Raw genomic sequence first — 54,235 nt, 5'->3', positions numbered from 1 at the left:
CAAACCTTGCACGGGCATGGTTTCCAGAACGTTAACAAGGCGCCCCTCATGACCCCCATCGTCACCCGCTTCGCCCCCTCCCCCACCGGCTATCTGCACATCGGCGGCGGACGGACGGCGCTCTTCAATTGGCTGTACGCTCGCGGGCGCGGCGGCAAGTTCCTGCTGCGGATCGAGGATACGGACCGCGAACGGTCCACCCCCGAAGCGACGGAGGCGATCCTGAAGGGCCTCACCTGGCTCGGCCTCGACTGGGACGGCGAGGTGGTCAGCCAGTTCGACCGCAAGGACCGCCACGCCGACGTCGCGCACGAGATGCTGGCCAAGGGGGCGGCCTACAAGTGCTTCTCCACCCAGGAGGAGATCGAGGCCTTCCGCGAGGCCGCGCGCGCCGAGGGGCGTTCCACCCTGTTCCAGAGCCCATGGCGCGACCGGATGGACCATCCCGACGGCCCCTTCGTGATCCGCATGAAGGCCCCGCGCGAGGGCAGCACGGTGATCGCCGACGAGGTGCAGGGCGAGGTCACCTTCCGCAACAACACGCTGGACGACATGGTCATCCTGCGGTCGGACGGCACGCCCACCTACATGCTGGCCGTGGTGGTGGACGATCACGACATGGAGGTGACCCACGTGATCCGCGGCGACGACCACCTGAACAACGCCGCGCGCCAGCAAATGGTGTATGACGCGATGGGCTGGACCGTTCCCGTCTGGGCGCACATCCCGCTGATCCACGGCGCCGACGGCAAGAAGCTGTCCAAGCGCCACGGCGCCCTCGGGGTGGAGGAGTATCAGGTGATGGGCTACCCCGCCGCCGGGATGCGCAACTACCTTGCCCGGCTGGGGTGGAGCCATGGCGACGACGAGATCTTCACGACCGAACAGGCGAAGGAGTGGTTCGACCTGCCCGGCATCGGCCGCGCCCCGGCCCGGCTGGACTTCAAGAAACTGGAACACACCTGCGGCCAGCACATCGCCATGATGGACGATACGGCGCTGATGGCGGAACTGGAGGCGTTCCTTGCGGCCAGCGGCCAGCCGGCGCTGAATGGCATCCAGCGCGAACGCCTGCTGGCCGCGATGCCCGCACTGAAGGACCGCGCCAAGACCTTCCCGGAGCTGCTGGAAAAGGGACGGTTCGCCCTCGTCTCCCGTCCCGTCGAACGGGACGAAAAGGCGGAGGCGGCGCTGGACCTTGTATCCCGTAGCATACTGAAAGATTTGACGGAGCGGCTGGCGGATGCTAGCTGGACCAAAGAGGAATTGGAGCCGCGTCTGACCGGCTTTGCGGAGGAACGGGGTCTGGGATTCGGCAAGCTGGCCGCCCCGATCCGCGCTGCACTGGCCGGACGGACCGCGACGCCAAGCGTCTACGACATGATGCTGGCCATCGGTCGGGACGAAACGATCGCGCGACTTCGGGACGCCGCTTGAATTGCGCCCCGCGGCCCCGCAAGATGTTTGGGGGGCCGATTTCGTCCCTCCGTGACTGGAGAGGGATGACCCTATGACGAAAAGCGCCTCACTGACCTTCGGCGACAAGACCGTGGACCTTCCGGTCCGCAGCCCGACGGCCGGCCCGGACGTGCTCGACATCCGCAAGCTCTATGGCGAGCTGGACGTGTTCACCTATGATCCCGGCTTCACCTCCACCGCGTCCTGCGACAGCGCGATCACCTTCATCGACGGCGACAAGGGCGAACTGCTGCACCGCGGCTACCCGATCGAGCAGCTGGCCGAACAGTCCTGCTTCCTTGAGGTGTGCTATCTGCTGCTGTACGGCGATCTGCCGTCCAAGGCGCAGATGGAGGAGTTCCGCACCACCGTCACGCGTCACACGATGGTGCATGAACAGATGCACAACTTCTTCCGCGGCTTCCGCCGCGACGCGCACCCGATGGCGACCATGGTCGGCGTCGTGGGCGCCATGTCGGCCTTCTATCACGACAGCACCGACATCACCGACCCGCACCAGCGCGAGGTGGCCTCGTTCCGCCTGATCGCCAAGCTGCCGACCATCGCCGCGATGGCCTACAAATACGCGATCGGCCAGCCCTTCGTGTATCCGCGCAACGATCTGGATTACGCATCGAACTTCCTGCACATGTGCTTCTCGGTCCCGGCGGAGCCCTACGAGGTGAACCCGATCCTCGCCAAGGCGATGGACCGCATCATGCTGCTGCATGCGGACCACGAGCAGAACGCGTCGACCTCCACCGTGCGTCTGGCGGGATCGTCCGGCGCGAACCCCTTCGCCTGCATCGCGGCGGGCATCGCCTGCCTGTGGGGCCCGGCCCATGGCGGCGCCAACCAGGCCTGCCTGGAGATGCTGCGCGAGATCGGATCGGTCGACCGCATCCCCGAATTCATCGAGCGTGCGAAGGACAAGAACGACCCCTTCCGCCTGATGGGCTTCGGCCACCGCGTCTACAAGAACTTCGACCCGCGCGCCAAGGTCATGAAGGAGTCGGCGGACGAAGTCCTCGAACTCATGGGCATCCACAACAACCCGACGCTGCAAGTGGCGAAGGAGCTGGAGCGGATCGCGCTGGAGGACGAGTACTTCATCTCCAAGAAGCTCTACCCCAACGTCGACTTCTACTCGGGCATCATCCTGGATGCGATGGGCTTCCCCACGGCGATGTTCACCCCGATCTTCGCACTCTCGCGCACGGTCGGCTGGATCAGCCAGTGGAAAGAGATGATCTCGGACCCGTCGCTGAAGATCGGCCGTCCGCGCCAGCTCTACACCGGCCCGGCGCGCCGCGATTACACGGATCTGGAAACCCGCTAAGACAAAGGACCGGCCCAAGGGCCGGTCCTTTTCATTTCGGAGCTTCGTAGACGCCTTGTTCCTTCAATGCGTCCACCACTTCCTTCGGCATGTAATTCTCGTCATGCTTGGCCAGGATCTCGGTGGCGACAAAGGTGTTGCCCTCCATCTTGCCGGTGCCGACCACGCCCTCCCCTTCCCCGAACAGGTCCGGCAGCACCCCCGTGTAGCGGGCGGGCACCAGCACGGCGCCGTCCGTCACGTTGAAGGTGATCGCCTCCCCCTGCCCGCGGATCAGGCTGCCTTCGGCGACCAGCCCACCCAGGCGGAAGACCTCGCCGGGTTTGGGCGGATCACTCAGCACCTGGCTGGGAGAGCGGAAGAAGTTGATGCCCGACTGCATGGACCAGCCGACCAGCGCCGTCGATGCCGACAAGGCGACGAAAGCCAGCGCAATGATCTGGATGCGCCGGCGTTTTTTCAAACCCTTCATGGTGTCCCCAAAGGTGGCTCGTGATCAGGGGAAGACGGGGGCCAGCGTCAATCCGGCCGTTTCCTCGATCCCCAGCATCAGGTTCGCGTTCTGCATCGCCTGACCGCTGGACCCTTTGCACAGGTTGTCGAGGGTCGCAACCACCAGCGCGCGTCCGGGGATGCGGTCGCCGATCACACCGATGTGCACGTGGTTCGATCCGCGCACGTCATGGCTGGAGGGCAGCGTGCCAAAGGGCAGGACGTGAAGGAACGGCTCGTCCGCGTAACGGTCGGCCAGTGCCTTGTGGATCGCCGCAGGCTCCCCCCGCACATAGACGTCGGCTAGGATCCCGCGGTTCATCGGCACCAGATGCGGCGTGAACTGGATCAGCACCGGACGACCGGCGAGCTTCGAGAATTCCTGATCAAATTCGCCAAGGTGGCGGTGCTTGCCGCCGGCGCTGTAGGCGTTGGTGCCTTCCGACAGCTCGGCGTGCAGCAGGTTTTCCTTCAGGCTGCGCCCGGCGCCGGACACGCCGGCCTTCAGGTCCATCACGATCTCGTCCAGGTCGATCACGCCCGCCTCGATGAGCGGGCGGACGGCATACTGGCCGGTGGCCGCGTTGCAACCCGTGCCGGCGACCAGACGCGCGGCCCGGATCTCATCGCGATAGAACTCGGTCAGGCCGTAGACGGCTTCCTTCTGCATCTCCTCGGCGGCGTGAGGCTGACCGTACCACTTCTGATACTCGGCCGGGTCGCGCAGTCGGAAGTCGGCGGACAGGTCCACGATCTTCAGGTCGCGCGGCAGGTCCTTGATCACGGCCTGAGAGGTCGCGTGCGGCAGGGCGCAGAACGCGAGATCGACGTTCGAAAAGTCGATCTCCTCGATCTTCTGCAGCTTCGGCAGGTCAAGATGGCGCAGGAAGGGAAACACCTCGGCCATGGCCATGCCGGCCTTGCGGTCGCCCGACAGCGCCACGATCCGCATCGACGGATGGGTGGAGATCAGACGGACCAGTTCCGCCCCCGTGTAGCCGGAAGCGCCAAGAATGGCGATGCGATGGGTCATGGGATGTCCTTTCTGTCGGGCGATCGGTCAGGCGGCCTCGAACCGGACGCCGCGCCGCAGGAACTGCGTGGCGTGGGCGGACACGCTGTCGGGGTTGCCGGTCGTCAGATAGCGGCTTTCGGTGCCCACGCCAAGAAATTCGGGCCGCCGCGCCAGATAGTCGTCCAGCGCCGCCGCCACGAGGTTGGGCTGCGAAAAGACCGCCACGTCAGATCCCAGCGCCTTCTGGAACACCTTTTCCATCAACGGGTAATGGGTGCAGCCCAGAACGGCGGCGTCGGGGCGCGGCATCCGGCGCAGCAGCGCCTCCACGTGGGATTTCACCAAAGCCTCGGCCAGGATCTCGTCTCCCGCCTCGATCGCGTCGACCACGCCGCCACAGGGCTGCGCCTCCACGTCGACGCCGATAGCTCGGAAAGCGAGTTCACGCTGGAAGGCGCGGCTCGCGACGGTGGCGGGGGTGGCGAACAGGGCGACGTGCTTCACCGCCACTTCGCGCGGGGGGGTGTTGTCGCCCCATTGCCGTTCGGTCAGCGCCTCGATCAGCGGGACGAACACGCCAAGGACGCGCTTTTCCGGCGGGATCCACGTCTCCTGCATGCGCTTCAGCGCCGCGGCCGAGGCCGTGTTGCAGGCAAGGATCACCAGATCGCAGCCTTCGGCCCACAACCGTTCCACGGCGCGGGTGGTCAGGTCGTAGATGTCATCGGCGTCGCGCACGCCGTAGGGCGCATGAGCGTTGTCGCCCAGATAGACAAAGGGCACCTGCGGCAACCGACGCTGCAGCGCGTCCAGCACCGTCAGCCCGCCCAGCCCCGAATCGAAGACGCCCACGGCCATCGCATCCCTCCCCTGTCCGATCACGGGGTATGGCTAGTCGTCTTGCCGCATGGTGTCCATGGGCGGTTTCCAGCCATGTTGTGTTTGCAACTCTGCCATGCCGCGATTAGATGGACGCCAAGGCCAAGGAAACGATGATGGACTGGGACAAACTTCGCATCTTTCACGCGGTTGCCGATGCGGGCAGCCTGACGCATGCGGGGGACACGCTGCACCTGTCCCAGTCGGCGGTCAGCCGGCAGATCCGCGCGCTGGAAGAAAGCCTGAACGTCACGCTGTTCCACCGGCACGCCCGCGGCCTGATCCTGACCGAACAGGGCGAACTGCTGTTCGACGCCACCTCGGCCATGGCCAAGCGCCTGGACGCCGCCGCCGCCCGCATCCGCGACAGCGAGGATGAGGTCTTCGGAGAGTTGCGCGTCACCTCCACCATCGGGCTGGGCACCATGTGGCTCGCCCCGCGGCTGGTGAACCTTTACAAGAAGTATCCCGCGCTGAAGATCGACCTCATGCTGGAGGAGCGGGTGCTGGACCTGCCCATGCGCGAGGCCGACGTCGCCATCCGCATGAAGGAACCGTCGCAGGCCGACCTGATCCGCAAGCGGCTGATGACGATCCGGATGCAGCTTTACGCCTCGCCCGATTATCTGGAGCAGCACGGCACGCCCACGACCATGGCCGATTTCAGCCGCCACCGGCTGATCTGCCAGCACGCGGGCACCCCGCAGGTCAGCGCCGGCGCCGCCCTCATCGCGGAGCTGATGAGCCACGACATCCCCTCCACCCTGACGGTGAACAACTACTTCGGGGTGATGCAAGCGGTGCTGAACCATCTGGGGATCGGCGTGCTGCCCGACTACCTCGCGGCCGAATTCCCCCATCTTGTGCGCGTGCTGCCCGAGGTGTCGTCGAACGACGTGCCTGTCTTCCTCGCCTATCCCGAGGAGTTGCGCCATTCCAAGCGCGTGGCCGCCTTCCGCGACTTCATCACGGAAGAGATCATCGCCTACCGCAAGAAGCTTCAGGACAGCTAATATGCGCTTCCTGCATGGCAGGTATGCGTTCGATCGTTCTTAATCTGCTTGCGAAACAGGCACCACGTTCTTAAATCGGCTTCTGAAGATGGCGGTCCATGATCGTCAACTTCATACCTCCCTGTTGGACTTGGGCCGGGCTTATGCCCGGCTTTTTTTTCGTGCCTTCCCTAAACGCGGCTTTCGCCTTATGACGCGGGCCAAATCCCCAGCGCCCGAGGAAGCCATGTCCGAGCCCACCATCACGCCCGAACTGATCGCCGCCCATGGTTTGAAACCGGAAGAATACGACCGGATCCTCGACATCATCGGGCGCGAGCCGACGTTCACCGAACTCGGCATCTTCAGCGCGATGTGGAACGAGCACTGCTCCTACAAGTCCTCGAAGAAATGGCTGCGCACCCTGCCCACCACCGGCCCGCAGGTGATCTGCGGCCCCGGCGAGAATGCGGGCGTGGTCGATATCGGCGACGGTCAGGCGGTCATCTTCAAGATGGAGAGCCACAACCACCCTTCGTACATCGAGCCGCATCAAGGTGCTGCCACTGGCGTAGGTGGCATCCTGCGCGACGTGTTCACCATGGGCGCGCGCCCCGTGGCGGCGATGAACGCGCTGTCCTTCGGCGTGCCGTCGCACCCCAAGACCTCCCATCTGGTGAAGGGCGTGGTGGAAGGCGTCGGCAGCTACGGCAACGCGTTCGGGGTGCCCACGGTGGGGGGCGAGGTCCGCTTCCACAAGGCCTACAACGGCAACTGTCTGGTCAACGCCTTTGCCGCGGGTCTGGCCGACACGGACGCGATCTTCTACTCCGCCGCCTCGGGCGTGGGGATGCCGGTGGTGTATCTGGGCGCGAAAACGGGGCGTGACGGCGTCGGCGGGGCCACCATGGCCTCCGCGGAATTCGACGACACGATCGAGGAGAAGCGCCCGACGGTTCAGGTCGGCGACCCCTTCACCGAAAAGCGTCTGCTGGAAGCCTGCCTTGAACTCATGGCCTCGGGCGCCGTCATCTCCATCCAGGACATGGGGGCCGCCGGTCTGACCTGTTCGGCGGTGGAGATGGGCGACAAGGGCGGGCTCGGCATCCGGCTGGATCTGGAGAACGTCCCGCAGCGCGAAACGAACATGACCGCGTACGAGATGATGCTGTCCGAAAGCCAGGAGCGCATGCTCATGGTGCTGAAGCCCGAGATGGAGGACGAGGCCCGCGCGATCTTCGTGAAGTGGGACCTCGACTTCGCCATCGTGGGCGAGACGATCCCCGAGGACCGCTTCCTGATCCAGCTGAACGGAGAGGTGAAGGCCGACCTTCCGCTGTCGAAGCTGTCCTCCTCGGCCCCCGAATACGACCGCCCGTGGGTGGCCACGCCCGCCGCCGCGCCGATGGATCCGGTTCCCGCGATCGACCCGATCGAGGGACTGCGGGCGCTGATCGGCAGCCCGAACTATGCCCACAAGGCTTGGGTCTACGAGCAGTATGACAGCATGGTCATGGCCGACACGATCCGCGCGCCGGGTCTGGGCGCGGGCGTGATCCGGGTGCATGGCACCAACAAGGCGCTGGCCTTCACCTCCGACGTGACCCCGCGCTACGTCAAGGCGAACCCCGTGCAGGGCGGCCGTCAGGCCGTGGCCGAAGCCTATCGCAACCTGACCGCGGTCGGCGCCAAGCCGCTGGCCACGACCGACAACATGAACTTCGGCAACCCCGAAAAGCCTGAGATCATGGGCCAGTTCGTCGGCGCAATCCAGGGCATCGGCGAGGCGTGCATTGCCCTCGACATGCCCATCGTGTCGGGCAACGTGTCGCTTTACAATGAAACCGACGGTCAGGGCATTCTGCCGACGCCGACCATCGGCGCCGTGGGCATCCTGACGCTGGACGAACTGATCGCGGGCCAGCCGCTGGACGGCGACCTGATCGTGGTGATCGGCCAGACGACCGGCCACATGGGCCAGTCCGCCGTTCTGGCTGAACTTCTGGGCCGCGAAGATGGCGACGCCCCCCATGTCGACCTTGAGATGGAACGCCGCCATGGCGAGTTCCTGCGCGCCAACCGCGCCCTGTTCAACGCGGCAACGGACCTCGGGGATGGGGGCCTTGCCCTCGCGGCGTTCGAGATGGCGGAGGGTGCGGGTCTCGGTCTCGACATCTCCTTCGCACAGACGGGCGCCCTGTTCGGAGAGGATCAGGCCCGGTATCTGGTGGCGATCGACCCGTCGGACATCCACGCGCTGAAGGCGGCGGCGGACAAGGCCGGCGTCTGGCTGGACGTGGCGGGCACCTTCGGCGGCGACACCGTGCGCTTCGACGAGGCGCAGGCGCCGCTGGCCGAACTATCCGCCCTTTACCGTTCGGCCTTCGAAGCCGCCGTCGCCTGATCCCCGGCCCCGCCTTCTTGCGCATGGCAGGGGGCGGGGCTACATCAGGGGGGACCAGCCAAAGGACATTCCCATGCCCATGGAAGCCCAAGACATCGAAGCCCTGATCCGGGAAGGTTTCCCGGACGCCAAGATCACCATCACCGACCTTGCCGGCGACGGCAATCACTGGGCGGCCGAGGTGGTGGACGAAAGCTTCAAGGGCATGAACCGCGTGCAGCAGCAGCGGGCCGTCTATGCCAGCCTGAAGGGCAAGATGGACGGATCGAACGGCGAGCTGCACGCCCTCGCGCTGACCACCAAGGCGCCGTGATGCGGGGCGCCGGGGCAAAGACCGCGCTTCTGGTGATCCGCGATCTTCCCCCGTTCGCCCGTTTCCGCATGTGCCCCGACATCGTGGGCTTCCTGAAATACGGTGGCAGCTACTGGCCACGCAAACGCAGATACGACCGCTGGCGCGCTGAAAGGATTTCCAGATGACCGCACAAGACCAGATCCGCGAAACGATCAACCAGAACGACGTCGTGCTGTTCATGAAGGGCACGGCGCAGATGCCGCAATGCGGCTTTTCCAGCCGCGTCGCGGGCGTGCTGAACTACATGGGCGTGGCGTTCAAGGACGTGAACGTTCTGGCGGACCCGGAACTGCGTCAGGGAATCAAGGACTTTTCGGACTGGCCGACGATCCCGCAGCTGTATGTGAAGGGTGAATTCGTCGGGGGCTGCGACATCATCACCGAGATGACGCTGTCGGGCGAACTGGACACCCTGTTCGCCAACCAGGGCATCGCCTTCGATCAGGAGGCGGCGGACAAGATCCGTCAGGCCAACGCCGAATGAGGAGAAGCCCCGGTTCCCCGGGGCTTTTTCAGTTCCGGGTGCAGGAGGTCAGTTCGGCCTCCTCCCCGTTCTCTCCGTCATGCCACAGAAGCGTCGCGTCGGACCCCTTCGTCCACCAGACGTAATGCGAACCGTCCGACGGCCAGCCATAGCGCGCGCCCGAGGCGGCAGTCTCCCCCTGCAACGTGATCTGGCTGCCTTCCACGTTCAGCACTGCGACCGACAAATCCTCCGCGTTCACATAGGTGACGGGCACCTGCACACCGCGATCGCAGGTGTAGGAGCCGTTGTCGAACGTCGTTTCGGCCCGCGCCGCGACGGGCAGCAGCAGCGAAAGGATCAGGGCGGCGCGCTTCATGATGCGGCGCGCTCCTCGATCCGGGCGGCCACGGCCTCGGCCCGGGCAGCGAGTTCGGCCATCGTTTCCACCACCACCGGCGGGATCACCGGAACCTCCACCCGTTCGGGCGGAGGGGCGGGACGGGACTGAAGCTCGTGCAGGGTGTGACGGGTGTTTGTCAGCTCCTGCTCCATCGTGATGGTCTTGTCGGCCAGCATCAGGCCGGCCATCAGCAGCATCCGGTCCGCGGGCATCCGGCCGATCTGCGCCAGAAGCGCGTCGGCCTGTTCGGACAGCTGCCGCGCGGCGGACCGCAGGAACTGTTCCTGCCCGTCCTGGCAGGCCACAGTGAAGGTCTTGTTGCCGATGACGATGTCCAGATCAGCCATGCTGCACCCCTTCGGCCTTGGTCACATGCGGCACCAGCGCCGCCAGCACCGCGTCCAGTTCGGCCCGGTCCGACGCGCGCAGGGCGCGCAAGCTTTCCACCTCGGCGGCCGAGGTGTCGCCCCGCATCTCGGACAGCTGCTCGTGCAACTCTCCGGCGGCGGAACGCAGGGTCTCCAGCTGTTCGGTCAGGCTCGCCACCTCAGCCTCCAGCGCCGCGATGCGGGCGGCGGAGCGTTCCTTCACGACCCGCAGGCGTTCGGCCAGCTGGGCGTTGACGTCCCGCTCCTCCTCCACCGCCCGCGATCCTGACGCGTTGCCCTGCAACCCTTCGGCCGCCGTTCCGATCCGTTCCAGCGCGCGGGAAATCCGCCGCTCCAACTCCACCAGATCCTGCATCCAGCCTCCTTCTTTCTGCGCGAATCGAGGTTCGCGCCGTCTTTCACCAAGTGTAGCGCGTATCCACGCGGGATTTAGCCCCCCAATCCCCCGGCGCGCTTGATCTTGCCGCCCCGGCTGATATGGACAACCCATCCCATCGAACAAAAGGAGCGCGCGCTTTGGATCTTCCCACCCTGCGCCGAGAGCACCCCGAGCACTGGTCGAAAGCCGTCGCCATCCGCACCCTGACGCTGGACGCGGTCGCGGCCGCAAATTCCGGCCATTCCGGCATGCCCATGGGCATGGCCGACGTTGCGACCGTGCTGTTCGAAAAGCACATGAAGTTCGACGCCGCCGATCCGCAATGGCCCGACCGCGACCGCTTCATCCTGTCGGCCGGCCACGGTTCGATGCTGCTGTATTCCTTGCTGCACCTGACCGGCTATGCCGACATGACGCTGGAGCAGATCAAGAACTTCCGCCAGTGGGGCGCCATCACGGCGGGCCATCCCGAATACGGCCATGCCGGCGGGATCGAGATGACGACCGGCCCGCTGGGCCAGGGCCTGGCCACCTCGGTCGGCTTCGCCATCGCCGAGGCGCATCTGAACGCCCGCTGGGGCAAGAAGATCGTCGATCACTTCACCTATGTCATCGCCGGCGACGGCTGCCTGATGGAGGGCGTGAGCCAGGAGGCCATCGGCCTTGCCGGCCGTCTGAAGCTGTCGAAGCTGATCGTTCTGTGGGACAACAACGACATCACCATCGACGGCAAGGTGTCGCTGTCGGACGTGACGGACCAGAAGGCGCGCTTCGCGGCCTCGGGGTGGGACGTGTTCGAATGCGACGGCCATGATCCGGCCGACATCGACCGCGCGATCACGGCCGCCAAGGCCTCGCCTCGCCCCGCGATGGTGGCCTGCACGACGAACATCGCGCTTGGCTCCTCGGCGCAGGACACCTCCACGGGTCACGGCGCGCTGACGGACGCCAAGCTGATCGCGGACACCCGCACCGCCTATGGCTGGGCCCATGGCCCGTTCGAGATCCCGGCCGACGTGAAATCCGCCTGGGAGGCCATCGGCCAGAAGGGCGCCGCCACCCATGCCGCGTGGAAGGCCCGTCTGGGCGCCCTGTCCGAAGCCAAGCAGGTAGAGTTCGCGCGTCAGGTCGCGGGCGACATGCCCAAGCGTCTGCCCGCCGCGATCCGCGCGCTGAAGAAGACGATCACGGAAAAGGCGCCGAAGCTGGCCACCCGTCAGGCGTCTGAAATGGCGCTGGAAGCGATCAACCCGATCGTCACCGAAACCATCGGCGGTTCGGCCGACCTCACGAAATCGAACAACACCAAGACCGCCGACATGGGCGTCTTCGACATCGACACGCCGAAAGGTCGCTACGTCTATTACGGCATCCGCGAACACGGCATGGCCGCGGCGATCAACGGCATCACGCTGCATGGCGGGCTGCGCGCCTATGGCGGCACGTTCATGGCCTTCACCGACTATGCCCGTCCGTCGATGCGTCTGGCGGCGCTGATGGGCATCCCGAGCGTGTTCGTGATGACCCACGACTCCATCGGTCTGGGTGAAGACGGCCCGACCCACCAGCCGGTCGAACACCTGACCATCTCCCGCTCCACCCCCAACACCTGGGTGTTCCGCCCCGCTGACGCCGTGGAAGCGGCCGAGGCGTGGGAGCTGGCGCTGACGACAAAGACCACGCCGTCCGTCATGGCGTTGTCGCGTCAGGGCGTGCCGACGGTCCGCACCACCCACACGCAGCGCAACCTGACGGCACAGGGCGCCTACATCCTTGCGGAATCCACCCGCAAGCGTCAGGTGATCCTGATGGCCACGGGGACCGAGGTCGCCATCGCCATGAAGGCGCGCGAGATGCTGGAAGCCCAGGGCATCGGCACCCGCGTCGTCTCTGTCCCGTGCATGGAGATCTTCGCCCAGCAGGACGAGGCCTACCGCCGCAAGGTCCTGCCCCCCGGCCCCGTCCGCGTCGCGATCGAGGCGGGCGTCCGCATGCCGTGGGACCGCTGGCTGTTGGGAGAGCGTGGAACCGAGAAGAAGGCCGGCTTCATCGGCATGACCGGCTTCGGCGCCTCCGCCCCCGCCGAGCGCCTGTATCAGGAGTTCGGGATCACGGCCGAGGCGACGGTCGAAAAGGTGAAGTCGCTTCTGTGACCTTCGAAGGCCGCCCCTAGTGGGCGGCCTTTTTCATGAAGGGGTGCGTAACGGCCACGATCAGGCCGCCCACCACCAGCGCGATGATCCCGTCGCAGATCGCCGCCACCAGCCACACCACAAAGCCATGCGCGACCCCAACGGCGCCCGCGACCGCTTCCGCCCAGTGGTGGATCGTCTCGTACGGGGCGGCCCAGACGGTTTCATGCAGCCCATGGGTCAGGATGTTCCCGCCCACCCACAGCATGGCCAGCGTTCCGATGAAGGCCAGCGCCGAAAGGAACTTCGGCATCCCGCGCACCAGCGCCATCCCGAAGCCGCGCATCCCCGGCGAACGTTTTGCCATCCCCAGCCCGATGTCGTCGATCTTCACCAGCAGGGCCACGGCGCCATAGACGCCCAGCGTCACCGCGATGCCCACGACGGCCAGGGCGATCGCCTCGACCCACAGGCTGTCGTTCTCGATCTGGCTCAGCGCGATGGTCATGATCTCGGCGCTCAGGATGAAGTCGGTCTTGATCGCGCCGGCGACCTTTTGCTCCTCCAGCTTGGCGGGATCGCGGGGGGTGTGGTCGGCGTCGGCCTTGGCGTCCGATCCGGGAGCCACCATGTGGAGCACCTTCTCCGCCCCCTCGTAGGCCAGATAGGCGCCCCCGATCATCAGAAGGGGCGTGATCACCCAAGGCAGGAACGTCTGAAGGATCAACAAGGCTGGCAGCAGGATCAGGATCTTGTTCTTCAGCGACCCCAGCCCGATCCGTCCGATCATCGGCAATTCGCGCGAGGCGTCGATTCCCGTGACGTAGCGTGGTGTCACGGCGGTGTCGTCGATGACCACCCCGGCTGCCTTGGTGCCCGCCTTGCCGGCCGCCGCCGCGATGTCGTCGACCGAGGCCGCCGCCACCTTGGCGATGCCCGCCACGTCGTCCAGCAATGCGAGAAGTCCGCTCATGACCTTGATACCCTTGTGAAATTCCTTCGCCTTATCTGGCCCGGGGGTTCGGCCGGGGCAAGCAAGCCGTTAGCGCAATCGCCCATGTTTGCGTTAACATATTGAAAACGTTCGATTTTTGCTTTCGTTCGGCGGCTGAACATCCTACATTCCCGACAACATCGTAAAAGGATCGGGTTCATGACCATCACGGTTGGCATCAACGGTTTCGGACGGATCGGGCGCTGCACGCTGGCGCATATCGCGCAATCGGGCCGGAACGACATTCAGGTGGTGGCCGTGAACGCGACCGGGCCGGTGGAAACGAACGCGCACCTGCTGAAATACGACTCGGTCCATGGCCGCTTCCCCGGCACGGTGCGGGTAAAGGACGGGATGCTGGACCTGGGCGGCAGCCCGATCCGCATGATGTCCACCTACGACCTTGGCGCGCTGGAATGGGACGGCGTGGACGTCGTGCTGGAATGCACCGGCAAGTTCAACGACGGCACCAAGGCCAAGGCGCATATGGAGCGTGGGGCGAAGTCCGTCCTGATCTCCGCCCCGGCCAAGAACGTGGATCGCACCGTGGTCTACGGCGTGAACGACCGCGACCTCCTGATCTCGGATAAGCTGGTGTCGAACGGTTCCTGCACGACGAACTGCCTCGCGCCGCTGGCCAAGGTGCTGAACGACGCGATCGGGATCGAATCGGGCATCATGACCACGATCCATTCCTACACTGGTGACCAGCCGACGCTGGACCGTCGCCATGACGACCTGTACCGCGCGCGCGCCGCGGCCATGGCGATGATCCCCACCTCCACCGGCGCGGCCAAGGCCTTGTCCGAGGTTCTGCCCGAGTTGAAGGGCAAGCTGGACGGGTCCGCCATCCGCGTGCCCACGCCCAACGTGTCCGCCGTGGACCTGACCTTCGTGGCCAGCAAGGACGTGACCGTGGCCGACGTGAACGCCGTGGTGGCCGAGGCCGCCGCCGGCGCCATGGGCAGCGTGCTGTCCTACGATCCCGAACCCAAGGTCTCGATCGACTTCAACCACACGCCGTTCTCGTCTATCTTCGCCCCGGACCAGACCAAGGTGATCGGCGGACGCACCGTCCGCGTTCTGGCCTGGTATGACAACGAATGGGGTTTCTCCTGCCGCATGGCCGACGTGGCCGCCGCGATGGGGCGCCTCCTTCACTGAAAAGGGGCGGACGTGACGAACAGGATTGCACTTTGGCTGGCCGCGGTGATCACCGCGGCCATTTGCCTTGATCTGGCGCTGGATCTGGGGGGCGTGCCCTTCCTGATGCGGCGCTTCGTGAAGCTGATCGATTGGCTGCAATTCTGGCGCTGAGGGGCTGTCACCCTTGCCACCTGTGCCGTTCGACCCCATGTTAGCGCCAACGCTAACTGGGAGAGAGCGCATGTCTGTCAAGGTTGCCATCAACGGCTTCGGTCGTATCGGGCGCAACGTGCTGCGCAGCATCATCGAATCCGGCCGCACCGACATCGAGGTGGTGGCCATCAACGATCTGGGTCCGGTCGAAACGAACGCCCACCTGCTGCGCTTCGATTCGGTGCACGGTCGTTTTCCGTCCGAAGTGACCACCACCTCCGACACCATCGACGCGGGCCGGGGCCCCATGCAGGTGACGGCCCTGAAGAACCCCGCCGAACTGCCCTGGGGCCATGTGGACGTCGTGCTGGAATGCACCGGAATCTTCACCGCCAAGGAGAAGGCGAAGATCCACTTGGAAAGCGGCGCAAAGCGCGTGCTGGTTTCCGCCCCCTCCGACGGGGCCGACAAGACGATCGTCTATGGCGTGAACCATGACAGCCTGACGAAGGACGATCTGGTCGTTTCCAACGCGTCGTGCACGACGAACTGCCTGTCGCCGGTGGCGCAAGTGCTGAACGACGCGATCGGCATCTCCAAGGGGTTCATGACGACCATCCACTCCTACACCGGCGATCAGCCGACGCTGGACACGATGCACAAGGACCTCTACCGCGCCCGCGCGGCGGCCCTGTCAATGATCCCGACCTCCACCGGCGCGGCCAAGGCCGTGGGTCTGGTGCTGCCGGAGCTGAAGGGCAAGCTGGACGGCGTCGCCATCCGCGTGCCTACGCCGAACGTGTCAGTCGTGGACTTCGTGTTTGAGGCCGCCCGCGACACCACGGTGGAGGAGATCAACACCGCGATCCGCACGGCCGCCGACGGGCGCCTGAAGGGCATTCTCGGCTACACCGACGCGCCCAACGTCAGCACCGACTTCAACCACGATCCGCGTTCGTCCATCTTCCACATGGACCAGACGCGTGTCATGGAAGGCCGGATGGTGCGCATCCTGACGTGGTACGACAACGAATGGGGCTTCTCCAACCGCATGTCGGACACCGCGGTGGCCATGGGCAAGTTGATCTGACCCAAGGGTGACAGGGCCAGGGCGGAACCTTTTCCGCCCGGCCGGGTTGGTGAACATTCGATGAACACGAGGGCATCATGGACAATCCGAAATCCCACCCCACCGGCAACGCTGAAAAGAACCCCGACGATTGGGTGACGGGCGACGAGCCGATGACCGGCGCGCAGGCCAGCTACCTCAAGACGTTGAGCGAGGAAGCCAATGCCGAATTCGACGACACGTTGACCAAGGCGCAGGCCAGCGAACGCATCGACGCGTTGAAAAAGGAAACGGGGCGCTAGGCCCCGTTTTCAGTTGTCCATCTTCAGGGCGCTGATGAAGGCTTCCTGCGGAATCTCCACCTTGCCGAACTGGCGCATCTTCTTCTTGCCGGCCTTCTGCTTTTCCAGAAGCTTCTTCTTCCGGGTGGCGTCGCCGCCATAGCATTTGGCCGTCACGTCCTTGCGCATCGCCGACAGCGTTTCCCGCGCGATGACCCGCCCGCCGATCGCGGCCTGGATCGGAATCTTGAACATGTGCCGCGGGATCAGATCCTTCAGCTTCTCCACCATGGCCCGGCCGCGCGACTCCGCACGGTCGCGGTGCACCATGATGGACAGCGCGTCCACGGGTTCGTCATTCACGAGGATGGACATCTTCACCAGATGATCCTCCCGGTATTCCGAGATCTGGTAGTCGAAGGAGGCGTAGCCCTTCGTCACCGACTTCAGCCGGTCGTAGAAGTCGAACACCACCTCGGCCAGCGGCAGGTCATAGACGACCATCGCGCGCGATCCGGCATAGGACAGGTCCAGCTGGATGCCGCGACGGTCCTGGCACAGCTTCAGGATGTCGCCCAGATAGTCGTCCGGCACCATGATCGTGGCCTTGATGCGCGGCTCCTCGATATGGTCGACATAGGTCAGGTCGGGCATGTCGGCGGGGTTGTGCAGCTCGCGCACTTCCCCGTCCTTCATGAACAGCTTGAAGACCACCGACGGCGCGGTGGTGATCAGGTCCATGTCGTATTCACGTTCCAGACGGTCGCGGATCACCTCAAGATGCAGCAGCCCAAGGAAGCCGCAGCGGAAGCCGAAGCCCAGCGCGGCCGAGGTTTCCATCTCGTAGCTGAAGGAGGCGTCGTTCAGCGCCAGCTTCTCGATCGCGTCGCGCAGATCCTCGAAATCGTTGGCGTCCACCGGGAACAGGCCGCAGAACACCACGGGCTGCGCCGGCTTGAAGCCCGGCAGCGCCGTGTCGGTGCCCTTGCGTTCATGCGTGATGGTGTCCCCCACCCGCGTGTCGCGCACCTGCTTGATAGAGGCGGTCAGAACGCCGATCTCGCCCGGTCCAAGCTCGGCGATGTCGACCATCGCTGGCTTCAGCACGGCCAGCTTGTCGATGCCATAGACGGCGCCCGTCTGCATCATCTTCACGCGGTCGCCCTTGCGGATGACGCCGTCCATCACGCGGATCATGACGACCACGCCCAGATAGGGGTCGTACCACGAATCGACCAGCATCGCCTTCAACGGCGCGTCGCGTTCACCCTTCGGCGCCGGAAGACGCGTCACGATCGCCTCCAGCACCTCCGGAATGCCCATACCGGATTTCGCCGAAATCGGGATTGCGTCCGAGGCGTCGATGCCGATCACATCCTCGATCTGCGCCTTCACGCGGTCGGGTTCGGCGGCGGGCAGGTCGATCTTGTTCAGCACCGGCACGATGTCGTGCCCTGCGTCGATCGCTTGGTACACGTTGGCCAGCGTCTGCGCTTCCACGCCCTGCGACGCGTCCACGACCAGAAGCGAGCCTTCGACGGCGCGCATCGACCGCGACACCTCATAGGCGAAGTCGACGTGGCCGGGGGTGTCGATCAGGTTCAGGATATAGGTGTGACCGTCCTTCGCCGGATACTCGATCCGCACGGTGTTGGCCTTGATGGTGATGCCCCGCTCACGCTCGATGTCCATGCTGTCCAGCATCTGGGCCTTCATGTCGCGTTCGGCCACCGTCCCCGTCAGCTGGATCAGCCGATCTGCGAGGGTGGATTTGCCGTGGTCGATATGCGCCACGATGGAGAAGTTGCGGATGCGATCAAGCTGGGTCATGGCGCGCATATGACCATGAAACAAAGGCCGGTCAATGGCCTTCGCATCGCGTCACATCCGCGCGAGCGTTTCGGCGTCGGTTGAAGAATCCCGGCACCGCCCCATACTCCTGCCGCAATACCGTCAGGCGGCACCAGACCGCCCCATCCGAACGAGGCAGATGAATGAAGAAGCTTTCCCTTGCCATTGTCATGGCCGCGAGCCTTGCCGCCTGCGCCGGATCCGGTCCGGTGAAGCGCGCCTGCCTCGATACCGACCGGGGGGCCTCCCGGTCGTCCACCTGCACCTGCATCCAGCGGGCGGCGGACGCAACGCTGAACGGCAGCGAACAGCGGCGCGCGGCATCCCTCTTTGGTGATCCGGAGCGGGCGCAGGCCGTCCGCCTGTCGCGCACCAGCGCCGACAACGCTTTCTGGAAACGCTACAGCCGCTTTGGCGAAACCGCGCAGGCGCAGTGCCGTTAAGGCCGCGCCAAAAGCAAAGGCCCCGCCGATGGCGAGGCCCGATCTTTTCGGATATCGACGCGGGATCAGGCGGTTGCCTGAGCTTTCGCGATGTCTTTCTTGATCTTCAGCGCGTTGACCGACAGTTCCTCGTCCTTGGCTTTGGCCAGGAAGGCGTCCAGACCACCGCGGTGATCAACGGTGCGCAGGGCGGCGGCCGAGATGCGGAACTTGAACGACTGACCCAGAACGTCCGAGATCAGGGTGACGTCGTTCAGGTTCGGCAGAAAGCGCCGACGGGTCTTGTTGTTGGCGTGGGAGATCTTGTTGCCCGTCATCGGGCCCTTACCGCTCAATTCGCAGACGCGCGACATGATGTTATCCTTCAAACATGATGGGCACCGCCAAAAGGCAGCGCGCCGAAAATCCGTTGGGCGTCCTTAAGCGCAAAGCCTTCCGCCGTCAAGCGGCAAGCGACATGGCCGGAACGCGGATGCGCCATATATAGGGCGGAACGCCGAAAGGACATGCCATGCTGAAGATCCTCGCCCTTCTGACCCCCCTGCTGCTGGCCCTGCCCGCACAGGCCGAAACCGCCGTCTACGGCCTGACGATCCGCGGGGTCAGCGCCGGAACGCTCCAGATCAACGGCGAGGTGACGGGCAACCGCTATGCCGTCAGCGGGTCGCTGCAAAGCGGCGGGCTGGTCGGCATCCTGCGCAGCATCCGCTATGACGCTTCGGCGCAGGGGCGCGTGGTAGGGGACCGCTTCGTGCCCTCCGCCTATTCCGAACGGTCCGACAACAACGGCCGCACCCGCAGCGCCACGATGGAATACCGGTCGGGCGTGCCGCAGGTGAAGGCCTACGACCCGCCCCGCAAACCCGACGAGGATGACGTGAACCCCGCGACCCAAGGCGGCACGGTGGACACGCTGACTGCGCTTTACGCCGCGCTGCGCGACGTGCCGGCCGGTCAGGAATGCGGCCGGTCGCTGCGCCTTTTCGACGGCCGGCGCGCGACCGAGGTCGCTTTCTCGGCCCCCCGCCGCCAGAACGGCACCACGACGTGCAACGGAGAGTTCCGGCGCATCGCCGGTTATTCCGAAAAGGAGATGGCGGAAAAGCGCGTCTTTCCCTTCATGATGACCTACAAGCCCGCCGGCGACATGATGCGCGTGACCGAGATCCGGACCGACACGCTGTATGGTGCCGCCCGCCTGATCCGGCGCTGAGCCTTGAGGGGGCGCGGCCCCCTTGCTATGCGTCAGGGAAAGGAGACCGCGATGCCCCAGTTCCTGTCCACCCGCGATGTCGATTTCGAGCCGGCCTTCACCGCCCTTCTGGGCATGAAGCGTGAAGACAGCCCGGACGTGGACGCCGCCGTGGCCGACATCATCGCCGACGTGCGCGCCCGGGGCGACGCGGCGGTGATCGAACTGACCTCGCGCTTCGACCGGCTGGACCTGACGCCCGAAACGCTGGCCTTCACACCCGAGGAGATCGAGGCCGAGATCGCCAAGGTCTCGCCCGAGGATCGGACGGCGCTGGAACTGGCCGCCGACCGCATCCGCGCCTATCACGAACGTCAGATGCCCGAAGATCAGCGCTGGACGGACGCGTCCGGCGCCTCGCTTGGCTGGCGCTGGACGCCGGTGTCGGCGGCGGGGCTTTACGTGCCCGGCGGGCTTGCGAGCTATCCCTCCTCGGTCCTGATGAACGCGATCCCGGCCAAGGTGGCGGGGGTGGAGCGGCTGGTCGTCACCTGCCCCACCCCCGGCGGCGTGGTGAACCCGCTGGTGCTGCTGGCCGCCTCCATTGCCGGGGTGGATGCGGTCTACCGCATCGGGGGCGCGCAGGCGATCGCGGCGCTGGCCTATGGCACCGACACGATCCGCCCGGTCGACAAGATCACCGGCCCCGGCAACGCCTTTGTCGCCGCGGCGAAACGGCGCGTCTTCGGCAAGGTCGGCATCGACATGATCGCCGGCCCGTCCGAGATCCTGGTGATCGCCGACGCCGACAACGACCCCGACTGGATCGCGCTGGACCTGCTGAGCCAGGCCGAGCATGACGAAAGCGCCCAGTCCATCCTGATCACGGATGACGCCGCCTTCGGCCGCGCCGTGGCCGCCGCGGTGGAGGCGCGCCTGCACACGCTGGAACGCCGCGCCATCGCCCGCAAGAGCTGGGAGGAGTTCGGCGCCGTCATCGTGACTGACGATCTGGACCAGGCGGCCGCCCTGTCGAACCGCGTGGCCCCCGAACATCTGGAACTGTGCGTGGCCGACCCCGAAGGGCTGGCCGACCGCATCACCCATGCCGGCGCGATCTTCCTGGGCGCCTGGACGCCCGAGGCCATCGGCGACTATGTCGGCGGCCCGAACCACGTTTTGCCGACGGCGCGTTCGGCCCGCTTCTCCTCGGGCCTATCGGTGATGGACTTCCTGAAGCGCACCACGCTTGCCCGCATGACGCCCGAAGCGCTGGCCGCCATCGGCCCCGCGGCCGAACGTCTGGCCATCTCCGAAAGCTTGGAGGCGCACGGCCTGTCCGTGCGCGCCCGGCTGGATCGGCTGAACCGATGACTCGCCTGTCGCATGTGGAGATCGAGGCCGCGGCGAACGACGATTCGCGCATCGCCATGGCCGACCTGCTGCAGGACAACGCCTTCACCCTGCCCGACCTGGAAGGCCCCTACCGCCTGCGGCTGGCCATGGTGGACCGGCGCATCGCCTTTGGCGTGACGGCTCCCGCCGCGGCCCGCGAATTCCACCTGTCGCTTGGCCCGTTCCGGCAGATCCTGAAGGACTACACCCAGATCTGCAACGCGCTGGCCGAGGCGCAGGGCCAGATGCCCCCCCACCGGATCGAGGCGATCGACATGGCCCGCCGCGGCATCCACAACGAAGGCGCGCGCCTGTTGCAGGAACGGCTGGACGGCAAGGCCGCCGTCGATCTGGACACCGCGCGCCGCCTGTTCACCCTTGTCTGCGCGATGCAACGATGACCGGGTTCCCGACCGCCATCCTGTTCTGCTGCGACCACAACACCATCCGGTCCCCCATGGCCGAAGGGTTGATGAAGCAGCTTTATGGCACCAGCAGCTACGTCCAGTCCGCCGGGGTGCGCAACGATGTGGACATTGACGGCTTTTCCGTCGCCGTCTGCCACGAGATCGGCGTGGAGCTGGACCGCCACCGCGCCCGCTCGTTCGAAGACATGCGCGACTGGGGGGAGGAGATCTCGGGCTTCGACCTGATCATCGCCCTGTCGCCCGCCAGCCACGCCGTGGCGCAGCGCCTGGCCACCGCCCATCCCGTGGACGTGGAATACTGGCCGATCCCCGACCCCGCCGCGCAGGGTGAAACGCGCGACGCGCGGCTGGACGCCTATCGCCGGACCCGCGACCAGATCCGCAGCCGCATCCTGACCCGCTTCGGCGAGCCTCAGTCCCGCTGAAACACGAGCGTTCCGACCCGGCCGGTGCTGTGGCCGTCGGAGGGGTGGTTCACGCCGTCCATGACCGGCACCGTTGCGACGTCGAACGGGCTGACGCCCTCCAGACAGGCGATGTTCACTCCGAACTCCTCGGGTGACGACCGGCGCTGGTGGTGGGTGTAGATGCCGCAGCGCGAACAGAACCAGTGCCTCGCCGCGCCCGTGTTGAACCGGTAAAGCGTCAGGAGATCCTCGCCCTCCAGAAACTCGATCCCGTCCAGCCGGGTGGACACGACCACCGCCCCACGCATCCGGCACAGCGAACAGTCGCACCGCCGGGCGCTGGAAAAACCACCCTCCAGCGTCACGCGGAAACGGACGGATCGGCAGTGGCAGGCCGCCTCGTGGATCTGCGCTGTCATGCCTCGTTCGCCTCCGAATCGCTTTCCCTCTTGAAAAAAATGATTCTCGGGCGCATCTAACCGCGCAAGCCCCGCGTTTTGCGGGGCGCAATTCTTTTTCGGAGACAGCATGGCCAAGGAAGACATTCTCGAGTTCCCGGGTGTCGTTAAGGAACTGCTGCCCAACGCGACATTCAAGGTCGAACTCGACAATGGCCATGAACTGATCGCGACGATGGCAGGCAAGATGCGCAAGAACCGGATCCGGGTTCTGGCGGGTGACAAGGTTCAGGTCGAGATGACCCCCTACGACCTGTCTAAGGGTCGCATCAACTACCGGTTCAAGTAAGGCCCGATGCGCCTGATCCTCGGCTCGGCCAGCCCGCGGCGGAAAGAGCTGCTGGCGCAGCTTGGTGTCACGCCGGACGCCATTACCCCGCCCGACATCGACGAGACGCCCCTGAAGGGCGAGCTGCCCCGCCCCTATTGCGCGCGGATCGCCAAGGCCAAGGCCGAGGCGATCGTGGCCGGGGCCGAGGATGTCGTCCTGTGCGCCGACACCACCGTCGCGCTGGGGCGCCGCATCCTGGGCAAGCCCGCCGACAAGGCCGAGGCCGCGCAGTTCCTGATCGCGCTGGGCGGACGCCGCCACCAGATCATCACCGCCGTCGTCGTGCGGCGCGGCGATCGCGTCTGGACGCGCGAGGTCGTGAGCCAGGCCAAGATGAAGCGCCTGTCGGACGTCGAACTGAACGCCTACCTTGATTCCGGCGACTGGCAGGGCAAGGCGGGCGGCTACGGCATCCAGGGCGCCGCCGGGGCGTTCATTCCGTGGATCGAGGGTTCGTTCACCGGCATCGTCGGCCTACCCTTGGCCGAAACCGCACAGCTTCTGGCTGCCGCGGGCTGGCCTGTCTGGAGATCCGCATGATCGGTCGCGTCATCCATCTGGATCAGGTCCGGGGCCACGAGGCCGCGGCGCTGGTCGTTGACGGTCAGCTTCAGGACCTGCTGATCGCCCCGGCCGAGGATACGATCCTGCCCGGCGCGATCTTCCGTGCCATCGTGGACCGGCCGGTGAAGGGTCAGGGCGGCGTCTTCGTCCGCCTTCCCGACGGTTCGGGCTTCCTGCGGCAGGCGTCGGGCCTGGCCCCCGGCCAGCGCGTTCTGGTGCAGGTGTCCGGCACGGCCGAGGCTGGCAAGGCGATTCCCGTCACCACCCGCCTTCTGTTCAAGAGCCGCTTCTGCATCGTGACGCCCGGCGCGCCCGGCCTCAACGTCTCGCGCCGCATCCGGGACGAGGCGCTGCGCGAGGAGCTGACCGCGCTGGCCTTGGCCGGCATGGCGGGCTCCGAGGACGGCCTCATCCTGCGATCGGCCTGCGAACATGCCGGGGATGAGGCGATCGCCGAGGACATCGCCGCCACCCGTGCGCTGGCCGAGGCGGTTCTGGCCGACGTGAACGGCGACCCCGAACTGCTGGTCGACGGCCCCTCCCCCCACGAGGCCGCCTGGCGCGACTGGAGCGACGAGGAACCCGACGAGGTGACCGAAGGCGCCTTTGCCGAACACGGTGTGCTGGAGATGATCGACGCCGTACTGGACGCGACCGTGCCGCTGGCGGCCGGCGGGTCCATGGTGATCGAGACCACGCGCGCCCTTGTGGCGGTGGATGTGAACACCGGGCCCGACACCTCCCCCGCCGCGGGGATGAAGGCCAACGTGGCCGTGGCCCGCGACCTGCCGCGGCAGTTGCGCCTGCGCGGCCTTGGCGGGCAGATTGTGGTCGATTTCGCGCCCATGTCGAAAAAGGACCGCGCGACGCTGGATCAGGTCCTGCGCGCCGCGTTCAAGGCCGAACCTTCGGAAACCAGCCTTGTCGGTTGGACCGCCATGGGCTTGTACGAGATCGTGCGCAAGCGCGACCGCCTTCCCCTGACCGAGGCGCTGGCATGAAGTGCCCGATCTGCGGACGGCCGGCGGATCCCGCCTACCGCCCCTTCTGTTCGAAACGCTGTGCGGACGTGGATCTGGCGAAGTGGCTGAACGGCAGCTACGCCATCCCCGCGACCGAGGATGAGCCGCCCGAAGAGGACGACCCCCCCGTCCACCACTAGGCCGGGACGGCCTGCCGCTGGGCCATGCGCTGCGCGATCACGGCGCAGACCAGAAGCTGCGTCATGTGGAACATCATCACCGGCAGGATGGTCGTCCCGATCACGTCGGCCGGGAACAGCGCCGCCGCGATGGGCAGGCCGCTGGCCAGGCTCTTGGTCGATCCGCAGAAGAATAGCGCGGCGCGGTCCGGCGTCTTCAGCCGCGCCAGCCGCCCCATCCACATCACCGCCCCCATGGCGACGGCCAGGAAGACGCCGATCACGACGAACAGGATCACCAGCGTTTCCGCCGGGATCAGGTGCCAGATGCCCGCCACGGTCCCCGCACTGAAGGCCGAATAGACGATCAGCAGGATCGACCCACGATCGACCACCATCGTCAGCACCTTGTGGCGGCGTACGAACGCTCCCAGCCACCGGCGCAGCAACTGCCCGACCACGAAGGGCAGCAGAATCTGCATCGCGATCTTCAGCACCCCTTCGGCGGTGACAATCCCACCGCCCTGATGCAGCACGACCGCCGCCAGCGCCGGCGTCAGCACCACCCCGATCAGGTTCGAGAGCGAAGCCGAGCAGATCGCCCCCGACACGTTCCCGCCCGCCATGCCCGTGAACGCGATGGAAGAGTTGATGGTGGAGGGCAGCACCGACAGGAACAGGATGCCCACGGCCAGCTGATCGCCCAGAACCGGCCGCATCACCGCCGCGATGATGACACCCAGAACCGGAAACAAGGCAAATGTCGCGACGAAGCTGGTGCCCTGCAGGCGCCAGTTGGTCAGGCCGGCCCAGACCTCGGCCGCGTTCATCCGGACGCCGTACAGGAAGAACAGAAGGGCCACCGCCGCCCAGGTGACATAGCCCAGACCGTCCGCCGCCACTCCGCGCACCGGCAGAACCGCCCCCAGAACCACCGTTCCCAGCAGAAGCAGCATGTAAACATCGATGCCGAAGCGTTTCAAAAAGGCCATATGATCCTATCCCCGAATGTTGGGAATGGCATACCTGCACAAAGCCGCCTTGCCCAGAGTCATGGCAAGGCCGAGAAGTAGTCGGCCAGAATGTCGATCTCGGCGTCCGTCAGCCCTTGCGCAGCTGCAGTCATCAGGGGCGCACGCTCCCCTCCGCCCCGCACGCCGTCGCGCCACAACCAAAGCTGCGTCGCCAGGTAATCGCGCGACTGGCCGTTCAGGGTCGGAATGTCGGGGTTGTCGTTGCCGGCGCCGTGGCAGGACAGGCAGCTTGGCACATCCCCGCGCCCTTGCGCCGCGACCGGCGGCGGGTTGGGCGTCGCCGGGCGCGGGGCCGTGGTGCCCACCCGCTGCGCGAAGGCGGCGTAGCGATCCGGCGACATGACGGTGGCCGCCTGCGCCATGATCCCGCTGGCCCGCGTGCCCAGACGATAGGCGTGCAGCGACTCCTCGATATAGGGGGGCGACAGGATGTCCAGCCGGGGAATGCGGCTGTTGCCCCCGTCATGGCACCCGCTGCAATAGCTTTCGCCCCCGGTCAGCGCGGCATAGCCGTCAGCGTTCATCCCCTGCTGAACGGCCTGAAGGAAGGCCACGACCGCCCACACCTCGTCCTCACGCGCGGCGGCGGGCCAGCCGGGCATCCCGCTCATCTTCACGCCCTCATGGACGATCCAGTGCATCTCGGCGGCGGTCCAGGGTTCGACGGCCTGTTCGACCTGCGGCGGCTCCGGCTCCATCCAGGCGATGGTGGCAGGCGCCATCTCTCCGGGCGAGGCATGGCACATGGCGCAGGCGCCGTCGTAATGCCGGGCGCCGAGTTCGATCAGCGCCGGGTCCGACAGGTCGGGCACCTCGGATTCGGCCGGCGCCCGCAGTGCCACCGCGTTTTCGAACGTGGTGTGCAGCGCCCATTCCGTGACGGCCCAGTGCCCGCTATGGGCCGAGGTGTTGTAAAGCCCGAAGGCCACCACCGCCCCGCCCCCCGCTGCCCCTAGGCCGGCCAGCACGGCCACCACCGTCAGAATGCCACGCAACGTCATGCGGTTCTCCCGTCGTTCAGGACCTGCGACACGCGCCACAGCCCCCCTATCAGATAGATCGGCGTACCCACCGCCAGCATGATCATGCCGCCCAGTTGCTGGCCCGACACCGACGGCACGGTGCCGCACCATTCGGCGTAAAGATCACGCGGGGCCAGGATCATCAGCGCGCCCAGCAGCGTCATGTGCATCGAGGTCAGCAAGAGGCCCCCCGCCCCCGCCAGCGCCTGCCCCGGGCCGCGCCGGTCCAGACAGGCCCCCCAGATCAGGCAGCCGACCAGCAGGAAGCTGGCCTGTTCGACCACGAACAGCGGCAGGTGGCGATAGGCCGCCCCATGCGCCGCCGGCAGGTGCCAACCCCAGATCATCGCAAATTCCAACGCCGTCGCAAGCACCGGCGGCACCGCCATCGCGCGACCGAAGCCCGGAAAGGCCAGCACCAGAAGCGGGGCCGACACCGCCACAAGGATCATGTGCCGCAACATGTGGGCCGGAAACACCCCCAGCCACGCCTCCCACGGCGGGGCCCAGGCCAGCACGAGGGACAGGAGCGCCAGCGCCTTCATCGGCAGGTGGTGATGAAAAGGGCGGGCATCGCCACATACACCACCCCAATGGCCGAGATGATGCAGAGAAGGAACGCGGCATGGCCAAGGAACTCATGGCGTCCCTCGGGATGGGACAAATCCTCCATGTCGTTCTGGCGCGGCTTCCACCGGCGGACGGACCGCCAGCCCAGCCAGCCGATGAACCCAAGCGCCAGCACCGTCAGACCCGCGATCGACAGGCGGGCGACCGTCACGCCCTGCGTTTCGCCGAACTTGGCGCACCACACGGCGGTGCCGCCATAGGCCAGCACGAAATGCACCGCCCAAGTGGTCGGCGCGAGGGTGATCCACCACAGCGCGTTGCTTTCCTCGAAGAACTCGAACTCGTCCTGCCGGCTGCCGGTCTGGGTCTTCGGATCGGTCATCGTCACCTCACAGGATGCGGGGGGCCAGGCCGATGACGGCGGTGGCCACCAGAACGGTCAGGACGTGGAAGTGCCAGAACAGCGTCACGTTCCAAAGGTCGGCGTCGTGATCCGGATCCAGCTTGCCGAACAGGCTGCCGGCAAGGCAATAGAGCTGCATCAGGATGCCCAGACCCGCATGGGCCACCACCCAGATCACGATGGCGCAGACCGTCGCGGGATAGGTGTGGGTGGACGGCGACAGACCCAGAACCGACAGCGTCAGAAGCCAGATGGCCACCCCCGCCAGAACCGGCCCCGCCACAAGGCACAGCCGCGCCGGGTTGACGTGGCCGCGGCGGTTCAACTCCCTCGCCCCCACGGTCAGGGCCCAGGACAGAAGGATCGCGCCAGTGGTCAGGGCGACCAGCCACCCGTCGGCATGGTCCGCGCCCATCGGCGGGAAATCGGGCCGCGCCGTCCAGTAGAAGAAGAACCCGAAGATCAGGCTGGCGAATGCCGTGGAATCCCCCAGCATGGTGATCCACATCGCCCACCACCCCACGGCCGAGGCGCCGGAGGCATAGGTCGGCAGCGACAGGCCGAGGCCCACGTCCTTCATCTCCTTTTCCGGCTTCCGCGCGGTGGAGGTCCACAGCCAGTAGAGGATGCTGACGATGGCGAAGGCCCCGGCCACGATGGCGGGCTTGTACATGTGGAAGGTCGGCAGGATGAAGGCCGCCCCCGTGAACACCGCCGCCCACAGGGTGACCCAGGCGTCGCCCGTCACCCGCTGCACCTGCACCGGCCGCGCGTCGATGACGGAGGTGACCATCGTTTCCCGCAGACCTTCCGGCGCATCCGGCAGGTAATAGCGGCCCGCATCCATCCGCTCCACCAGCTTCGGTTGATCCCACAGGGGATAGCGCGAGGTGATGTAAGGGATGGACCGCACGCCCCAATCCTCGCCCGTCAGAGTGTCGGTCCATTCCAGCGTGCCCGCGCGCCAAGGGTTGCGGTGGTCCAGTTTGCGCTTGCCCGGCCGCAGCAGGTCGATCAGGAAGATCAGGAAGCCCACCGCGATGATGAACGCCCCGACGGTGGAGATCAGGTTCAGCCAGTTCCACCCCAGATCGCCGGGATAGGTGTAGACGCGGCGCGGCATCCCCTTCAGGCCCGTCAGGTGCATGGGCAGGAAGGTCAGGTTGAAGCCGCCGAAGATCAGCCAGAAAGCCCACTTCCCCGCCTTCTCGGACAGGTAGGTCTTCATGAAGAAGGGATGGAAGTAGTAGATTCCTGCGAAGACCGGCAGCACCATCCCGCCAAACAGCGTGTAGTGCAAATGCGCCACGATGAAGTAGGTGTCGTGCACCTGCCAGTCGAAGGGCGCGATGGCGATCATGACGCCGGTCAGCCCGCCGGCGGTGAAGATGGCCAGCGCCCCCGCAATCCACAGCATGGGCAGGCTGATCTTCACTCGTCCCACCATCAGGGTCGCTACGAAGACGAAGATCTGGATGCCCGTGGGGATCACCACCGCCTCGCTCGCGGCCGAGAAGAAGCCGAGCGAGATGTTCGGCAGCCCCGTCGTGAACATGTGGTGGACCCACAGGCCGAAGGACAGGAAGCCCGTCCCCACGGCCGACAGCACGATCCACGAATACCCGACGATGGGCCGCTGCGCGACGGTCGGCACGATCATGGCCGCGATGGCGATGGACGGCAGGAAGACGATGTAGACTTCCGGATGGCCGAAGATCCAGAACAGGTGCTGCCACAGCAGGGGATCGCCGCCGCGCGTCGCGTCGAAGAACGGCCAGTCCAGCGCGCGTTCCAGTTCGAACAGCAGGTCGCCCGCGATCAGGGGCGGGAAGGCGAACAGGATCATGCCCCCCACGACCAGCACGTACCACGCGTAAAGCGGCATCATGTTGATGCGCATTCCCGGCGGGCGGCACTTCAGCACGCCCACGATCAATTCGACCGCGGCGGCGATGGAGGCAACCTCGATGAAGGACAGGCCCAGAAGCCAGATGTCGGACCCCGGCCCCGGCGCTTCCGTCGCCAGCGGCGGATACATGAACCAGCCCGAATTCGGCGCCACGTCGAACAGCACCGACCCCATCACGAAGATGCCGCCGATCAGGAACGACCAGTACCCGAACGAGGACAGCCGCGGGAACGGCATGTCCCGCGCGCCCAGGAAGGCCGGCAGCAGAAGGATCGCCATCGCCTCGAACAGGGGCACGGCGAACAGGAACATCATCGCCGTGCCGTGCATGGTGAAGAACTGGTTGAACCGGTCCGCGTCCAGGAACTGCATGTCGGGATAGGCCAGCTGCACCCGCACCAGAAGCGCCAGGATTCCCGCCAGCAGCATGAAGCCGAAGCAGGTCAGCGAATACCACTTCCCAATTTCTGAGTTGTTGACCGACATGAGGTAGCGGATGCCGGTCTTGGTCTTCCAGACCTTGGTCAGGCTGTCGGCCTGACGCTCCTGCACCTCGGCCGGGACGGGTTCGGCCAGCATCTCCTCGGTCGGGGGGTAGATGCCCTGCGGGCGCCGGTCGATCATTTCAGTCCCTCAAGATAGGCGGCCAGATCGGCCAGCTCTGCGGCCTCCAGCCAGTCATAGGCGGGCATGGCCACCTCGGGTTTGATGTCGCGCGTGTGGGCGATCCAATCCGTCAGATCCTCGCGCGTGACCTCCATGATCCCCGCGCCCAGCGACTGGCGCGAGGCGAGGTGGGTCAGGTCCGGCCCGACGAGGCCGTCGAATTCGGTGCCGCGCACGGCGTGGCAGGCGCCGCAGCCCTCGTCGCGGAACAGCGTTTGGCCGCGCTGCGCCTCGGGGGTGGCGGGCGGGGCGGCGGGGGCGGCTTCGGCCTCCAGCCATGCGGCGAAGTCCCCGGGCGTCAGGATCACCGCCTCGAACGCCATCAGCGCGTGCGACGGGCCGCAGAACTCGGCGCATTGGCCGCGATAGACGCCGGGCGTTTCGGGCCGCAGCGTCATCCGCGTCTCGCGCCCCGGGAACATGTCCATCTTGCCGCCCAGCGCCGGAACCCAGAACGAATGGATGTACTTGTTCGCGTCCAGCAGCAGTTCTGTGCGCTGGCCCGTGGGCAGCCGGATCTCGTTCGCGGTGACGATGGGGGCGGTGGCCCCGGCGGGCCAGTATTCCACGCGCCACCACCATTCTTCGGCCCGGACCTTCACGACCAGCCCGTCGCCATCGGCGCGCATGTGCGGCATCATCGACAGGCCGTAGGCCAGAAGCGTTCCCACCAGAACCGTGGGAAAGATCACCCCGCCTCCGATGATCAGGCGGTTGGCGTGCCGTTCGGGCCAGTCGTTGGGGCGGACGCGTGTCACGAAGAAGAACAGGCCGTTCAGCGCCGTCCACAGGATCACGGCCCCCACCAGCATCACGATCCACAGGTCGTGCAGCCAGCTCGCATCCTCGCCCGCAGGGGACAGGGCCGATTGACGGCCCGCGCATCCGGCCAGCGCCATCATCAGCGCCATGGCTACCAGCCGTCGTCCCGATCCTGCCAAGCTGCGTATCATACGTTGCTGCCTCACCAATGCGTGATGCAACCTTATGGCGCGAGGAGGCATAGTCCAGAGACCGCTTCCCTTTGTCCCGATTTATCCGAGGCTTCATGCACCGACGCATCCTGCTGGCCGCGATCGGCTGCGCACTCGCCCTGCCCGTACGCGCACAAGGCGCCTTTGCCGAAACCCGGCGCGTGGCGGCCGGAATGAACCAGCTGAACAGCCTGATCGTGGCCCGCGACGGGCAGGTCCTGCTGGAGGAAGCGTTCCGCGGCCCGCCTACCCGCCAGCCCGTCAACGTCAAGTCCGTGTCGAAGACGCTGGTCGCCGCCGCCACGGGAGCGGCGATCGGTCGCGGCCTCCTCACCCTCGACACCACGCTGGCCGAGGTCATTCCCGACCTGATCCCGTCCTCCGCCGATCCGCGCACAGGCGGCATCACGGTGGAGGATCTGGTGACCATGCAGGCCGGGCTGCAGCGCACCTCCGGCCCGAACTACGGCGCATGGGTGTCCAGCCGCAACTGGCTGTCCTTCGCCCTGTCCCGCCCGTTCGAGGCGGAGCCGGGGGCCCGAATGCTCTATTCCACCGGATCGTTCCACATCCTGGGCGCGGTGATCGCGCGGCGGGCCGACGCCACGCTGCTGCAGGTCATGCGCGACTGGATCGGCGCGCCGCTGGACATCGAGATCCCGGCCTGGACCCGCGATCCGCAGGGCTTCTACCTTGGCGGGAACGAGATGGCGCTGTCCCCCCGCGCCATGCTGCAATTCGCCGAGATGGCGCGCACGGGCGGCCGCGACGTGCTGTCCGAGGACTGGATGCGCGCCTCCCTGACGCCCCGCACGCGGTCGCCGTTTTCCGGCTTCGACTACGGCTATGGCTGGTTCCTGGGGCGGCTGGCCGGAACGCCCATGGCGCTGGCGCGGGGATATGGCGGCCAGATCATCGCCCTCTTCCCCGAGGAGAAGGCCAGCGTCGTCATCACTTCGGACCCGACGCGCCCGGCCCGGAGCGAGGGGTATTTCGGCGACCTGACGGCCTTGATGGAAAACCAGATCCTGCCCGACCTGCGCCGGGCCTGAAAACCAAAACGCGGCGCACCGTGTCCGGTGGCCGCGTTTTCAAATGGTGCGGTCAAGAGGACTCGAACCTCCACGGGAGTTACCCCACAGCGACCTCAACGCTGCGCGTCTACCAATTCCGCCATGACCGCACAGTCTTGACTTGGTGACGGGCTTGTAGCCGAGCGCGCGACGCTTGGAAAGCGGATTCTTGCGCCGATTTCACGATTGTAACGGGCCCCGCTTTCCCCCATGTCTGCCCCGTCAGACATGAGGGACTTCCATGGAGTGGACCCACCTTCCCGGCCAGGCCGACTACATCCAGACCCTTTCCGCGATGGAGGATCGGGTCGCCCGCATCGCACGCGGAGAGGCGGAGGAGGCCGTCTGGCTTCTGGAGCATCCGCCGCTTTACACCGCCGGCACCTCGGCCGACGCGGCCGACCTTGTGGCGCCCGACCGGTTCCCGGTGTTCGTGGCCGGGCGCGGCGGGCAATACACCTATCACGGCCCCGGCCAGCGCGTGGCCTATGTGATGCTGGACGTGGGCGCGCGCGGCCGTGACGTGCGCCGCTTTGTGTGCAATCTGGAAAACTGGGTGATCGACACGCTGTCCGAATTCGGCGTGAAGGGCGAACGCCGCGCGGGCCGCGTCGGGGTCTGGGTGGTCCGCCCCGATAAGGCCCCCGGCCCAGACGGCGCCCCGCGGGAAGACAAGATCGCGGCCATCGGCGTGAAGCTGCGCCGCTGGGTCAGCTTCCACGGCATCAGCCTGAACGTCGAACCCGACCTGTCGCATTTCGACGGCATTGTGCCCTGCGGCATCCGCGACCATGGGGTGACGAGCCTGGTCGATCTGGGGCTGCCCGTGACCATGGACGACGTGGACGCGGCGCTGATGGCCACCTTCCCCCGCCACTTCCCCATGTTGAACCTGCCCGCCACGGGCGTATAATCCCCTTGGCAGCCCGCCCACGAACACGGAGAGCCTTGTGGCCAGACTGACCTTCGCATCACGCCGGATCGGGGCCCTGTTTCTGGTCAGCTCCACCCTCGGCGCCCTTTTGTCGCTGGCGGTGACGGGACGGTTGCGCATGGGCGGGGTGGACAGCCCCACCTGGGCGATGCTGTCCACGACCCACGGGCTGATGATGATGGCGTTCACGCTGATGCCCGCCCTGTGCGGCGGCCTTGGCCTGTGGCGCCTGCCCGTGCAGGTGGGCGCCGAACAACTAGCCTTCCCGCGCGTTGGGTTGGCCTCCTGGGTGGCGCATGCGGTGTCGCTGCTGCTGGCGGCGGGGGCAATGCTGGGGGGATCGGTTACACTCGGCTTGCTGGCGCTGTCGCTTGCGGGCCTTTCGTCCCTGCTGATCGCGATCAACACCCTCACCACATTCCTGACGCAGCGCCAAGGCATGCCCCTGCCCGAGGTGCCCGTCTTCGCCTGGTCGCTGGCCATGACGGCGATGCTGATGCTTCTGGCCGTGCCCACCATCGCCGCCGCCGCGCTGCTTCTGGCCCTGCGGCCGCCCTTCGATCCGGAGGATCTGCGTCAGGCGGCTGCGGCGCTGGCCCATCCGCTGGTCTTCGTGCTGATCCTCCCCTCTCTGGGCATCGTGACGGACATCGTGGAACGCTTCGCCCGGCGGCCGCTGGCGATGAAGCCTGCGATCCTGTTGGCCATGGGCGTTCTGGCCGGGCTAGGCGTGACGCTGTGGATGCAGGATCTGTATCACCCGACGGAAGAGGGTGCCTTCTTCGGAGCGGCGGCCACGGCCGTCCTGCTGCCGTCGCTGGTCATCCTCGCCGCGTGGGTCCTGACGCTGGCGCGCGGCGTGCGGCATGTCGGCTCCCCCCTTCTGTGGGCGGTCGGCTTCATGGCGCTGACGCTGGGCGCGGCGGCGCTGACGGCCGGACAGGACGGGGTGGCACGGTTCCATTATGCGGCCGGCGTCGGTGCGGTGTTCGCGGCCTTTGGCGGCTTCTATCTGTGGCTGCCGCAGATGACGGCGCGCCGGGTGCCGGAAGGCTGGGCTATGCTGCACGCAGCCCTCATGTTCGCGGGCGCGAACCTGTCCTTCCTTGCCCCCATCTTCGGCTGGTCGGGCATGGTGGAGGTGGCGGGCGCGGCCCTGTCCTTTGCGTCCTTCGCAGGCTTCCTGATCGTCACGACTTGGGCGATCCGCTTCGGCGCGACCACCCCGGCCGCTTGGGAGGCCGAGGCAGAGCCGGACGCCCTGCGCGCCTAGCGCACGGCCCGCTGCAGTTCCACGACATCCGGCGGCGCCATTTCTTCCAGTTCCGCCAACGTCAGGGTGTCGTACATCGCGCGGGACCGGCTGCTGAGGGCGCGAAGGGTCATCAGCCCGCGGCGGGCGGCCAAGGCGACACCCGCATGTTCCGCGACATACTCTCCCCTGACCCTCGCCATGGCGCCCCTTCCTGCGATGCGTCGGTCACAGTTGGGGCAACCCGGCCGGGCCCGGTTGGTTCCGAACCTTCGGGATTTCAGCCCAGACGCGCCTTCAGCAGGGCGCCCACCGCGCCGAAATCCATCTGGCCCGTGTATTTCGCCTTCAACTCCGCCATCACGCGGCCCATGTCGCGCAGGCTGCTGGCGCCGGTCGCGGCAATGGCCTCGTCCACCGCCGTGGCCACCTCGGTGTCCGACAGGCGGCGGGGCAGGAACTCCTCCACCACGCGGATCTCGGCCCGCTCCTTGGCGGCGAGTTCGGGGCGGTCGCCCTCGTCATAGACGCGGGCGCTTTCCTGGCGCTGCTTCACCATGCGCCCCAGCACGGCCAGAATCTCGGCGTCCGGCACGGCGTCCGTTCCTTCGGCGCGGGCGGCGATGTCGCGGTCCTTTATGGCGGCGTTGATCAGACGCAGCGTGGACAGCCGGTCGGCCTCCTTGGCGCGCATGGCGTCCTTCAGGGCGGCTTGCAGCTTTTCGCGGATGGTCATGACGATACCTCTGGTGTTCAGGGGCACAGGTTACCGCGCGCCAACGCGGGTGGAAACCCGCATGTTCCGCTTGACCCCGCTCCGCGCCCGCCATACGTAACGACCGTTTATCCAGAAATGAGGAGTCGCGCGATGGAGACGCAATCCAAACCCACGGCCTGCCTGGCGCTGGCGGACGGGACGGTCTTCTACGGTCGCGGCTTCGGCGCTGTGGGCGAGACGGTGGCCGAACTCGTCTTCAACACCGCCATGACCGGGTATCAGGAGATCATGACCGATCCGTCCTATGCCGGGCAGATCGTGACCTTCACCTTCCCCCATATCGGCAATGTCGGCACCACGGCCGAGGATGACGAGACGGCCGATCCCGTCGCCGCCGGCATGGTGGTGAAATGGGATCCCACGGACGCCTCCAACTGGCGCGCGACGCAGGAGCTGAAGGCTTGGCTGACCTCCAAGGGCCGCATCGGCATCGGCGGTCTGGACACGCGGCGCCTGACCCGGGCGATCCGGCAGCAGGGCGCGCCGCATGTGGCGCTGGCCCATGATCCCGACGGAAACTTCGACGTGGCGGGCCTTGTCGCGAAGGCGCGCGCCTGGCGCGGTCTGGTCGGCCTCGATCTGGCCAAGGACGTGACCTGCGCCCAGTCCTACCGCTGGGACGAGATGCGCTGGGCTTGGCCCGAAGGCTTCAAGGCGCGCGAAGGCGCGGGCCTGAAGGTGGTGGCCATCGACTACGGTGCAAAGCGCAACATCCTGCGCTGCCTCGCCTCGGCCGGTTGCGACGTCACCGTCCTGCCCGCCACGGCCACGGCCGAGGATGTGCTGGCGCTGAACCCCGAAGGCGTGTTCCTGTCGAACGGCCCGGGCGATCCGGCCGCCACCGGTGAATATGCCGTGCCGATGATCCAGGGCGTGCTGGAAAAGGACGTCCCCGTTTTTGGCATCTGCCTTGGCCACCAGATGCTGGCGCTGGCGCTGGGCGCCAAGACCGTGAAGATGAACCACGGCCATCATGGCGCGAACCACCCCGTGAAGGACGTCGGCACCGGCAAGGTGGAGATCACGTCCATGAACCACGGCTTCACCGTGGACAGCCAGACCCTGCCCGCGGGCGTGGTGGAAACGCATGTCAGCCTGTTCGACGGATCGAACTGCGGGATCTCGATGGAAGGCAAGCCTGTCTTCTCCGTACAGTATCACCCGGAGGCGAGCCCCGGCCCGCAGGACAGCTATCACCTGTTCGAACGGTTCGCCGAAGCGATGAAGGCGCGTCGCGCTTAACGACCGGTTAACCTTCCTGGACGATGCTTCCCCCGAAGGGAAAGCATCGCCATGAGTGTCAGCCCGCTACTTCACGCCCGCCCGACGGAGCGGCCACGTTCCGGCGGTCAGCCGTCCTTCACCGCGCTCTTGCGCGCGGCGGAGGGCGTGTCGAAGGCTGACGTGGAACGGGCCGTCGCCTTTTCGGTGGAACGGGGGTGCAGCCTGCCGCTGGCCACGCTGAGCCTGCGCATCGTTCCGGCGGAAGGTCTGCCCCCTCTCCTGGTCCGCCACTACGGGATGCGGTGGATCGACCCGCGATCGCATGCGCCCGACCCCCGCCTGATCGATCAGGCGGGGCTGGACCTGTGCCTGCGTCACGGACTGCTGCCCTGGCGGCAAAGCGGCAACGTGACCGTCATCCTCGCCCCCCTCCCCGAGATCTATGAGGCGCATCGCGAACATCTGGCGGAGTGCTTCGGCCCGGTCGTCTGCGCGCTGGCCGATCAGGATGCGATCCAGACGGCGCTTCTGGAGGTGCGCGGCCCCACGTTGGCCGCCCAGGCGCAGTCCGCGCTGACCGACACCTACAGCTGCCGCACCTGGAACACCGCAGCCGTCCGCCAACCGGTGATTCTGGGCCTGCTGGCGCTTCTGGGCGCGACGATCCTGTGGCCGGCGACCGTTCTGGCCGTCGCGTCCATCTGGGGCATCCTGTCGCTTCTGGCCTGCGTCGGGCTGAAGCTGGCCGCGGCCATCGCCGCCTTCCGCGACGTGCCGCGGCCGCCCGTCGCCACCGTCGCCCACTGGCCCACCGTGTCCGTCATCGTGGCCCTCTACCGCGAGGCGGACATCGCCGAACGCCTGATCCTGCGCCTGTCCCGCCTCGATTATCCCCGCGACAAGCTGGAGATCCTGCTGGCGGTGGAGGAGCGGGACCACCTGACGCGCGAGGCGCTGGCCCGCGCCGCCCTGCCTGACTGGATGCGCGTGATCGTCACCCCGCATGGCAAGCTGAAGACGAAGCCGCGCGCCCTCAATCACGCGCTGCGGTTCTGCCGGGGCAGCATCGTCGGCATCTTCGACGCCGAGGACGCCCCCGCCCCCGACCAGATCCGCCGGATCGCCGAACGCTTTCACAGCGCGGGGCCCGATCTGGCCTGCCTTCAGGGCATCCTCGACTATTACAACCCGCGCACGAACTGGATCGCGCGCTGCTTCACGGTGGAATACGCCACGCTGTTCCGCGTGATCCTGCCCGGCCTGCAGCGGATGGGCATGGCGATCCCGCTGGGCGGCACCACGCTGTATGTCCAGCGCGACGTTCTGGCGAAGATCGGCGCATGGGACGCCCACAACGTAACGGAGGACGCCGATCTGGGCATCCGCATCGCCCGCCACGGCTACCGGACCGAGGTGATCCCCACCGTCACGCAGGAGGAGGCGAACTGCCTGCCCCTCGCCTGGGTCAAGCAGCGGTCGCGCTGGCAGAAGGGCTACATGATGACGTGGATCGTGCACATGCGCGACCCCCGCCGTCTTTGGGCCGAAATCGGCCCCCGGGGCTTCGCGGGCTTCCAGATCATGTTCTTCGGCGCCCTGTCGCAGGCGATCCTCGCGCCGGTCCTGTGGTCTTACTGGCTGCTGGCGCTGGGCCTGCCCCATCCCGTGACCGACAGCCTGCCGGGGTGGAGCGTGATCGCCCTCGTGGCCCTGTTCCTGCTGACCGAGGCCGTGAACATCACCATCGGCATCCTCGCCCTGCGCCGGACGGATCACCGGATGAACCCCCTGTGGGTGCCGACGCTGATCTTCTATTTCCCGATGCTGACCTTCTCGGTCTATAAGGCGTTGTGGGAAATGGTGCGGCGGCCCTTCTACTGGGACAAGACCACCCACGGGCATTTCGGCTGAGGATCGGGCCGGCTAGCGCAGCTTCAGCTCGCCCGCGTCCACCAGAAGCCGCGTCTCGAACGCGCGGGAGATGTGCTTGCGCAGCGCCTCGTCCGCCGCTTCCCCGTCACGGGCGGCGATGGCGGCCACGATCGCCTCATGCTCGGCCATGGCCGATCCATCGCGCCCCTCGGCCGCAAGCGAGGTTCCGGCCATCAGCGCCATCGACCGCGACAGAAGCCCCAGCTGCTGCACCAGGAACCGGTTGTGCGACGCAAGGTGGATCTGCTTGTGGAACCGCCGGTTCGCGCGGCTGAGCAGTTGCGGATCCCCGCCGATCAGCGCCTTGTCCTCCTCGGCCATGCGGCGCAGGACGACGATCTCCTCGTCCCGGGCGTGGCGGGCGGCCAGACGCGCGGCCAGCCCTTCCAGTTCGGACCGCACGGCGTAGAATTCCGCCAGCTGGTTATGGTCCAGCGCGGCGACGATGAGGCTGCGCCCGTCGCGCACCAGCATGGACTGGGTTTCCAACCGCTGCAGCGCTTCGCGCACGGGGGTGCGGGACACGCCCAGCCGTTCGGCCAGTTCCGATTCCACCAGACGGTCGCCGGGCTTGTAGGTCCCGGTTTCGATCGCGTCGATGATCAGCGAATATGCGTCCTTCTGCACCACGGTCCCTTTCTGTGATCGCGGCATCTATGCCCCTGCGGCAAAGTGATGCAACCGGCCATCGGGTGACAGATTGCCGCGCCCTTGTCCGAAAGCTATCATCCCTTCCATGATTTCCAAGGACTTCCAGCACGTGCGCGTCTGGGTCTTCGACCTCGACAACACGCTTTATCACCCCTCCGCCCGCCTGTTCGACCAGATCGAGGTGAAGATGACCGACTGGCTGATGCGCAACCTCGCCCTTGGCCGGGAGGAGGCGGACCTGCTGCGCTCCAGCTACTGGCAGCTGCATGGCACCACGCTGGCGGGTCTCATGCACGAACACGAGGTCGATCCCGTGGCTTGGCTGGAACACGTGCACGACATCTCGCTATCGCACCTGACGCCGGACGCGCTGTTGGCCCGGCAGATCGGCGCGCTTCCGGGGCGGCGCATCATCTTCACCAACGGCACCGCCCCTTATGCCGAACGGGTGCTGGAGGCGCGGGGCCTGTCGGGCCTCTTCGACGCCGTCTATGGCGTGGAGCACGCGAGCTACCGCCCCAAACCCCGCCGGGACGCGTTCGAGGCGATCTTCGCGCTCGACAACCTCGACCCTGCCGAGGGTGCGATGTTCGAGGACGATCCGCGGAACCTTGCGGTGCCCCATGCCTTGGGCATGCGCACCGTGCACGTGGCTGAGATGGCGGCCCCGGCGCCCCACATCCACCATCACACCGACGACCTGGCGGCATTCCTCGGGCGTCTGCAGGAGCGCGTCGATGGACACTGACATCCTCATCTCGGGCGGCGGCATCGCCGGGCTGACGGCGGCGGCGGCCTTCGGCAGCGCCGGCTATCGCGTGATCTGCGTCGATCCCATGGCGGGGGCGGCGGGCGACCAGCGATCCACGGCGTTTCTGCAGCCCGCCATCCCCGTGCTGAAGGCGGCGGGCCTCTGGGACCGGCTGTTCCCCTCGGCCGCGCCCTTGCAGGTCATGCGGATCGTGGACGCGGGCGGGCCCCTGAACGAACCGCGTCTGGCGAAGGCCTTCGACGCCTCCGAGATCTCGGACCAGCCCTTCGGGTGGAACCTGCCCAACGCCCTTTTGCGGACGGTGATGGCCGAACGGCTGACGGAACTGCCCGACGTCACGCATCTGCCGGGGGTCGGCACGCGGACGCTGGCCACCCGCACCTCTCAGGCCCGGGTGGGGCTGACGGACGGGCGGACGGTGACGGCGCGGCTCGTGATCGCGGCCGACGGGCGCGACAGCCCAATGCGGCAGGCGGCGGGCATCCCGGTCCGCACCACCCGCTTCGGCCAGAAGGCGCTGGCCTTCGCCGTGCGGCACGACATCCCCCACAACAACGTCTCGACCGAGGTGCACCGGTCGGGCGGGCCGTTTACGCTGGTGCCGCTGCCCGATCGCGACGGGCGTCCCGCCTCGGCCGTGGTGTGGATGGAAACGGGGGCGGAGGCGGAGCGTCTGCGCGCCCTCCCCGCCGAGGAGTTCTCCCTGGCCGCCAGCGCGCGGTCGGCGGGGGTTCTGGGGCCGCTGACCCTCGCCTCCCCCGTAGGGATCTTCCCGATCATCGGCCAGATCGCGGCGCGGATGTCGGGCGAACGGCTGGCCCTGATGGCCGAGGCGGCGCATGTGCTGCCGCCCATCGGCGCGCAGGGGTTGAACACCTCGCTGGCCGATCTGGCGGCGCTTCTGGATCTGGCCACGCCCGACACTCTGGGCGATGCGGCGATGCTCGACGCCTATCACCGCCGCCGCCACGGTGACATCCGCACCCGCGCCCTGGGAATCGAGGCGTTGAACCGCGCCTCCATGCTCTCCTGGCCCGTGATGCGCGATCTGCGGGCGACGATGCTGGACACGCTGTATTCGGTGCAACCGGTGCGGCGGGCGCTGATGCGCGCGGGTCTGGGCGGGCGCTAGATCGGGCCCGGGCGGCGTTCCTCGGTCAGAAGGACGTTCGCCTCCACCTGCCCCACGCCCGGCAGGGTCATGATGCGGCGGCGCAGGATGCGTTCGAAATCCCCGATGTCGCGCGCTACGACGCGCAGGCGGTAATCGAACAGGCCCAGCACGTGCTGCACGATCTGCACCTCGGGGATCGCCATCACCGCACGCTCGAAATCCTCAAGGCTCACGCGGCCCTTGGTGGCCAGCTTGATGCCCAGAAACACCGTCACGCCGAAGCCCAGCGCCTGACGGTCCACCACCACGCGGCACCCCGCCAATATACCCGCCTCCTCCAGCCGCCGGATGCGGCGCCAAGCGGCGGGCTGGGACAGACCCAGCTTGCGCCCCAGCCCGCCCGCCGATTGCGTCGCGTCCGCCGCCAGTGCCCGCAGCAGGGCGCGGTCGGTGTCGTCCAGATCGATCATACGGGCAGCGCCTCCGCGTCTTTGAGGGTGGAGATCAGCATCAACGCCTCAATGTCGGCGATGTGCGGCAAGGTCAGGATGCGGGTGCGGTAGATCTCCTGCCAGTGGGTCATGTCGCGGGCGATGACGTTCAGGCGCAGGTCCACCCGGCCCAGAAACGTCTCGATCGCCAGCACCTCGGGCACGCGGCGCGCGGCCTCGATGAAATCCTCGAACGCGCGCGGCACCGTCTTGTCGAGGGTGAAGCGCAGCGACACCTCCACGCCATAGCCCAGCGCCCGCCAGTCGATCACCGCCTCCTGCGCGCGGATGATGCCCTGTTCTGTCAACCGCTCCACCCGTCGCCAGGCGGTGGCGGGGGCCACGCCCACGCGTTCGGCCAGAACGGCGTTGGGCTGGGCCGGATCGGCCAGAAGGTGGCGCAGAAGCCGTCGATCCGTATCGTCCAGCATGATTGTTCCGTGATAATGCCGTTACAGGAATGACAGTATCTCGATTAGCCGCAAATCAAAGATATTCGCAACCGGATACCGGTCCATTGTTGTATTCTGCCTGTGAAACGATCATCACGGAGACGATCATGCGCGTTTATTACGATCGCGATTGCGACATCAACCTGATCAAGGACAAGAAGGTCGCGATCCTCGGCTATGGCAGCCAGGGCCACGCCCATGCGCTGAACCTGCGCGATTCGGGCGCGAAGAACCTCGTCGTGGCGCTGCGCGAAGGCTCGCCCTCGGCCAAGAAGGCCGAAGCCGAAGGCCTGAAGGTCATGGGCATCGCCGAAGCCGCCGCCTGGTGCGACCTGATCATGTTCACCATGCCCGACGAACTGCAGGCCGAAACCTACAAGAAATACGTCCACGACAACCTGAAGGAAGGCGCCGCCATCGCCTTCGCTCACGGCCTGAACGTGCACTTCGGCCTGATCGAGCCGAAAAAGGGCGTCGACGTTATCATGATGGCCCCCAAGGGCCCCGGCCACACCGTGCGCGGCGAATACACCAAGGGCGGCGGCGTGCCCTGCCTCGTGGCCGTGCATCAGGACGCGACGGGTCGCGCGATGGAACTGGCGCTCTCCTACTGCTCCGGCATCGGCGGTGGCCGTTCGGGCATCATCGAGACGAACTTCCGTCAGGAATGCGAAACCGATCTTTTCGGTGAGCAGGCCGTTCTGTGCGGTGGCCTTGTCGAACTGATCCGGATGGGCTTCGAGACGCTGGTCGAGGCCGGCTACGAGCCCGAGATGGCCTATTTCGAGTGCCTGCACGAAGTGAAGCTGATCGTGGACCTGATCTACGAAGGCGGCATCGCGAACATGAACTACTCCATCTCCAACACGGCGGAATATGGCGAGTATGTGTCCGGCCCGCGCATCCTGCCCTATGACGAGACGAAGAAGCGCATGAAGGAAGTCCTGACGGACATCCAGACCGGCAAGTTCGTACGTGATTTCATGCAGGAAAACGCCGTTGGCCAGCCGTCCTTCAAGGCCACGCGCCGCATCAACGACGAACACCAGATCGAGAAGGTGGGCGAGAAGCTGCGCGCGATGATGCCTTGGATCTCCAAGGGCAAGATGGTCGACCGCGAGCGGAACTGATGCGGAAAGGGCGCCCCCACGGGCGCCCTTTTCATTTACGTCCCGCCGCGACCTTCGCCTTTGCGGGCGTGGCGGCCAAGGTAGCCACGACCATCGCCAGAAGGCTCAGACCCGCACCAAGGACGACAAGTGCTTCAAGCTGCATCCGTTCGGTTCCTTTTCGCGTTTCCGAAAAGGAAACCCGCAATGGGTGCAAAAGGTTCCTCAAGCCGCGTTCTCCACCGCTTGGACGATGCTGTCCACCACGTCCGACAGCAGGGCGGGATCTTCCGCCTCGGCCATCACGCGGATCAGGGGCTCGGTCCCCGACTTGCGGATCAGCAGCCGTCCATGCCCTTGCAGCCGCGCTTCGGCCCGCGCGATGACGGACTGGACCGCCTCTGCCTTTAGCGGTTCGCGACCGGCCGTGTAGCGGACGTTCTTCAGCATCTGCGGCACCGTCTCGAAGCTGTGGGTCAGGTCGGACGCGGGCTTGCCGGAACGGGCCATTTCGGCCAGGAACTGCAGGCCGGCCACCAGCCCGTCGCCGGTGGTGGTGTGGTCCGTCATCACGATGTGGCCGGATTGTTCGCCGCCAAGGTTGAACCCGCCTTCCCGCATCCGTTCGACCACATAACGGTCGCCCACCGGCGTCCGCTCCAGCCGCAGGCCGCGGCTCTGCAGGAATCGCTCCAGCCCCAGGTTCGACATCACGGTGGCCACCAGTGCTCCGCCTTTCAGGCGACCATCCTCGGCCCAGCGCGCGGCCAACAGCGCCATGATCTGGTCGCCATCCGCCACGCGGCCGTGCTGGTCCAGGATCATCACGCGGTCGGCGTCCCCGTCCAGCGTGATGCCCACATCGGCGCCATGGGCCACAACGGCCTCTGCCGCAGCCTCGGGATGCGTCGACCCGCAACGCAGGTTGATGTTCTTGCCGTTGGGCGAGGTTCCAACCGGGATCACGTCGGCGCCCAGCTCCCACAGTACCTCGGGTGCTGCGCGATAGGCGGCCCCGTTGGCGCAGTCGATCACGACCTTCAGCCCGTCCAGCCGCAGGCCTTGTGGGAACGTCGTCTTAGCGTATTCCTGATACCGCCCCCGCCCATCCTCGATCCGTTTCGCACGGCCGATCTCGGCCGGATCGGCCAAGGGGATATCGGTGTCCAGCAGCGCCTCGATTTCCGCCTCGGCCGCGTCGGACAGCTTGAAGCCGTCGGGGCCGAAGAACTTGATCCCGTTATCCTGATGCGGGTTGTGACTGGCCGAAATCATGACTCCCAGATCAGCCCGCATCGACCGCGTCAGAAAGCCCACCGCCGGCGTGGGCACGGGGCCCAGCAGCAGCACGTTCATTCCCATCGAGGTCAGCCCCGCCGTCAGCGCGTTTTCCAGCATGTAGCCCGACAGGCGCGTGTCCTTGCCGATCACCACGCGCGGCAGGGCCGACTTGCGCTGGAAATACTTGCCGGCGGCCAGTCCCAGCCGCAGCGCGATCTCAGCCGTCATGGGCGCCGTGTTGGCGGTTCCGCGCACCCCGTCGGTGCCGAAAAGCTTGCGAGTCATCTCATCTCTCCTGTCGAGGCTATCCAGAGCGCCAGCGCCTGCCGCGTCGCCCCCACATCATGCACGCGCAAGATCTGCGCGCCCTGCGCCACGCCCGCCAGCGCCACCGCCACCGACCCTGGCATCCGGTCGGCCGGGGTGGCGGCCTGCCCGATCCGGCCGATGAAGCCCTTGCGCGACACGCCCAGAAGGATGGGACAGCCCAGCCCGTGAAAGGCCGACAGCCCGCGGATCAGGGTCAGGTTGTGCGTCATCGTCTTGCCAAAGCCGATCCCCGGATCGACCACGATGCGGCTTCGGGGGATGCCCGCCGCCTCGGCCATCGCGATCCGTTCGGCCAGATGGTCGTACACGTCCAGCAGCACGTCGGAATAGCGGGGATCGTCCTGCATCGTTTCCGGCACACCCTGCGCGTGCATCAGGCAGACCGACGCGCCCATGCGCGCCACGGTGCCCGCCATGGCCGAATCATAGAGCATCGCCGACACGTCATTCACCATGTCCGCGTCCGACGCCTTGGCCACCGCCGCCTTGCGTGTGTCGATGGACAGGGGGCGCAGCCCGCGCAGCGCGTCCATCACCGGGCGGATGCGGCGGATCTCCTCCTCCTCGGCCACCGTCTGCGCGCCGGGGCGGGTGCTTTCGCCGCCGATGTCCAGAAGATCGGCGTCGGCCGCGAGGGCGCGCCCTTGCGCCACGGGGTCATAGGTGCCGCCGTCGGAAAAGCTGTCGGGTGTCGCGTTCACGATCCCCATGACGCGCGGCGCGTCCCAGGTCAGCCCGTGCAAGGGCGGCCGGGGATCGGTCAGACGCTGGCGTGCGACCTCGGGCAACTCATGGGCGGCGATGATCTCGCGACGGCCCCGCTCCATCACCTCCACCCGGTCGAACCAGCACCAGCCGCCCGCAAGGGTCAGCGCGCCGGGGGAACGGGCGGGATCGGTCTGGGCGATGGGACGGTAACAGGTCATCCGGCACTTCTACCGATGCGGGGCCGCATGGCAAGTCAGCCCGGGATCACCGCGACGCGGCTTTCCGCCGAAATGGTTTCAAGGGCCGTGATCGTCCGGCAGCCCAACTGCTCGGCCAGCCAGACCGCCAGCGCGTCCGGCGCGGTGGAGGATGGGGGATCGGCCGCCTCCAGCACCATCTTCGAGGGTGCCCAGATCACGGCCAGGCCCTGGCGCAGGGCCCAGTCCATCTCGGTCCATGTTCCGGCGACGGTGGTGCCGGGGCCGCTCCGCAGCCAGGCCGCCTGCTCCACCGCCAGAAGATTCAGCCGGCGCTGGGCCGGCGCGTCGGGGCCGGTCGCGGGCGTTCCGGCCACGCAGTTCACCGCGCCCGCCACGGGTTGCCCGCCCTGCCCCAGATAGACGACGGTCGGCGCCTCGGCGTCCCGGGTCGCGAGTTCCACCTCTCCGCGGCGGCGGGTGGCGCGGATGCCCAGGCGGAAGGGACCGCGGTCCATCTTCTCGATCTCCAGATGCACCACGCGGGCCTGGGGATGCGCCAGAAGCCGGGCAGCGATGCCGTCGGCCAGCGTTTCCAGAAGCGCCACGCGGCCTCGGGCCAGTTCGTCGGTGATGGCTTCGCGGATGCGGTCGTAGGACAGGATCAGGTCCACGTTGTCATGGGCCTGCACATGCGCGACCTCGACCTCCACGGCAAAGCGCAGGCGCTGGGGCCGGCCGCGTTCCACCTCGAAGGCGCCGATGTCGGTTTCGACCACGTGGTCGCGCAGAAAGATCCGGTCCATGGCCCCGCCTATCCGCAAATCATTCGCGATAGAAGAGATGATCGCCGATCTGCACCGTTTTCGGAAGATGGGCCGCCCAGGATGGACGCACGGCCGACGTGTGGAAATGCGTGGCCCCCCGTGTCAGCGCCCGGGGCGCGCCGGCCAGCATCACGGCCGCGATCTTTCCCGCCTGATCATAGGCGGCCTGTTCAGTCACCGTTTCGGGCAGGCCGTCGCAGATGAAGCTGAACTGGCAGGCCTTGCCGTTCTTTTCCCCCTGCCGGACCACGTCGCACACCGATGAGGGATAGCCCCGTGCGTCCACCCGGTTCAGGATGACCTCGGCCACGGCGAACTGGCCCTTCAGCGGCTCTCCGCGCGCCTCGAAATACAAGGCTTCGGTCAGGCATTCCCAGTCGGCGTCCAGCGCCACGTCTGGCGCCTGTGCGTTCAGCCAGTCCAGGTCGTAGCGGATCATGGGCAAGGCGGTGCGGGGTGACATGGACAGGGACCGGCCAAGGCTTTCGGTGTAGGCCACTTGGTGAACGGTGGCATCCCCGCTGCGCGCCGTCTTCCAAGGGTCCGCATTGGCCCCCATCGTGCCCGCCCACAGGGCCGCCGCAAAGGCCAGGCCCAGTCCCAACAGTCGCATGATGTCCGTCTCGCGTTGTTTCTCGCCGTGCGGCCGGACGCCCCTTCTGCCCATCTACGCACAACAGCAGGCGCAAATAGCGCCTGAACGAACAAAAGTCCACAACGAGAGTTAAGAGAGGTTAACCATCGGCCATCGGGCGCCGCATCTCGCCGGTGATCCAGTCGCGTTCGCCCACCGGCGTGACGCGTTCCGAAAGGGCCAGATGGGCTGCCGCCAGCCGCGCCAGCGGCACCCGGAAAGGTGAGCAGGAGATGTAGTTGAACCCCGCCTTCCGGCAGAACGCGATGGAGTCGGGATCGCCCCCGTGTTCCCCGCACAGCGACACGATCAGGTCGGGCCGGGACCTGCGGCCGCGTTCCGCGCCGATCAGCAAAAGCTCCCCCACGCCTTCGGTGTCCAGCACGTGGAACGGGTCTTCGGGGAACACCCGGCTTTGGATATAGGCGCCCATGAAGCGGCCGGCATCGTCGCGCGACAGGCCATAGGTCATCTGGGTCAAGTCGTTGGTGCCAAAGGACAAGAAGGCCGCGTTCACCGCCAGGTCACCCGCCCGCAAGGCCGCCCGCGGCGTTTCCACCATGGCCCCCAGACGGTAATCGAAATCGGCCCCCGACTGCATCCGCACGGCCGAGGCGATGGCGTCGATGCGGGCGCGGACCAGTTCCACCTCGCGCCGCGCCGAGATGAGGGGGACCATGATCTCGGGCACCACACGGATGCCCCGACGGGCGCAGTCCAGCGTCGCCTCGAAGATGGCGCGGGCCTGCATCTCGTAGATCTCGGGCCAGGCGATGCCAAGGCGGACGCCGCGCATGCCCAGCATCGGGTTGAACTCGGCCAGCGCCTCGGCCCGGCGGGTCACGTCGGACAGGGGACGGTCCAGCGCCTCGGCCAGAGCCCGCAGGCCTTCGCGTGTCTGGGGAAGGAATTCGTGCAGCGGCGGGTCCAGCAGCCGGATGCAGACGGGCTTGCCCGCCATGATCGTGAACAGGCGGATGAAATCCTCGCGCTGCATCGGCAGCAGGCGCGCCAGCACCGCCGCCCGGTCGGTGGAGGTGTCGGCGAAGATCATCTCGCGCATGACCGTCAGCCGGTCCTCTTCGAAGAACATGTGCTCGGTCCGGCACAGGCCGATGCCTTCGGCGTCGAAGCGCCGGGCCAGTTCCGCGTCCGTGGGGGTGTCGGCGTTGGCGCGGATGCCGATGTCGCGGCTCTGATCGGCCCAGTCCAGCAGGGTGCGGAAGTTGTCGTCCAGCGAGGGCGACAGCATCTCCACCGCGCCGGCCAGCGCCTCCCCGGTCGATCCATCCAGCGTGAGGATGTCGCCTTCGTGCAGCACGCGCCCGTCGGGCAGGGTCAGCGCGCGGTCCCGCAGGTCCAGCCGCAGATCGCCGGCCCCCACGACGCAGGGCACGCCAAGGCCCCGGGCAATCACCGCCGCATGGCTGGTGACGCCGCCGCGTTCCGTCAGGACGCCGGCCGCCGAATGCATGCCGCGAATGTCCTCGGGCGTGGTTTCGCGACGGACAAGGATGCACGGCTCCCCCCGCGCGGCAAAGGTCTGGGCCGCGACCGAGGTGAAGGCGATGCGCCCCACCGCAGCGCCAGGGGAGGCCGCGATGCCCTTCACGATCCGGTCGCGGGCGGCCCGCGGATCGACCTGCGGGTGCATCACCTCGGACAGGTCGCGCGGCTTGATGCGCAGGACGGCCTCCTGCCGCGGGATGACCCCATCCTCGGCCAGCGCCACCGCGATGCGGACCCCGGCGCGTGAGGACCGCTGCACCCGGATCGCGTCCAGAACCGAGAGATGCCCGTTCTCGATCGTGAACTCGATCTGCATCTCTTCGCGCAGATGGGTGCGGCAGCGGGCGCCGTGGCGGATCAGGTCGGCGAAGATGTCGGGCGCCAGCTCCTCCAGCGAGGGGCCGCGGGCGTCGCGGGTGATGTACAGCGCCGCATCCTCGGCCAGCGCGATACCGCCTTGGCTTTGGCTGCGGAAACGGCCGGTGATCTGCGGGCGGCCCGTGGCGCCGTCCACGAACTGGATCACGCCCGACCCGGACAGCCCCTGCCCCATGCCCTGCGCCATCTGCTGCACCAGAAGGCCCAGACCCGCATCGTCGGGCGCGCCTTTCGCATGGCGCAAGAGGCGGGCGCTCGTCCCTTCCCACGCGCGGGACATGGAACGGGTGACCTCCGTCAGCTGGCGCGCGGGATCTTCGGGAAAAGGCTCGTCCGTCTGGTCGTGATAGGCGCGCAGCGCCTCGGCCAGATCGGTGCCGTCAAAGGCGTCGGGATCCAGACGCGCGACATGGATCGCGTAGCTTTGCACGAAACGCAGATACAGCCGGTCCGCCGCCTTCTGCCCGTGCGACCGCACCAGCGAGGCGTGACGCGCCGCGTTCATGCCGATGTTCAGCAGCGTCGCCGGACCGCCCCAGTCGGTCCCCTGCGGGCTGGGCCGGACCGACACCAGCGGTTCGGGTCCAAAGCGCGACAGGATGCGGGCGCAGTCGATGGGCTGGCCCTGCGCGATGGCGCGCACCGTGGCGATGGGAAGCGCCACCGTCGGCGGCACCGGAATGTCCAGCCGGATCAGCCGTTGCAGGCATTTCGCCCGCCAGCCGTGCAGCGCCGCCGAGACGTTCTGCGTGGGGGTGATGGGGACATGGTCCTGAAGGGGCGCGTTCATCATCCAAGGATGATAGCCGCACCCCGCCCGTTCGCCAATGGCCCGTTCAGTCGCCGATCTTCGTCAGGTCCGCCACTTGCGCGCAGGCCGAACGGATACGGTGCAGAAGGTTCAGCCGGTTGCGCCGCAGGATCGGGTTTTCGGCGTTCACCTGAACCGCCTCGAAGAAGGCGTCGATCGGGCCGCGCAGACCGGCCAGGGCCGACATGGCGGCCGCGAAATCCTCGGACCCCAGGGCGGGACGGATGCGGGCGTCCGCCGCGTCCAAGGCCGTGAACAGCGCCCGCTCCGTGTCGTCCTCGGCGAATTTCGGATCGGCGCCGAACGAATACTCCACCCCGTCCTTCGCCTCGGCCTGGTTCAGGATGTTGTTGGCGCGACGGAAGCCCTGCAGCAGGTTGGTCCCGTCCTCGGTGTCGAGGAACGCCTGCAGCGCCTCGGCCCGGCGAACCAGCAAGGCCAGATCATCGTTGCCGGGCATGGCGATGGAGGCGTCGATCACGTCGTGCCGCACGCCCTGATCGCGCAGGTAGACCTTCAGCCGGTCGTGGAAGAAGGCCAGCAGATCCTCGCCCACCAGATCCGCCAGCGGCAGGCGAAGGCCGTTGCCCAGCACCAGACGGATCACGCCCAGCGCGGCGCGGCGCAGCGCGAAGGGATCCTTCGAGCCGGTGGGCTTTTCGTCGATGGACCAGAAACCGGTCAGCGTGTCGATCTTGTCGGCCAGCGCCACCGCCACCGTGACGGGGGCGACAGGCACCACGTCCGACGGGCCCAGCGGTGAATAATGCCACTGGCACGCCTCGGCCACTTGCGCATCAAGGCCCGCGGCGGTCGCGTAATAGCGGCCCATCAGGCCCTGAAGCTCGGGGAATTCGCCCACCATGTCCGATTGCAGGTCGGCCTTGGCCACCTGCGCGGCCTGGCGGGCCAGCGCGGCGTCCGCGCCCACCATCGGGGCCAGGCGTTCGGCCAGATCGGCGATCCGCGCGACGCGGTCGGCCTGGCTGCCCAGACGGTTGTGGAAGGTGACGCCGGACAGGCCCGCCCCCATGCCTTCCAGCCCTTCGGCCTTTACCGTCCGCAGGTCATTGTCCCAGAAGAAGCGCGCGTCGGACAGGCGGGCCGACAGCACCTTCTGGTTGCCCTTCAGGATGGTCGCGCCGTCGTCGCGGGTGGTGCGGTTGGCCACGGTCACGAACTTCTCGATCCGGCCCGAGTGGGCCTTCACCGAGAAGAACTTCTGATGCTCCTTCATCGACGTCTGAAGCACCTCGGGCGGCAGGCCGAGGAACTCTTCGCCGATGGTGCCCATCAGGACCACGGGGCATTCGACCAGCCCCGCCACCTCGGCCAGCAGGCCCTTGTCCTCCACGACCTCCAGCCCCTGGGCGAAGGCGGCGGTGGTGGCGTCGTTCCAGATGATCGCCTCACGCTCGTCGCTGTCCAGCACCACATGGGCGGCCGCCAGCTTGGCGCGGTAGTCGTCGAAGGACGACACGGCAAAGCGACCCGGCGCCATGAAACGGTGGCCTTCGGTGGTGTTGCCGGCCGTCAGGTGATCGACGATGACGGGCACCACGTCGCTTCCAGCCTCGGTCGTCAGCAGGCACAGGATGGAATGCAAGGGGCGCACCCAGCGCAGTTGCCCCGAACCCCAACGCATGGATTTGGGCCATGGGAAGGTGCGGATGGTGCGTTCGACCACCTCGGCCACGATCTCGGCCGCCGGACGGCCGGGCTTCGTGACCTTGGCGAAGAGGATCTGGCCCTTCTTGTCGTCGCGCACTTCCACCACGACGCCATTCAGGTGCACATGCGCGCCCGAAGGCTGGCCCGCCAGCGCCATGACGGGCGCCGCATCAGTGATGCCAAGGCCACGCAGGAAACCGGCCAGCGCCTGTTCGGGGGCGTCGGCCTTCGGGCCCTTGCGTTCCTCGCGCACGGTGGGGGACTCAGTCGTCAGCCCTTCCACCGCCAGCACAAGACGGCGAGGGGTGGAGAAGGCACCGGCCGAGGCATAGGTCAGCCCCGCCTCCACCAGACCGTCGGTGACCAGCTTTTGCAGATCGGCGCGCGCGCGGGCCTGCATGCGGGCGGGGATTTCCTCGGAAAAGAGTTCGAGCAGAAGATCGGGCATGATACAGGAATCCGTCAGTGGGACGCGCCGGCGTCGGTCATCACGAAGGCGTCGGCGCAGCGCTTGGCCAGCGCCCGCACCCGCCCGATATAGGCCTGCCGTTCGGTGACGGAGATCACGCCCCGCGCATCCATGAGGTTGAAGAGATGGCTCGCCTTGATGCACTGGTCATAGGCGGGCTGCGACATGATGATCCGGCGCCCCGCCCAGTCCGTTTCGGGCGCGGACAGGATGCGGTCGCATTCGGCCTCGGCATCGACGAAATGCTGCAGCAGCATGTCCGTGTCCGCGATGTCGAAGTTCCAGCGCGAATATTCCTGTTCGGCCTGACGGAACACGTCGCCATAGGTCAGCGGCGTCGGGCTGTCGGGATCGTTGAAGGGCATGTCCATGACGTGATCGACGCCAAGGACATACATCGCCAGACGCTCCAGCCCGTAGGTCAGCTCCCCACTCACCGGCTTGCAGTCGTGGCCGCCGACCTGCTGGAAATAGGTGAACTGCGACACTTCCATGCCGTCGCACCACACTTCCCATCCCAGACCCCATGCGCCCAGCGTCGGGGATTCCCAGTCATCTTCGACAAAGCGGATGTCGTGCAGGTCCATGTCCACGCCGATCGCCTCAAGGCTGCCAAGATACAGGGCCTGAAGGTCCGGCGGCGACGGCTTCAGGATCACCTGATACTGGTAGTAGTGCTGAAGCCGGTTCGGGTTTTCGCCATAGCGCCCGTCCGTCGGGCGGCGGGAGGGCTGGACATAGGCGGCGGCCCAAGGCTTGGAACCGAGCGAGCGCAGCGTGGTGGCCGGGTGGAACGTGCCCGCCCCCACCTCCATGTCGTAGGGCTGAAGGACGGCGCAACCTCGCGATCCCCAATAGGTCATCAGCCGCAGGATGATCTCCTGAAAACTGCGGGGGGGCGTGGTGGCGGTCATGACGGCTCCTTCGTTCGCGGTCCGCCATTGCATAGGCGGCACGGCGGAAGGCGTCAACGCATCCAGAACCGCGGCATCAGCAGGACGTAGACGGTCAGAAGCTCCAGCCGGCCAAGAAGCATGCCGATGATCATGATCCACTTCGCGCTGTCGGGGAAATCGGTCAGCGCCCCGCTGGGCCGCACCCCCGCCCCGAACACCGGCCCCACATTGGCGATGGAGGTCCAGGCCGCCGTGATGGAGGCGCGCACGTCCAGCCCCGTCAGCGACAGAAGGACGACCAGCACGCCAAAGGTCAGAAGGAACATCGTGAAGAACAGGATGACCGAATCCAGCACGTCCTGCCCCACGACCTTGCCTTCGTAGCGGACGGCGATCACCGCGCTGGGGGACCGCAGGCGCTTGATCTGGACCTTGATCGCCTCGAACAGGATCAGGTAGCGGAACACCTTCACCGAACAGCCGGTGGAGGAGGTGCACCCCCCGATCAGCCCCACGATGATGATGACCAGCAGGGGAAACGCGTCCCATTGCGACAGGTCCGTGCTGACAAAGCCCGTGCCGGAGAAGGAGGAGGCGACGTTGAACAGAGCCTCGCGGAAGGCGGTGTGGGTGGGGACGTTGTCGACCCATATGTGATAGGCCGCGATGGCCAGCGCCGCATACAGGTTCCAGCGCAGGTAGGCCCGGACCTGCTGGTCGCGCCACATGGGCGTGTAATAGCCCTGCATCATCTGGACATAGCGGATGAAGGGCAGCGTCGCCGCCAGCATGAAGAACACGCACGCGTATTCCAAGGGCCCCGAGAACACGCCGAAGGACGCGTCGTAGGATGAGAAGCCCCCCGTCGACACCGTGGACAGCGCGTGCATCAGCGCGTCCGTGCCGTTCATCCCCATCGCGTTGTAGGTCAGCACGCAGGCGACTGTCATGCCCACGTAGATCCGGATCAGCGCCGAGGAGATGTCCATCGCCCGCGGCAGGATCTTGCCCAGCGTGTCGAAGCCTTCCGACTTGAAGAACTGCATGCCGCCGACCTTCATCACCGGCAGGAACAGCATGGCCACGATCACGATGCCAAGGCCGCCCAGCCAGTGCAGGATCATCCGCCACATGTTGATGCCGACGGGCAGATCGTCCAGCCCCACAAAGACCGTGGCCCCCGTCGTGGTCATCCCCGACACGGATTCGAACATCGCGTCGGTGAAGCTGGCCTGCGTGGCCCCCGCGATGAACGGCAGCGCGCCGAACAGCGGCAGGGCCACCCAGACCCCCACCGTCAGCAGGAAGATCTGCTGAAGGGTCATGCTGCCGCGCGCGCCGTTGGCGCAGGCCAAGGCCACCAGCCCGCCTGTGACCATAGTCAGCATGGCGATCTGCAGCAGGATCGGGGCCTGCCTGTCCCCCGCGAAGGCGTCGAACACGACGGGCACCAGCATCGCCACGCCCATCGCCACGACCAGCAGGCCGATCACGTGGCCCACGGGCCGCAGGTCGATCACCGCCCGCCGGTTGGCGACCCTTTCATCCAACGTGGAAGAGTGTTGCGAAGAGTTTCGGGTCGAGGCTGTTCTGGGCGAAGGTGGGGCCTTC

Annotated in this window: 58 protein-coding genes and 1 tRNA gene; 29 read left to right on the top strand and 30 right to left on the bottom strand. The window is 66.9% G+C overall.

Going from position 1 to position 54,235, the window contains the following annotated elements; genetic code table 11:
- The first annotated feature begins 48 nt into the window (after nt 1-48).
- Both gltX and gltA read left to right on the top strand, forming a co-directional pair.
- Nucleotides 49-1,437, top strand: coding sequence for a glutamate--tRNA ligase (gltX, locus tag PIJ50_RS14625; protein WP_271976234.1), 1,389 nt, complete (start codon nt 49-51; stop codon nt 1,435-1,437).
- A gap of 73 nt (nt 1,438-1,510) precedes the next feature.
- Nucleotides 1,511-2,797 (top strand): citrate synthase, encoded by a 1,287-nt coding sequence (gene gltA, locus PIJ50_RS14620; RefSeq protein WP_271976232.1) that lies wholly within the window; start codon nt 1,511-1,513, stop codon nt 2,795-2,797.
- A 31-nt stretch (nt 2,798-2,828) separates the two neighbouring features.
- Here the strand turns inward: gltA and ccmE are convergent, their stop codons facing one another.
- The 3 genes from ccmE to PIJ50_RS14605 are packed head-to-tail and all read right to left on the bottom strand — an operon-like array spanning nt 2,829 to nt 5,162.
- Nucleotides 2,829-3,269 carry a cytochrome c maturation protein CcmE gene (gene ccmE / locus PIJ50_RS14615; RefSeq protein WP_271976231.1) on the bottom strand — a complete coding sequence of 147 codons (441 nt, stop codon included), beginning with the start codon at nt 3,267-3,269 and terminating at the stop codon, nt 2,829-2,831.
- A gap of 24 nt (nt 3,270-3,293) precedes the next feature.
- A complete protein-coding gene (gene argC / locus PIJ50_RS14610) occupies nt 3,294-4,322 on the bottom strand; it encodes an N-acetyl-gamma-glutamyl-phosphate reductase (RefSeq protein ID WP_271976229.1) in 1,029 nt (342 codons plus the stop codon).
- A 27-nt stretch (nt 4,323-4,349) separates the two neighbouring features.
- Nucleotides 4,350-5,162, bottom strand: a complete 813-nt coding sequence (locus PIJ50_RS14605; RefSeq protein ID WP_271976227.1) for a glutamate racemase — start codon at nt 5,160-5,162, stop codon at nt 4,350-4,352.
- 137 nt (nt 5,163-5,299) lie between these two features.
- Here PIJ50_RS14605 and PIJ50_RS14600 point away from each other — a divergent pair, with 137 nt between their 5' ends.
- The 5 genes from PIJ50_RS14600 (at nt 5,300) to grxD (ending at nt 9,418) form a co-directional block, all read left to right on the top strand.
- On the top strand, nt 5,300-6,196 hold the full coding sequence (locus PIJ50_RS14600; protein WP_271976226.1) for a LysR family transcriptional regulator: 897 nt from the start codon (nt 5,300-5,302) through the stop codon (nt 6,194-6,196).
- 226 nt (nt 6,197-6,422) lie between these two features.
- On the top strand, nt 6,423-8,579 hold the full coding sequence (gene purL / locus PIJ50_RS14595; RefSeq protein WP_271976225.1) for a phosphoribosylformylglycinamidine synthase subunit PurL: 2,157 nt from the start codon (nt 6,423-6,425) through the stop codon (nt 8,577-8,579).
- Nucleotides 8,580-8,652: 73 nt separating this feature from the next.
- Nucleotides 8,653-8,892: a BolA family protein gene (locus PIJ50_RS14590; protein ID WP_271976224.1), complete on the top strand. Its 240-nt coding sequence runs from the start codon at nt 8,653-8,655 to the stop codon at nt 8,890-8,892.
- Nucleotides 8,892-9,059, top strand: coding sequence for a hypothetical protein (locus tag PIJ50_RS14585; protein ID WP_271976223.1), 168 nt, complete (start codon nt 8,892-8,894; stop codon nt 9,057-9,059). The genes PIJ50_RS14590 and PIJ50_RS14585 overlap by 1 nt, the downstream gene beginning before the upstream one ends.
- Nucleotides 9,056-9,418 carry a Grx4 family monothiol glutaredoxin gene (grxD, locus tag PIJ50_RS14580; RefSeq protein WP_271976221.1) on the top strand — a complete coding sequence of 121 codons (363 nt, stop codon included), beginning with the start codon at nt 9,056-9,058 and terminating at the stop codon, nt 9,416-9,418. The genes PIJ50_RS14585 and grxD overlap by 4 nt, the downstream gene beginning before the upstream one ends.
- 28 nt (nt 9,419-9,446) lie before the next feature.
- Here grxD and PIJ50_RS14575 read toward each other — a convergent pair whose 3' ends face one another.
- From PIJ50_RS14575 to PIJ50_RS14565, 3 genes are read right to left on the bottom strand one after another with little or no spacing between them, the layout of a single operon-like run.
- Complete coding sequence (locus tag PIJ50_RS14575) at nt 9,447-9,776, bottom strand: MliC family protein (RefSeq protein WP_271976219.1); 330 nt, start codon at nt 9,774-9,776, stop codon at nt 9,447-9,449.
- A complete protein-coding gene (locus PIJ50_RS14570) occupies nt 9,773-10,147 on the bottom strand; it encodes a cell division protein ZapA (RefSeq protein WP_271976218.1) in 375 nt (124 codons plus the stop codon). Before PIJ50_RS14570 ends, PIJ50_RS14575 begins: the two co-directional genes overlap by 4 nt.
- Nucleotides 10,140-10,544 carry a hypothetical protein gene (locus PIJ50_RS14565; protein WP_271976216.1) on the bottom strand — a complete coding sequence of 135 codons (405 nt, stop codon included), beginning with the start codon at nt 10,542-10,544 and terminating at the stop codon, nt 10,140-10,142. The genes PIJ50_RS14570 and PIJ50_RS14565 overlap by 8 nt, the downstream gene beginning before the upstream one ends.
- A 161-nt stretch (nt 10,545-10,705) precedes the next feature.
- Here PIJ50_RS14565 and tkt point away from each other — a divergent pair, with 161 nt between their 5' ends.
- Entirely contained in the window at nt 10,706-12,721 is a 2,016-nt protein-coding gene (tkt, locus tag PIJ50_RS14560) for a transketolase (RefSeq protein WP_271976214.1), read from the top strand.
- Nucleotides 12,722-12,737: 16 nt separating this feature from the next.
- Here tkt and PIJ50_RS14555 read toward each other — a convergent pair whose 3' ends face one another.
- On the bottom strand, nt 12,738-13,673 hold the full coding sequence (locus tag PIJ50_RS14555) for a DUF808 domain-containing protein (protein ID WP_271976213.1): 936 nt from the start codon (nt 13,671-13,673) through the stop codon (nt 12,738-12,740).
- A gap of 180 nt (nt 13,674-13,853) precedes the next feature.
- Here PIJ50_RS14555 and gap (PIJ50_RS14550) point away from each other — a divergent pair, with 180 nt between their 5' ends.
- The 4 genes from gap (PIJ50_RS14550) to PIJ50_RS14535 all read left to right on the top strand — a co-directional run bounded on the left by gap (PIJ50_RS14550) (nt 13,854) and on the right by PIJ50_RS14535 (nt 16,364).
- On the top strand, nt 13,854-14,858 hold the full coding sequence (gene gap / locus PIJ50_RS14550) for a type I glyceraldehyde-3-phosphate dehydrogenase (RefSeq protein WP_271976211.1): 1,005 nt from the start codon (nt 13,854-13,856) through the stop codon (nt 14,856-14,858).
- Nucleotides 14,859-14,870: 12 nt separating this feature from the next.
- On the top strand, nt 14,871-15,011 hold the full coding sequence (locus PIJ50_RS14545) for a hypothetical protein (RefSeq protein WP_271976209.1): 141 nt from the start codon (nt 14,871-14,873) through the stop codon (nt 15,009-15,011).
- 70 nt (nt 15,012-15,081) lie between these two features.
- Nucleotides 15,082-16,083 carry a type I glyceraldehyde-3-phosphate dehydrogenase gene (gene gap / locus PIJ50_RS14540; protein WP_271976208.1) on the top strand — a complete coding sequence of 334 codons (1,002 nt, stop codon included), beginning with the start codon at nt 15,082-15,084 and terminating at the stop codon, nt 16,081-16,083.
- 77 nt (nt 16,084-16,160) lie between these two features.
- The gene (locus PIJ50_RS14535; RefSeq protein ID WP_271976207.1) at nt 16,161-16,364 is read left to right on the top strand and encodes a DUF3072 domain-containing protein; all 204 of its coding nucleotides are present in this window, start codon (nt 16,161-16,163) and stop codon (nt 16,362-16,364) included.
- Between the two features lie 9 nt (nt 16,365-16,373).
- Here the strand turns inward: PIJ50_RS14535 and lepA are convergent, their stop codons facing one another.
- The gene (lepA, locus tag PIJ50_RS14530; protein WP_271976205.1) at nt 16,374-18,173 is read right to left on the bottom strand and encodes a translation elongation factor 4; all 1,800 of its coding nucleotides are present in this window, start codon (nt 18,171-18,173) and stop codon (nt 16,374-16,376) included.
- A 164-nt stretch (nt 18,174-18,337) separates the two neighbouring features.
- Here lepA and PIJ50_RS14525 point away from each other — a divergent pair, with 164 nt between their 5' ends.
- Nucleotides 18,338-18,637, top strand: a complete 300-nt coding sequence (locus PIJ50_RS14525; RefSeq protein ID WP_271976204.1) for a hypothetical protein — start codon at nt 18,338-18,340, stop codon at nt 18,635-18,637.
- A gap of 65 nt (nt 18,638-18,702) precedes the next feature.
- On the opposite strand, the gene rpmB is transcribed toward PIJ50_RS14525, so the two are convergent.
- A complete protein-coding gene (gene rpmB / locus PIJ50_RS14520; protein WP_271976203.1) occupies nt 18,703-18,990 on the bottom strand; it encodes a 50S ribosomal protein L28 in 288 nt (95 codons plus the stop codon).
- Nucleotides 18,991-19,148: 158 nt separating this feature from the next.
- Here rpmB and PIJ50_RS14515 point away from each other — a divergent pair, with 158 nt between their 5' ends.
- Genes PIJ50_RS14515 through PIJ50_RS14500 form a run of 4 tightly spaced genes read left to right on the top strand, consistent with a single transcriptional unit; the run spans nt 19,149 to nt 22,077 of the window.
- Nucleotides 19,149-19,850, top strand: coding sequence for a DUF3108 domain-containing protein (locus PIJ50_RS14515; RefSeq protein WP_271976202.1), 702 nt, complete (start codon nt 19,149-19,151; stop codon nt 19,848-19,850).
- Nucleotides 19,851-19,901: 51 nt separating this feature from the next.
- Entirely contained in the window at nt 19,902-21,203 is a 1,302-nt protein-coding gene (gene hisD, locus PIJ50_RS14510; RefSeq protein ID WP_271976201.1) for a histidinol dehydrogenase, read from the top strand.
- Nucleotides 21,200-21,625 (top strand): UPF0262 family protein, encoded by a 426-nt coding sequence (locus PIJ50_RS14505; protein ID WP_271976199.1) that lies wholly within the window; start codon nt 21,200-21,202, stop codon nt 21,623-21,625. The genes hisD and PIJ50_RS14505 overlap by 4 nt, the downstream gene beginning before the upstream one ends.
- Nucleotides 21,622-22,077 carry an arsenate-mycothiol transferase ArsC gene (locus PIJ50_RS14500; RefSeq protein WP_271976197.1) on the top strand — a complete coding sequence of 152 codons (456 nt, stop codon included), beginning with the start codon at nt 21,622-21,624 and terminating at the stop codon, nt 22,075-22,077. The genes PIJ50_RS14505 and PIJ50_RS14500 overlap by 4 nt, the downstream gene beginning before the upstream one ends.
- On the opposite strand, the gene PIJ50_RS14495 is transcribed toward PIJ50_RS14500, so the two are convergent.
- Complete coding sequence (locus tag PIJ50_RS14495; protein WP_271976196.1) at nt 22,065-22,478, bottom strand: GFA family protein; 414 nt, start codon at nt 22,476-22,478, stop codon at nt 22,065-22,067. The genes PIJ50_RS14500 and PIJ50_RS14495 overlap by 13 nt on opposite strands.
- Before the next feature lie 109 nt (nt 22,479-22,587).
- On the opposite strand from PIJ50_RS14495, the gene infA reads away from it, so the two are divergent.
- The 4 genes from infA to PIJ50_RS14475 are packed head-to-tail and all read left to right on the top strand — an operon-like array spanning nt 22,588 to nt 24,574.
- The gene (gene infA, locus PIJ50_RS14490) at nt 22,588-22,806 is read left to right on the top strand and encodes a translation initiation factor IF-1 (RefSeq protein WP_045389309.1); all 219 of its coding nucleotides are present in this window, start codon (nt 22,588-22,590) and stop codon (nt 22,804-22,806) included.
- A gap of 6 nt (nt 22,807-22,812) precedes the next feature.
- Entirely contained in the window at nt 22,813-23,388 is a 576-nt protein-coding gene (locus PIJ50_RS14485; RefSeq protein ID WP_271976193.1) for a Maf family protein, read from the top strand.
- Nucleotides 23,385-24,413 carry a ribonuclease E/G gene (locus PIJ50_RS14480; protein WP_271976191.1) on the top strand — a complete coding sequence of 343 codons (1,029 nt, stop codon included), beginning with the start codon at nt 23,385-23,387 and terminating at the stop codon, nt 24,411-24,413. Before PIJ50_RS14485 ends, PIJ50_RS14480 begins: the two co-directional genes overlap by 4 nt.
- A complete protein-coding gene (locus PIJ50_RS14475; protein ID WP_271976190.1) occupies nt 24,410-24,574 on the top strand; it encodes a DNA gyrase inhibitor YacG in 165 nt (54 codons plus the stop codon). The genes PIJ50_RS14480 and PIJ50_RS14475 overlap by 4 nt, the downstream gene beginning before the upstream one ends.
- Here the strand turns inward: PIJ50_RS14475 and PIJ50_RS14470 are convergent.
- Genes PIJ50_RS14470 through PIJ50_RS14445 form a run of 6 tightly spaced genes read right to left on the bottom strand, consistent with a single transcriptional unit; the run spans nt 24,571 to nt 31,068 of the window.
- Nucleotides 24,571-25,545, bottom strand: a complete 975-nt coding sequence (locus PIJ50_RS14470) for a bile acid:sodium symporter family protein (protein WP_271976189.1) — start codon at nt 25,543-25,545, stop codon at nt 24,571-24,573. The two genes, PIJ50_RS14475 and PIJ50_RS14470, sit on opposite strands and share 4 nt — an antisense overlap.
- A gap of 59 nt (nt 25,546-25,604) precedes the next feature.
- A complete protein-coding gene (locus PIJ50_RS14465) occupies nt 25,605-26,588 on the bottom strand; it encodes a c-type cytochrome (RefSeq protein WP_442900746.1) in 984 nt (327 codons plus the stop codon).
- Nucleotides 26,585-27,154, bottom strand: a complete 570-nt coding sequence (locus PIJ50_RS14460) for a cytochrome c oxidase assembly protein (protein ID WP_271976188.1) — start codon at nt 27,152-27,154, stop codon at nt 26,585-26,587. The genes PIJ50_RS14465 and PIJ50_RS14460 overlap by 4 nt, the downstream gene beginning before the upstream one ends.
- Nucleotides 27,151-27,561, bottom strand: a complete 411-nt coding sequence (locus PIJ50_RS14455) for a hypothetical protein (protein WP_271976186.1) — start codon at nt 27,559-27,561, stop codon at nt 27,151-27,153. The genes PIJ50_RS14460 and PIJ50_RS14455 overlap by 4 nt, the downstream gene beginning before the upstream one ends.
- Before the next feature lie 7 nt (nt 27,562-27,568).
- Entirely contained in the window at nt 27,569-30,115 is a 2,547-nt protein-coding gene (locus PIJ50_RS14450; RefSeq protein ID WP_271976184.1) for a cbb3-type cytochrome c oxidase subunit I, read from the bottom strand.
- Entirely contained in the window at nt 30,112-31,068 is a 957-nt protein-coding gene (locus tag PIJ50_RS14445) for a cytochrome c oxidase subunit II (protein ID WP_271976183.1), read from the bottom strand. The genes PIJ50_RS14450 and PIJ50_RS14445 overlap by 4 nt, the downstream gene beginning before the upstream one ends.
- Nucleotides 31,069-31,205: 137 nt before the next feature.
- Here PIJ50_RS14445 and PIJ50_RS14440 point away from each other — a divergent pair, with 137 nt between their 5' ends.
- Nucleotides 31,206-32,183: a serine hydrolase domain-containing protein gene (locus PIJ50_RS14440; RefSeq protein ID WP_271976181.1), complete on the top strand. Its 978-nt coding sequence runs from the start codon at nt 31,206-31,208 to the stop codon at nt 32,181-32,183.
- A 44-nt stretch (nt 32,184-32,227) separates the two neighbouring features.
- On the opposite strand, the gene PIJ50_RS14435 is transcribed toward PIJ50_RS14440, so the two are convergent.
- A tRNA-Leu gene (locus tag PIJ50_RS14435) sits at nt 32,228-32,314 on the bottom strand.
- A gap of 131 nt (nt 32,315-32,445) precedes the next feature.
- Here PIJ50_RS14435 and lipB point away from each other — a divergent pair.
- Both lipB and PIJ50_RS14425 read left to right on the top strand, forming a co-directional pair.
- Nucleotides 32,446-33,117, top strand: a complete 672-nt coding sequence (lipB, locus tag PIJ50_RS14430; RefSeq protein WP_271976180.1) for a lipoyl(octanoyl) transferase LipB — start codon at nt 32,446-32,448, stop codon at nt 33,115-33,117.
- Nucleotides 33,118-33,154: 37 nt separating this feature from the next.
- Complete coding sequence (locus tag PIJ50_RS14425) at nt 33,155-34,411, top strand: cbb3-type cytochrome c oxidase subunit I (RefSeq protein ID WP_271976178.1); 1,257 nt, start codon at nt 33,155-33,157, stop codon at nt 34,409-34,411.
- On the opposite strand, the gene PIJ50_RS14420 is transcribed toward PIJ50_RS14425, so the two are convergent.
- The gene (locus tag PIJ50_RS14420; RefSeq protein ID WP_271976177.1) at nt 34,408-34,593 is read right to left on the bottom strand and encodes a DUF3008 family protein; all 186 of its coding nucleotides are present in this window, start codon (nt 34,591-34,593) and stop codon (nt 34,408-34,410) included. The genes PIJ50_RS14425 and PIJ50_RS14420 overlap by 4 nt on opposite strands.
- Before the next feature lie 77 nt (nt 34,594-34,670).
- Nucleotides 34,671-35,126 carry a GatB/YqeY domain-containing protein gene (locus PIJ50_RS14415; RefSeq protein WP_271976176.1) on the bottom strand — a complete coding sequence of 152 codons (456 nt, stop codon included), beginning with the start codon at nt 35,124-35,126 and terminating at the stop codon, nt 34,671-34,673.
- A 132-nt stretch (nt 35,127-35,258) separates the two neighbouring features.
- Here PIJ50_RS14415 and carA point away from each other — a divergent pair, with 132 nt between their 5' ends.
- The gene (gene carA, locus PIJ50_RS14410; protein WP_271976174.1) at nt 35,259-36,410 is read left to right on the top strand and encodes a glutamine-hydrolyzing carbamoyl-phosphate synthase small subunit; all 1,152 of its coding nucleotides are present in this window, start codon (nt 35,259-35,261) and stop codon (nt 36,408-36,410) included.
- A gap of 51 nt (nt 36,411-36,461) precedes the next feature.
- Nucleotides 36,462-38,303 carry a glycosyltransferase gene (locus PIJ50_RS14405; protein ID WP_271976173.1) on the top strand — a complete coding sequence of 614 codons (1,842 nt, stop codon included), beginning with the start codon at nt 36,462-36,464 and terminating at the stop codon, nt 38,301-38,303.
- Between the two features lie 12 nt (nt 38,304-38,315).
- Here PIJ50_RS14405 and PIJ50_RS14400 read toward each other — a convergent pair whose 3' ends face one another.
- Nucleotides 38,316-38,951, bottom strand: a complete 636-nt coding sequence (locus PIJ50_RS14400) for a GntR family transcriptional regulator (RefSeq protein WP_271976172.1) — start codon at nt 38,949-38,951, stop codon at nt 38,316-38,318.
- Between the two features lie 109 nt (nt 38,952-39,060).
- Here PIJ50_RS14400 and PIJ50_RS14395 point away from each other — a divergent pair, with 109 nt between their 5' ends.
- Together PIJ50_RS14395 and PIJ50_RS14390 are read left to right on the top strand one after the other, a co-directional pair.
- The gene (locus tag PIJ50_RS14395; RefSeq protein WP_271976171.1) at nt 39,061-39,723 is read left to right on the top strand and encodes a pyrimidine 5'-nucleotidase; all 663 of its coding nucleotides are present in this window, start codon (nt 39,061-39,063) and stop codon (nt 39,721-39,723) included.
- Complete coding sequence (locus tag PIJ50_RS14390) at nt 39,713-40,879, top strand: UbiH/UbiF family hydroxylase (protein ID WP_271976169.1); 1,167 nt, start codon at nt 39,713-39,715, stop codon at nt 40,877-40,879. Before PIJ50_RS14395 ends, PIJ50_RS14390 begins: the two co-directional genes overlap by 11 nt.
- On the opposite strand, the gene PIJ50_RS14385 is transcribed toward PIJ50_RS14390, so the two are convergent.
- Both PIJ50_RS14385 and PIJ50_RS14380 read right to left on the bottom strand, forming a co-directional pair.
- Entirely contained in the window at nt 40,876-41,331 is a 456-nt protein-coding gene (locus PIJ50_RS14385; RefSeq protein WP_271976168.1) for an Lrp/AsnC family transcriptional regulator, read from the bottom strand. The genes PIJ50_RS14390 and PIJ50_RS14385 overlap by 4 nt on opposite strands.
- Nucleotides 41,328-41,783: an Lrp/AsnC family transcriptional regulator gene (locus PIJ50_RS14380; protein WP_271976167.1), complete on the bottom strand. Its 456-nt coding sequence runs from the start codon at nt 41,781-41,783 to the stop codon at nt 41,328-41,330. Before PIJ50_RS14380 ends, PIJ50_RS14385 begins: the two co-directional genes overlap by 4 nt.
- Nucleotides 41,784-41,911: 128 nt before the next feature.
- Between PIJ50_RS14380 and ilvC the strand changes: the two genes are divergently transcribed.
- On the top strand, nt 41,912-42,934 hold the full coding sequence (ilvC, locus tag PIJ50_RS14375) for a ketol-acid reductoisomerase (RefSeq protein WP_271976166.1): 1,023 nt from the start codon (nt 41,912-41,914) through the stop codon (nt 42,932-42,934).
- A gap of 204 nt (nt 42,935-43,138) precedes the next feature.
- Here the strand turns inward: ilvC and glmM are convergent, their stop codons facing one another.
- The 8 genes from glmM to PIJ50_RS14335 all read right to left on the bottom strand — a co-directional run bounded on the left by glmM (nt 43,139) and on the right by PIJ50_RS14335 (nt 54,144).
- Nucleotides 43,139-44,479 (bottom strand): phosphoglucosamine mutase, encoded by a 1,341-nt coding sequence (glmM, locus tag PIJ50_RS14370; protein WP_271976165.1) that lies wholly within the window; start codon nt 44,477-44,479, stop codon nt 43,139-43,141.
- The gene (folP, locus tag PIJ50_RS14365; RefSeq protein ID WP_271976164.1) at nt 44,476-45,450 is read right to left on the bottom strand and encodes a dihydropteroate synthase; all 975 of its coding nucleotides are present in this window, start codon (nt 45,448-45,450) and stop codon (nt 44,476-44,478) included. The genes glmM and folP overlap by 4 nt, the downstream gene beginning before the upstream one ends.
- Nucleotides 45,451-45,485: 35 nt before the next feature.
- Nucleotides 45,486-46,235 (bottom strand): dihydroneopterin aldolase, encoded by a 750-nt coding sequence (locus PIJ50_RS14360; protein ID WP_271976163.1) that lies wholly within the window; start codon nt 46,233-46,235, stop codon nt 45,486-45,488.
- A gap of 19 nt (nt 46,236-46,254) precedes the next feature.
- Nucleotides 46,255-46,869 carry a cell wall hydrolase gene (locus PIJ50_RS14355; RefSeq protein WP_271976161.1) on the bottom strand — a complete coding sequence of 205 codons (615 nt, stop codon included), beginning with the start codon at nt 46,867-46,869 and terminating at the stop codon, nt 46,255-46,257.
- A 121-nt stretch (nt 46,870-46,990) separates the two neighbouring features.
- The gene (locus tag PIJ50_RS14350) at nt 46,991-49,570 is read right to left on the bottom strand and encodes a putative PEP-binding protein (protein ID WP_271976159.1); all 2,580 of its coding nucleotides are present in this window, start codon (nt 49,568-49,570) and stop codon (nt 46,991-46,993) included.
- Nucleotides 49,571-49,613: 43 nt separating this feature from the next.
- Nucleotides 49,614-51,707 (bottom strand): glycine--tRNA ligase subunit beta, encoded by a 2,094-nt coding sequence (gene glyS / locus PIJ50_RS14345; protein WP_271976158.1) that lies wholly within the window; start codon nt 51,705-51,707, stop codon nt 49,614-49,616.
- A 14-nt stretch (nt 51,708-51,721) separates the two neighbouring features.
- Nucleotides 51,722-52,642: a glycine--tRNA ligase subunit alpha gene (locus PIJ50_RS14340; protein WP_271976157.1), complete on the bottom strand. Its 921-nt coding sequence runs from the start codon at nt 52,640-52,642 to the stop codon at nt 51,722-51,724.
- A 53-nt stretch (nt 52,643-52,695) separates the two neighbouring features.
- A complete protein-coding gene (locus PIJ50_RS14335) occupies nt 52,696-54,144 on the bottom strand; it encodes a TrkH family potassium uptake protein (protein ID WP_271976155.1) in 1,449 nt (482 codons plus the stop codon).
- Nucleotides 54,145-54,235: the final 91 nt, after the last annotated feature.

Origin of the sequence: Falsirhodobacter sp. 20TX0035 (assembly GCF_028307215.1) — a bacterium.
Lineage (GTDB): Bacteria > Pseudomonadota > Alphaproteobacteria > Rhodobacterales > Rhodobacteraceae > Falsirhodobacter.
Note: the sequence above shows the minus strand (reverse complement) of the source record. Positions and strands in the feature narration are given on the sequence as shown.

Bases quoted from the DNA above. Each gene is read 5' to 3' on its own strand.
- PIJ50_RS14355 (WP_271976161.1), bottom strand. From the start codon at position 46,869: ATGCGACTGTTGGGACTGGGCCTGGCCTTTGCGGCGGCCCTGTGGGCG.
- PIJ50_RS14460 (WP_271976188.1), bottom strand. From the start codon at position 27,154: ATGAAGGCGCTGGCGCTCCTGTCCCTCGTGCTGGCCTGGGCCCCGCCG.
- ilvC (WP_271976166.1), top strand. From the start codon at position 41,912: ATGCGCGTTTATTACGATCGCGATTGCGACATCAACCTGATCAAGGAC.
- argC (WP_271976229.1), bottom strand. From the start codon at position 4,322: ATGACCCATCGCATCGCCATTCTTGGCGCTTCCGGCTACACGGGGGCG.
- gltA (WP_271976232.1), top strand. From the start codon at position 1,511: ATGACGAAAAGCGCCTCACTGACCTTCGGCGACAAGACCGTGGACCTT.
- gap (WP_271976208.1), top strand. From the start codon at position 15,082: ATGTCTGTCAAGGTTGCCATCAACGGCTTCGGTCGTATCGGGCGCAAC.
- PIJ50_RS14475 (WP_271976190.1), top strand. From the start codon at position 24,410: ATGAAGTGCCCGATCTGCGGACGGCCGGCGGATCCCGCCTACCGCCCC.
- PIJ50_RS14405 (WP_271976173.1), top strand. From the start codon at position 36,462: ATGAGTGTCAGCCCGCTACTTCACGCCCGCCCGACGGAGCGGCCACGT.
- glyS (WP_271976158.1), bottom strand. From the start codon at position 51,707: ATGCCCGATCTTCTGCTCGAACTCTTTTCCGAGGAAATCCCCGCCCGC.
- PIJ50_RS14565 (WP_271976216.1), bottom strand. From the start codon at position 10,544: ATGCAGGATCTGGTGGAGTTGGAGCGGCGGATTTCCCGCGCGCTGGAA.
- folP (WP_271976164.1), bottom strand. From the start codon at position 45,450: ATGACCTGTTACCGTCCCATCGCCCAGACCGATCCCGCCCGTTCCCCC.
- PIJ50_RS14570 (WP_271976218.1), bottom strand. From the start codon at position 10,147: ATGGCTGATCTGGACATCGTCATCGGCAACAAGACCTTCACTGTGGCC.
- glmM (WP_271976165.1), bottom strand. From the start codon at position 44,479: ATGACTCGCAAGCTTTTCGGCACCGACGGGGTGCGCGGAACCGCCAAC.
- carA (WP_271976174.1), top strand. From the start codon at position 35,259: ATGGAGACGCAATCCAAACCCACGGCCTGCCTGGCGCTGGCGGACGGG.
- PIJ50_RS14385 (WP_271976168.1), bottom strand. From the start codon at position 41,331: ATGATCGATCTGGACGACACCGACCGCGCCCTGCTGCGGGCACTGGCG.
- purL (WP_271976225.1), top strand. From the start codon at position 6,423: ATGTCCGAGCCCACCATCACGCCCGAACTGATCGCCGCCCATGGTTTG.
- PIJ50_RS14505 (WP_271976199.1), top strand. From the start codon at position 21,200: ATGACTCGCCTGTCGCATGTGGAGATCGAGGCCGCGGCGAACGACGAT.
- PIJ50_RS14585 (WP_271976223.1), top strand. From the start codon at position 8,892: ATGCGGGGCGCCGGGGCAAAGACCGCGCTTCTGGTGATCCGCGATCTT.
- PIJ50_RS14495 (WP_271976196.1), bottom strand. From the start codon at position 22,478: ATGACAGCGCAGATCCACGAGGCGGCCTGCCACTGCCGATCCGTCCGT.
- lepA (WP_271976205.1), bottom strand. From the start codon at position 18,173: ATGACCCAGCTTGATCGCATCCGCAACTTCTCCATCGTGGCGCATATC.
- lipB (WP_271976180.1), top strand. From the start codon at position 32,446: ATGGAGTGGACCCACCTTCCCGGCCAGGCCGACTACATCCAGACCCTT.
- rpmB (WP_271976203.1), bottom strand. From the start codon at position 18,990: ATGTCGCGCGTCTGCGAATTGAGCGGTAAGGGCCCGATGACGGGCAAC.
- gltX (WP_271976234.1), top strand. From the start codon at position 49: ATGACCCCCATCGTCACCCGCTTCGCCCCCTCCCCCACCGGCTATCTG.
- PIJ50_RS14605 (WP_271976227.1), bottom strand. From the start codon at position 5,162: ATGGCCGTGGGCGTCTTCGATTCGGGGCTGGGCGGGCTGACGGTGCTG.
- PIJ50_RS14380 (WP_271976167.1), bottom strand. From the start codon at position 41,783: ATGCTGGACGATACGGATCGACGGCTTCTGCGCCACCTTCTGGCCGAT.
- PIJ50_RS14465 (WP_442900746.1), bottom strand. From the start codon at position 26,588: ATGACGTTGCGTGGCATTCTGACGGTGGTGGCCGTGCTGGCCGGCCTA.
- PIJ50_RS14390 (WP_271976169.1), top strand. From the start codon at position 39,713: ATGGACACTGACATCCTCATCTCGGGCGGCGGCATCGCCGGGCTGACG.
- PIJ50_RS14555 (WP_271976213.1), bottom strand. From the start codon at position 13,673: ATGAGCGGACTTCTCGCATTGCTGGACGACGTGGCGGGCATCGCCAAG.
- PIJ50_RS14515 (WP_271976202.1), top strand. From the start codon at position 19,149: ATGCTGAAGATCCTCGCCCTTCTGACCCCCCTGCTGCTGGCCCTGCCC.
- PIJ50_RS14415 (WP_271976176.1), bottom strand. From the start codon at position 35,126: ATGACCATCCGCGAAAAGCTGCAAGCCGCCCTGAAGGACGCCATGCGC.
- infA (WP_045389309.1), top strand. From the start codon at position 22,588: ATGGCCAAGGAAGACATTCTCGAGTTCCCGGGTGTCGTTAAGGAACTG.
- PIJ50_RS14455 (WP_271976186.1), bottom strand. From the start codon at position 27,561: ATGACCGATCCGAAGACCCAGACCGGCAGCCGGCAGGACGAGTTCGAG.
- PIJ50_RS14600 (WP_271976226.1), top strand. From the start codon at position 5,300: ATGGACTGGGACAAACTTCGCATCTTTCACGCGGTTGCCGATGCGGGC.
- ccmE (WP_271976231.1), bottom strand. From the start codon at position 3,269: ATGAAGGGTTTGAAAAAACGCCGGCGCATCCAGATCATTGCGCTGGCT.
- PIJ50_RS14525 (WP_271976204.1), top strand. From the start codon at position 18,338: ATGAAGAAGCTTTCCCTTGCCATTGTCATGGCCGCGAGCCTTGCCGCC.
- PIJ50_RS14535 (WP_271976207.1), top strand. From the start codon at position 16,161: ATGGACAATCCGAAATCCCACCCCACCGGCAACGCTGAAAAGAACCCC.
- PIJ50_RS14395 (WP_271976171.1), top strand. From the start codon at position 39,061: ATGATTTCCAAGGACTTCCAGCACGTGCGCGTCTGGGTCTTCGACCTC.
- grxD (WP_271976221.1), top strand. From the start codon at position 9,056: ATGACCGCACAAGACCAGATCCGCGAAACGATCAACCAGAACGACGTC.
- PIJ50_RS14500 (WP_271976197.1), top strand. From the start codon at position 21,622: ATGACCGGGTTCCCGACCGCCATCCTGTTCTGCTGCGACCACAACACC.
- PIJ50_RS14340 (WP_271976157.1), bottom strand. From the start codon at position 52,642: ATGACCGCCACCACGCCCCCCCGCAGTTTTCAGGAGATCATCCTGCGG.
- PIJ50_RS14480 (WP_271976191.1), top strand. From the start codon at position 23,385: ATGATCGGTCGCGTCATCCATCTGGATCAGGTCCGGGGCCACGAGGCC.
- PIJ50_RS14350 (WP_271976159.1), bottom strand. From the start codon at position 49,570: ATGATGAACGCGCCCCTTCAGGACCATGTCCCCATCACCCCCACGCAG.
- PIJ50_RS14575 (WP_271976219.1), bottom strand. From the start codon at position 9,776: ATGAAGCGCGCCGCCCTGATCCTTTCGCTGCTGCTGCCCGTCGCGGCG.
- PIJ50_RS14450 (WP_271976184.1), bottom strand. From the start codon at position 30,115: ATGATCGACCGGCGCCCGCAGGGCATCTACCCCCCGACCGAGGAGATG.
- PIJ50_RS14445 (WP_271976183.1), bottom strand. From the start codon at position 31,068: ATGGCGCTGATGATGGCGCTGGCCGGATGCGCGGGCCGTCAATCGGCC.
- PIJ50_RS14440 (WP_271976181.1), top strand. From the start codon at position 31,206: ATGCACCGACGCATCCTGCTGGCCGCGATCGGCTGCGCACTCGCCCTG.
- PIJ50_RS14485 (WP_271976193.1), top strand. From the start codon at position 22,813: ATGCGCCTGATCCTCGGCTCGGCCAGCCCGCGGCGGAAAGAGCTGCTG.
- PIJ50_RS14470 (WP_271976189.1), bottom strand. From the start codon at position 25,545: ATGGCCTTTTTGAAACGCTTCGGCATCGATGTTTACATGCTGCTTCTG.
- hisD (WP_271976201.1), top strand. From the start codon at position 19,902: ATGCCCCAGTTCCTGTCCACCCGCGATGTCGATTTCGAGCCGGCCTTC.
- PIJ50_RS14360 (WP_271976163.1), bottom strand. From the start codon at position 46,235: ATGGACCGGATCTTTCTGCGCGACCACGTGGTCGAAACCGACATCGGC.
- PIJ50_RS14420 (WP_271976177.1), bottom strand. From the start codon at position 34,593: ATGGCGAGGGTCAGGGGAGAGTATGTCGCGGAACATGCGGGTGTCGCC.
- PIJ50_RS14590 (WP_271976224.1), top strand. From the start codon at position 8,653: ATGCCCATGGAAGCCCAAGACATCGAAGCCCTGATCCGGGAAGGTTTC.
- gap (WP_271976211.1), top strand. From the start codon at position 13,854: ATGACCATCACGGTTGGCATCAACGGTTTCGGACGGATCGGGCGCTGC.